General features: G+C 70.2%; 51 protein-coding genes and 1 pseudogene (1 of these 52 running past the window's edge). 14 read left to right on the top strand and 38 right to left on the bottom strand.

What is annotated here, in order from left to right; genetic code table 11:
* Positions 1-75: 75 nt before the first annotated feature.
* Genes Q0Q23_RS00005 through recO form a run of 3 tightly spaced genes read right to left on the bottom strand, consistent with a single transcriptional unit; the run spans position 76 to position 2400 of the window.
* On the bottom strand, positions 76-789 hold the full coding sequence (locus Q0Q23_RS00005) for a DsbA family protein (RefSeq protein ID WP_295117394.1): 714 nt from the start codon (positions 787-789) through the stop codon (positions 76-78).
* Between the two features lie 43 nt (positions 790-832).
* A complete protein-coding gene (locus Q0Q23_RS00010; protein WP_295117397.1) occupies positions 833-1636 on the bottom strand; it encodes an isoprenyl transferase in 804 nt (267 codons plus the stop codon).
* Positions 1633-2400 carry a DNA repair protein RecO gene (gene recO, locus Q0Q23_RS00015; RefSeq protein WP_295117399.1) on the bottom strand — a complete coding sequence of 256 codons (768 nt, stop codon included), beginning with the start codon at positions 2398-2400 and terminating at the stop codon, positions 1633-1635. Before recO ends, Q0Q23_RS00010 begins: the two co-directional genes overlap by 4 nt.
* Before the next feature lie 70 nt (positions 2401-2470).
* Here recO and Q0Q23_RS00020 point away from each other — a divergent pair, with 70 nt between their 5' ends.
* Positions 2471-3232 (top strand): trimeric intracellular cation channel family protein, encoded by a 762-nt coding sequence (locus Q0Q23_RS00020; RefSeq protein WP_295117402.1) that lies wholly within the window; start codon positions 2471-2473, stop codon positions 3230-3232.
* 131 nt (positions 3233-3363) lie between these two features.
* On the opposite strand, the gene leuA is transcribed toward Q0Q23_RS00020, so the two are convergent.
* From leuA to hrcA, 15 genes are all read right to left on the bottom strand, one after another.
* A complete protein-coding gene (gene leuA / locus Q0Q23_RS00025; protein ID WP_295117405.1) occupies positions 3364-5139 on the bottom strand; it encodes a 2-isopropylmalate synthase in 1776 nt (591 codons plus the stop codon).
* A 137-nt stretch (positions 5140-5276) separates the two neighbouring features.
* Entirely contained in the window at positions 5277-7910 is a 2634-nt protein-coding gene (locus Q0Q23_RS00030; RefSeq protein WP_295117408.1) for a bifunctional lysylphosphatidylglycerol flippase/synthetase MprF, read from the bottom strand.
* Positions 7907-9187: an esterase family protein gene (locus tag Q0Q23_RS00035; protein ID WP_295117411.1), complete on the bottom strand. Its 1281-nt coding sequence runs from the start codon at positions 9185-9187 to the stop codon at positions 7907-7909. Before Q0Q23_RS00035 ends, Q0Q23_RS00030 begins: the two co-directional genes overlap by 4 nt.
* Before the next feature lie 133 nt (positions 9188-9320).
* Entirely contained in the window at positions 9321-10760 is a 1440-nt protein-coding gene (locus Q0Q23_RS00040) for an ABC transporter permease (RefSeq protein WP_295117414.1), read from the bottom strand.
* Positions 10757-11509, bottom strand: a complete 753-nt coding sequence (locus tag Q0Q23_RS00045; RefSeq protein WP_295117417.1) for an ABC transporter ATP-binding protein — start codon at positions 11507-11509, stop codon at positions 10757-10759. Before Q0Q23_RS00045 ends, Q0Q23_RS00040 begins: the two co-directional genes overlap by 4 nt.
* Positions 11510-11642: 133 nt before the next feature.
* Positions 11643-12329, bottom strand: a complete 687-nt coding sequence (locus Q0Q23_RS00050) for a response regulator transcription factor (protein ID WP_295117420.1) — start codon at positions 12327-12329, stop codon at positions 11643-11645.
* Positions 12326-14200, bottom strand: a complete 1875-nt coding sequence (locus Q0Q23_RS00055) for a sensor histidine kinase (protein WP_295117423.1) — start codon at positions 14198-14200, stop codon at positions 12326-12328. Before Q0Q23_RS00055 ends, Q0Q23_RS00050 begins: the two co-directional genes overlap by 4 nt.
* Before the next feature lie 103 nt (positions 14201-14303).
* Positions 14304-15197, bottom strand: coding sequence for a GTPase Era (era, locus tag Q0Q23_RS00060; protein ID WP_295117426.1), 894 nt, complete (start codon positions 15195-15197; stop codon positions 14304-14306).
* The gene (locus Q0Q23_RS00065; protein ID WP_295117428.1) at positions 15194-16501 is read right to left on the bottom strand and encodes a hemolysin family protein; all 1308 of its coding nucleotides are present in this window, start codon (positions 16499-16501) and stop codon (positions 15194-15196) included. The genes era and Q0Q23_RS00065 overlap by 4 nt, the downstream gene beginning before the upstream one ends.
* 7 nt (positions 16502-16508) lie before the next feature.
* Positions 16509-16970 (bottom strand): rRNA maturation RNase YbeY, encoded by a 462-nt coding sequence (gene ybeY, locus Q0Q23_RS00070; protein WP_295117431.1) that lies wholly within the window; start codon positions 16968-16970, stop codon positions 16509-16511.
* Positions 16967-17989 carry a PhoH family protein gene (locus Q0Q23_RS00075; protein WP_295118057.1) on the bottom strand — a complete coding sequence of 341 codons (1023 nt, stop codon included), beginning with the start codon at positions 17987-17989 and terminating at the stop codon, positions 16967-16969. The genes ybeY and Q0Q23_RS00075 overlap by 4 nt, the downstream gene beginning before the upstream one ends.
* Positions 17990-18077: 88 nt before the next feature.
* Positions 18078-18443, bottom strand: coding sequence for a histidine triad nucleotide-binding protein (locus Q0Q23_RS00080; protein WP_295117433.1), 366 nt, complete (start codon positions 18441-18443; stop codon positions 18078-18080).
* Positions 18444-18483: 40 nt separating this feature from the next.
* A complete protein-coding gene (locus Q0Q23_RS00085; protein ID WP_295117436.1) occupies positions 18484-19212 on the bottom strand; it encodes a 16S rRNA (uracil(1498)-N(3))-methyltransferase in 729 nt (242 codons plus the stop codon).
* Positions 19213-19228: 16 nt separating this feature from the next.
* On the bottom strand, positions 19229-20341 hold the full coding sequence (dnaJ, locus tag Q0Q23_RS00090; RefSeq protein ID WP_295117440.1) for a molecular chaperone DnaJ: 1113 nt from the start codon (positions 20339-20341) through the stop codon (positions 19229-19231).
* 36 nt (positions 20342-20377) lie between these two features.
* A complete protein-coding gene (hrcA, locus tag Q0Q23_RS00095; RefSeq protein WP_295117443.1) occupies positions 20378-21394 on the bottom strand; it encodes a heat-inducible transcriptional repressor HrcA in 1017 nt (338 codons plus the stop codon).
* A 225-nt stretch (positions 21395-21619) separates the two neighbouring features.
* Here hrcA and Q0Q23_RS00100 point away from each other — a divergent pair, with 225 nt between their 5' ends.
* On the top strand, positions 21620-22108 hold the full coding sequence (locus tag Q0Q23_RS00100; RefSeq protein ID WP_295117446.1) for a DUF4870 domain-containing protein: 489 nt from the start codon (positions 21620-21622) through the stop codon (positions 22106-22108).
* Between the two features lie 98 nt (positions 22109-22206).
* Complete coding sequence (locus Q0Q23_RS00105; RefSeq protein ID WP_241701756.1) at positions 22207-22590, top strand: DUF4870 domain-containing protein; 384 nt, start codon at positions 22207-22209, stop codon at positions 22588-22590.
* Between the two features lie 10 nt (positions 22591-22600).
* Here Q0Q23_RS00105 and hemW read toward each other — a convergent pair whose 3' ends face one another.
* The 4 genes from hemW to Q0Q23_RS00125 form a co-directional block, all read right to left on the bottom strand.
* On the bottom strand, positions 22601-23830 hold the full coding sequence (gene hemW / locus Q0Q23_RS00110; protein WP_295117451.1) for a radical SAM family heme chaperone HemW: 1230 nt from the start codon (positions 23828-23830) through the stop codon (positions 22601-22603).
* Complete coding sequence (locus Q0Q23_RS00115) at positions 23830-24477, bottom strand: DUF1990 family protein (protein WP_295117453.1); 648 nt, start codon at positions 24475-24477, stop codon at positions 23830-23832. Before Q0Q23_RS00115 ends, hemW begins: the two co-directional genes overlap by 1 nt.
* Positions 24478-24629: 152 nt before the next feature.
* Positions 24630-26480 (bottom strand): translation elongation factor 4, encoded by a 1851-nt coding sequence (lepA, locus tag Q0Q23_RS00120; RefSeq protein WP_295117456.1) that lies wholly within the window; start codon positions 26478-26480, stop codon positions 24630-24632.
* Between the two features lie 51 nt (positions 26481-26531).
* Positions 26532-27752: an amidohydrolase gene (locus Q0Q23_RS00125; RefSeq protein ID WP_295117460.1), complete on the bottom strand. Its 1221-nt coding sequence runs from the start codon at positions 27750-27752 to the stop codon at positions 26532-26534.
* A gap of 57 nt (positions 27753-27809) precedes the next feature.
* Between Q0Q23_RS00125 and Q0Q23_RS00130 the strand changes: the two genes are divergently transcribed.
* Together Q0Q23_RS00130 and rpsT are read left to right on the top strand one after the other, a co-directional pair.
* Entirely contained in the window at positions 27810-28697 is an 888-nt protein-coding gene (locus tag Q0Q23_RS00130; RefSeq protein ID WP_295117463.1) for an NAD-dependent epimerase/dehydratase family protein, read from the top strand.
* A gap of 152 nt (positions 28698-28849) precedes the next feature.
* Positions 28850-29110, top strand: coding sequence for a 30S ribosomal protein S20 (rpsT, locus tag Q0Q23_RS00135; RefSeq protein WP_179605938.1), 261 nt, complete (start codon positions 28850-28852; stop codon positions 29108-29110).
* A 196-nt stretch (positions 29111-29306) separates the two neighbouring features.
* Here rpsT and holA read toward each other — a convergent pair whose 3' ends face one another.
* The gene (holA, locus tag Q0Q23_RS00140; RefSeq protein WP_295117468.1) at positions 29307-30356 is read right to left on the bottom strand and encodes a DNA polymerase III subunit delta; all 1050 of its coding nucleotides are present in this window, start codon (positions 30354-30356) and stop codon (positions 29307-29309) included.
* A 209-nt stretch (positions 30357-30565) separates the two neighbouring features.
* Here holA and Q0Q23_RS00145 point away from each other — a divergent pair, with 209 nt between their 5' ends.
* Positions 30566-30709: a hypothetical protein gene (locus Q0Q23_RS00145; protein WP_295117472.1), complete on the top strand. Its 144-nt coding sequence runs from the start codon at positions 30566-30568 to the stop codon at positions 30707-30709.
* Positions 30710-30868: 159 nt separating this feature from the next.
* On the opposite strand, the pseudogene Q0Q23_RS19960 reads toward Q0Q23_RS00145, so the two are convergent.
* From Q0Q23_RS19960 to Q0Q23_RS00165, 4 genes and pseudogenes are all read right to left on the bottom strand, one after another.
* Positions 30869-32887, bottom strand: a pseudogene (locus Q0Q23_RS19960) (ComEC/Rec2 family competence protein); the annotation flags it as partial.
* Positions 32887-33570 (bottom strand): helix-hairpin-helix domain-containing protein, encoded by a 684-nt coding sequence (locus Q0Q23_RS00155; protein WP_295117474.1) that lies wholly within the window; start codon positions 33568-33570, stop codon positions 32887-32889. The pseudogene Q0Q23_RS19960 and the gene Q0Q23_RS00155, both read right to left, overlap by 1 nt.
* Positions 33571-33683: 113 nt before the next feature.
* On the bottom strand, positions 33684-36272 hold the full coding sequence (leuS, locus tag Q0Q23_RS00160) for a leucine--tRNA ligase (RefSeq protein WP_295117477.1): 2589 nt from the start codon (positions 36270-36272) through the stop codon (positions 33684-33686).
* 83 nt (positions 36273-36355) lie between these two features.
* The gene (locus tag Q0Q23_RS00165; RefSeq protein WP_295117480.1) at positions 36356-37780 is read right to left on the bottom strand and encodes an anthranilate synthase component I family protein; all 1425 of its coding nucleotides are present in this window, start codon (positions 37778-37780) and stop codon (positions 36356-36358) included.
* Positions 37781-37864: 84 nt separating this feature from the next.
* Between Q0Q23_RS00165 and Q0Q23_RS00170 the strand changes: the two genes are divergently transcribed.
* A complete protein-coding gene (locus Q0Q23_RS00170; protein ID WP_295117482.1) occupies positions 37865-38650 on the top strand; it encodes an aminotransferase class IV in 786 nt (261 codons plus the stop codon).
* A 93-nt stretch (positions 38651-38743) separates the two neighbouring features.
* On the opposite strand, the gene cydC is transcribed toward Q0Q23_RS00170, so the two are convergent.
* The 4 genes from cydC to Q0Q23_RS00190 are packed head-to-tail and all read right to left on the bottom strand — an operon-like array spanning position 38744 to position 44587.
* On the bottom strand, positions 38744-40495 hold the full coding sequence (gene cydC, locus Q0Q23_RS00175) for a thiol reductant ABC exporter subunit CydC (protein WP_363316224.1): 1752 nt from the start codon (positions 40493-40495) through the stop codon (positions 38744-38746).
* Positions 40482-42134: a thiol reductant ABC exporter subunit CydD gene (gene cydD, locus Q0Q23_RS00180; protein WP_295117484.1), complete on the bottom strand. Its 1653-nt coding sequence runs from the start codon at positions 42132-42134 to the stop codon at positions 40482-40484. Before cydD ends, cydC begins: the two co-directional genes overlap by 14 nt.
* 1 nt (position 42135) lies before the next feature.
* Complete coding sequence (gene cydB / locus Q0Q23_RS00185) at positions 42136-43161, bottom strand: cytochrome d ubiquinol oxidase subunit II (protein WP_295117487.1); 1026 nt, start codon at positions 43159-43161, stop codon at positions 42136-42138.
* Positions 43162-43174: 13 nt separating this feature from the next.
* Positions 43175-44587 (bottom strand): cytochrome ubiquinol oxidase subunit I, encoded by a 1413-nt coding sequence (locus Q0Q23_RS00190; RefSeq protein WP_295117490.1) that lies wholly within the window; start codon positions 44585-44587, stop codon positions 43175-43177.
* 95 nt (positions 44588-44682) lie between these two features.
* On the opposite strand from Q0Q23_RS00190, the gene Q0Q23_RS00195 reads away from it, so the two are divergent.
* The 4 genes from Q0Q23_RS00195 (at position 44683) to Q0Q23_RS00210 (ending at position 47333) form a co-directional block, all read left to right on the top strand.
* Entirely contained in the window at positions 44683-45048 is a 366-nt protein-coding gene (locus Q0Q23_RS00195) for a BlaI/MecI/CopY family transcriptional regulator (RefSeq protein WP_295117493.1), read from the top strand.
* 5 nt (positions 45049-45053) lie between these two features.
* A complete protein-coding gene (locus Q0Q23_RS00200; protein ID WP_295117496.1) occupies positions 45054-45995 on the top strand; it encodes a M56 family metallopeptidase in 942 nt (313 codons plus the stop codon).
* A 76-nt stretch (positions 45996-46071) separates the two neighbouring features.
* Positions 46072-46662, top strand: coding sequence for a TetR/AcrR family transcriptional regulator (locus Q0Q23_RS00205; RefSeq protein WP_295117498.1), 591 nt, complete (start codon positions 46072-46074; stop codon positions 46660-46662).
* Entirely contained in the window at positions 46659-47333 is a 675-nt protein-coding gene (locus Q0Q23_RS00210) for a DedA family protein (protein ID WP_295117501.1), read from the top strand. Before Q0Q23_RS00205 ends, Q0Q23_RS00210 begins: the two co-directional genes overlap by 4 nt.
* Positions 47334-47340: 7 nt before the next feature.
* Here Q0Q23_RS00210 and Q0Q23_RS00215 read toward each other — a convergent pair whose 3' ends face one another.
* The 5 genes from Q0Q23_RS00215 to Q0Q23_RS00235 form a co-directional block, all read right to left on the bottom strand.
* Complete coding sequence (locus tag Q0Q23_RS00215) at positions 47341-48279, bottom strand: ABC transporter substrate-binding protein (RefSeq protein ID WP_295117504.1); 939 nt, start codon at positions 48277-48279, stop codon at positions 47341-47343.
* A gap of 65 nt (positions 48280-48344) precedes the next feature.
* Positions 48345-49088: an ABC transporter permease gene (locus tag Q0Q23_RS00220; protein WP_295117506.1), complete on the bottom strand. Its 744-nt coding sequence runs from the start codon at positions 49086-49088 to the stop codon at positions 48345-48347.
* On the bottom strand, positions 49085-49774 hold the full coding sequence (locus Q0Q23_RS00225; protein WP_295117509.1) for an ABC transporter permease: 690 nt from the start codon (positions 49772-49774) through the stop codon (positions 49085-49087). Before Q0Q23_RS00225 ends, Q0Q23_RS00220 begins: the two co-directional genes overlap by 4 nt.
* Positions 49771-50682 (bottom strand): ABC transporter ATP-binding protein, encoded by a 912-nt coding sequence (locus Q0Q23_RS00230; protein ID WP_295117513.1) that lies wholly within the window; start codon positions 50680-50682, stop codon positions 49771-49773. Before Q0Q23_RS00230 ends, Q0Q23_RS00225 begins: the two co-directional genes overlap by 4 nt.
* A 197-nt stretch (positions 50683-50879) precedes the next feature.
* A complete protein-coding gene (locus tag Q0Q23_RS00235; RefSeq protein WP_295117516.1) occupies positions 50880-51539 on the bottom strand; it encodes a TetR/AcrR family transcriptional regulator in 660 nt (219 codons plus the stop codon).
* A gap of 205 nt (positions 51540-51744) precedes the next feature.
* Between Q0Q23_RS00235 and Q0Q23_RS00240 the strand changes: the two genes are divergently transcribed.
* From Q0Q23_RS00240 to Q0Q23_RS00250, 3 genes are read left to right on the top strand one after another with little or no spacing between them, the layout of a single operon-like run.
* On the top strand, positions 51745-52812 hold the full coding sequence (locus tag Q0Q23_RS00240) for an App1 family protein (protein WP_295117519.1): 1068 nt from the start codon (positions 51745-51747) through the stop codon (positions 52810-52812).
* 43 nt (positions 52813-52855) lie between these two features.
* Positions 52856-53932, top strand: a complete 1077-nt coding sequence (locus tag Q0Q23_RS00245) for a winged helix DNA-binding domain-containing protein (RefSeq protein WP_295117522.1) — start codon at positions 52856-52858, stop codon at positions 53930-53932.
* A 32-nt stretch (positions 53933-53964) separates the two neighbouring features.
* A complete protein-coding gene (locus tag Q0Q23_RS00250; protein WP_295117525.1) occupies positions 53965-55038 on the top strand; it encodes an aromatic acid exporter family protein in 1074 nt (357 codons plus the stop codon).
* Positions 55039-55095: 57 nt separating this feature from the next.
* Here the strand turns inward: Q0Q23_RS00250 and Q0Q23_RS00255 are convergent, their stop codons facing one another.
* On the bottom strand, positions 55096-56862 hold the full coding sequence (locus tag Q0Q23_RS00255) for a proline--tRNA ligase (protein WP_295117528.1): 1767 nt from the start codon (positions 56860-56862) through the stop codon (positions 55096-55098).
* Positions 56863-56934: 72 nt separating this feature from the next.
* On the bottom strand, positions 56935-57671 hold the 3' portion of the coding sequence (ispG, locus tag Q0Q23_RS00260; protein WP_295118063.1) for a flavodoxin-dependent (E)-4-hydroxy-3-methylbut-2-enyl-diphosphate synthase. 400 nt of this gene lie beyond the right edge of the window; the window shows 737 of its 1137 coding nt (coding positions 401-1137); the start codon falls outside the window, past its right edge — the gene reads right to left on this strand; the stop codon is at positions 56935-56937.

Consider the following 57671-nt stretch of genomic DNA (forward strand, 5'->3'; position numbering starts at 1 on the left):
GCGCCGACGCGGGCGCTGCCGGTGCCTGCGGCGCCGGCGCGGCCACAGCCGGCACGTTCTCCGGGATGGCGGCGCTCACGCGTCCGCCTCGGCTCCGACGGCCGAGGCCGCGCCCGCGGCCGCGGGCGCGGCGGTGCGCTCAGCCCAGACCTGCTCGAGGGCTTGTGCGAAGGTGGCGGACTCCTGCGCGCCCGAGACGCCGTAGCGGCCGTCGATCACGAAGAACGGGACGCCGTTGATGCCGAACTCGGCCGCCGTGCGCTGGTCCGCCCGCACAGCCGGAAGATACTCGTCCGACTCGAGGGCCGCGAGAGCGGCGTCGCGGTCGAGGCCCACCTCGGCCGCCAGGTCGGCGAGGTCGGCGACACGGCCGACGTGGCCGCCCTCCACGAAGTATGCGCGGAACAGGCGCTCGGCCAGCTCGAGCTGCTTGCCGTTGGCCTTGGCGAAATGCAGGAGCTCGTGTGCCTTCACCGTGTTGGTGTGCTGCAAGGCGTCGAAGTCGTAGTCGAGGCCGACCGAGGACGCGATGCCCGTCACGCGATCCAGCATCTGGTGGACCTGCTCGGCCGGGATGCCCTTGTGGCCCGCGAGGAAGTCCACCTCGCTGCCATCGAAGTCGACCGGGGTGTCCGGGGACAGTTCGAAGGAGTGGTACTCGACCTCCACGCCGCGGCCCTCGCCTGCCTCGGAGAAGGCTGCGCTTCCGCTCTCGAAGCGGCGCTTTCCGATGTAGCACCACGGGCACGCGATGTCGGACCAGATATCGATCTTGATGGGTTCGCTCACAGCAAGGGCAACATCCTGCAGCGCTGCAGTTATTCCGGTGCGCTCACGACGCGGGCGTGTCCACAGCTCCCCCGAAGCGCCGGTTGCGGCGGGCGAAGATGTCGATCGCGTTCCAGAGGTCTGTGCGCGAGAAGTCGGGCCACAGCGTGTCGAGGAACACCATCTCGGCGTATGCGCTCTGCCAGAGCAGGAAGTTGCTGGTGCGCTGCTCGCCCGAGCTGCGCACGAACAGGTCGACATCCGGCATGTCCGGCAGGTAGAGGTGGCGCTGGATCGTCTTCTCCCCCACCGCCGACGGCTTCAGCCGGCCCGCCGCCACGTCGTCGGCGATCGAGCGCACGGCGTCCGCGATCTCGGTGCGGCCTCCGTAGTTGACGCACATCGTCAAGGTGAGCACGTCGTTGTCCGCTGTCATCCGCTCCGCGAACTGCAGCTCCTTGATCACCGACGACCAGAGTCGCGGCTTGCGCCCCGCCCAGCGCACCCGCACGCCCCATTCGTTGAGCTGATCGCGCCGGCGGTGCAAAACCTCCCGGTTGAACCCCATCAGGAAGCGGACCTCGTCCGGCGACCGCTTCCAGTTCTCGGTCGAGAACGCGTACACGCTCAGGTGCTTGACCCCGACCTGGATCGCGCCGGCGACCACGTCGAGCAGCGAGGCCTCACCCGCGCGGTGGCCCTCGATGCGGGTCAGCCCCCGACGGTTCGCCCAGCGGCCGTTGCCGTCCATCACGATCGCGACGTGCTCGGGCACGGCAGCGGCCGGGAACGCGGGCGGGTGGATGCCCGTCCAGTCGAGCGGGCGGTACTCGACCGCGTCCCTGTGCGTGTAGGGCTTGGGGCTCATCCGCTCGCCTTCTGGTCGCGCCGGTCATGCCGGTCATGCTGGTCATGCTGAACGTGCTGCAGGGAACGCAGGCCGCGCTCCAGATGCCACTGCGTGTATGCCGCGACGAGGCCGTTGGCCTTCGACCGCGTGCCGTCGTCCGCTGCGTCGGCGGTCGCCCAGTCTCCCGTGAGCAGCGCGCCCAGCAGGGTGACGGTGGCGGCGTCGATCCGCGGCGCGCCCTGAGGTGCGCAGTCGTCGCAGACCACGCCGCCGAGCTGGACGACCACATGGTCGTGCGGGCCGGGGGCGCCGCACCGCGAGCAGTCGAGGAAGCTCGGCGCCCAGCCGGCGAGCGACAGCGCGCGCAGCAGGTAGGAGTCGAGCGTGAGCTGCGGGCCGTGTTCGCGGCGCGAGAGCGACCGCAGTGCGCCGACCAGCAGGAGGTACTGCTGCAGCGACGCCTCGGCGTCCGTGAGCCGGTCGGCCGTCTCGACCATGGCGTTCGCCGCGGTGTAGCTGGCGTAGTCGTCTGCGATGAGCGTGCCGTAGGCGCCGATGGTCTCCGCCTGTGTCACGACGTCGAGCGAGCGGCCTTCGTACAGCTGCACGTCGGCGACCATGAACGGCTCCAGACGCGACCCGAACTTCGACGCCGTGCGTCGCACGCCCTTCGCGACCGCGCGGATCTTGCCGTGCTGCCTGCTGAGCATCGTGACGATCCGGTCGGCCTCGCCCAGTTTGTGGGTTCGAAGCACGACGACTTCATCACGGTAGACAGGCACCCCTCCAGTATCGCGCCTGATCCGCCCCGCCATGCCCGGACCGGCACGCTCTGCGTGATAGAAGTGACGGGTGACCACCGCCGCCTTCTCGATCCCCCTCTGGGGCGACCTGGTCGCCGTCGGCGTGGGCAGCCTCCAGGGCGCGATGTTCGCCTCCGGGTTCCGCGACCGCCGGCTCGACCTGCTCGGCATCGCCATCATCGGCGTGGCGACCGGGGTGGGAGGCGGCCTCCTGCGCGATCTGCTGCTCAACGTCACCCCGATCGCGCTCCAGTCCAACTGGTACCTGCCAGCGACCGTCGTCGCCGCGCTGCTCGGGATGCTGCTGGTGCGGTTGTTCCGTCGGCTGGACCCGATCATCACCTTCCTCGACGCGTTGACGATCGGGCTGTTCGGCGCGATCGGCGCGACGAAGGCACTGTCGCTCGGCCTTCCGGAGGTGCCTGCCGTCTTCGTCGGAGTGGTGTCGGCCGTCGGCGGGTCGATCCTGCGCGACATGCTGTTGAACCTCCCGATCGCCCTCATGCACGTCGGATCGCTCTACGCGGTCGCGGCCGGTGCGGGCACGATCGTGCTGGTCCTGCTCGTCGACTTCGGCGCGCCGTTCACGGTAGCCGCGCTCGTGTGTGTGCTCGTGACCCTCATCATCCGGCTGCTCGCCGTGCGCTTCGGCTGGAGCCTCCCGGAGCAGCGCGAGCTCGGGAGGCTGCGCACGCCGCGGTGGATGGCGTTCGGGTTCGGGAGGCGGCCCAGCGTCGAGCACACCGACGAGCGCACCGACACGGGCGCGATCCCGCGTTACCGCATCGACCGTCCCGACGGCTCGGAGTAGCGCCGGCCGTCGGCAACTCCGGAGTGCCCGGGCGACACGCCGGCCGAAACGCCGGAACTCCGGAGATCGGGCCCGTGAGGGCCGGGATCTCCGGAGTTCCGGTTCGGCACGGTGAGGTGCGAGCGAGCGGATCAGGCCCCGACGAGCTCGGCCTCGGCCGCGTGACCGGCAGACGCGCGAACTGCGCGGTTGACGGCGGACACCACGGCCTTGAACGACGCGGTCGTGGTGTCGCCGTCGATGCCGACGCCCCAGAGCCGCACGCCGTCGACGTCCAGCTCGACGTACGCGGCCGCCTGGGCCGACTCGCTCGCCGACAGCGTGTGCTGGGAGTAGTCGTACAGATGGGCGTTGATGCCGCGGGCGTTGAGGATGTCGAAGAATGCGGCGATCGGGCCGTTGCCCTCCCCCGTCGCCTTCGACACGGTGTCGCCGTCGCGCAGTGCGACGGTGAGAGTGACATGCTCTCCGGTCTCGTTGGTCGTGCTCGTGCTGCCCAGCTCGAAGCGGCCCCACTTGGCGTCCGGGTCGGAGTCGGGAGCAGGCAGGTACTCGTCCTGGAAGATCGACCAGATCTCCGCGCTCGTCACCTCCCCGCCTTCGGCGTCGGTCTTGGCCTGCACGACGCCCGAGAACTCGATCTGCAGCTTGCGCGGCAGGTCGAGGGCATGGTCGTTCTTCAGCAGGTAGGCCACGCCGCCCTTGCCGGACTGCGAGTTCACCCGGATGACCGCCTCGTAGCTGCGTCCCAGATCCTTCGGGTCGACCGGCAGGTACGGCACCGCCCAGACCAGATCGTCGACCGAGACGCCCTCGCGCTCGGCCTGCGCCGCCATCGCCTCGAAGCCCTTCTTGATCGCATCCTGGTGGGAGCCGCTGAAGGCGGTGAAGACCAGGTCGCCTCCCCACGGGCTGCGCTCCCCGACGGGCAGCTGGTTGCAGTGCTCCACGGTGCGCTTGATCTGGTCGATGTCGCTGAAGTCGATCTGGGGGTCGATCCCCTGCGTGAACAGGTTGACCCCCAGGGTGACCAGGTCGACGTTGCCGGTGCGCTCGCCGTTGCCGAACAGGCAGCCCTCGATGCGGTCGGCGCCGGCCATGTAACCCAGCTCGGCGGCGGCCACGGCCGTACCGCGGTCGTTGTGCGGGTGCAGCGAGAGGATGACGTTCTCGCGGTGGTTCAGGTGGCGCGACATCCACTCGATGGAATCGGCGTAGACGTTCGGCGTGGCCATCTCGACGGTCGCGGGCAGGTTGATGATGACCTTGCGCTCCGGGGTCGGCTCGAAGACCTCGAGCACCTGGTTGCAGATGTCGGCCGCGAACTCCAGTTCGGTGCCGGTGTAGCTCTCGGGCGAGTACTCGTAGTAGATCTCGGTGCCGGGGACCAGCGACTCGAACCGGCGGCAGAGCCGGGCGCCGGAGAGGGCGATGTCGATGATGCCCTGCTTGTCGGTGCGGAACACGACGTCGCGCTGCAGGATGCTCGTCGAATTGTACAGATGCACGATGGCCTGCTTGGCGCCCACGAGCGACTCGTAGGTGCGCTTGATCAGGTGCTCACGCGACTGGGTCAGCACCTGGATGGTGACGTCGTCCGGGATGGCGCCCTCTTCGATCAGACTGCGGACGAAGTCGAAGTCGGTCTGGCTCGCCGACGGGAAGCCGACCTCGATCTCCTTGTATCCCATGCGCACCAGCAGGTCGAACATGATCCGCTTGCGTTCCGGGCTCATCGGGTCGATGAGGGCCTGGTTGCCGTCGCGCAGGTCGACGGCACACCAGCGCGGCGCGGTCGTGATGCGCTGGGACGGCCAGGTGCGGTCGGGCAGGTCGACGCGGATCTGCTCGTGGAAGGGCCGGTACTTGTGGATCGGCATGGCGCTCGGCGCCTGAGTGTTCTTCATGGTCTGTCTTCTCCTCGCGGTGTGGTGTGGAGAGCCAACGACGAACTCCGCGACGAGGGAGGCCCTGGACTAGGACTCGTCGCGGCAGCTAAGGAGGAGCAGACCGTACACAGAGTCAACGGTACCACGCCCGGCGTTCAGCCGCGTCCCACCGCCAGCGCCGCCGCCTGTCGCACCGAGAGGTCGGGGAGGTACGCGCGCACCAGTCCCACGCCGATGGCGGGCAGGGCCACCGCGTCGGGGTAGGCCATGATCAGCGGGTGCAGCTCCGGCTGGAACTTCTGCTTGAACTTGAGCAGCGACCGGAACCCGTACACCGGCTCCAGCGAGGTGCTGAGGTAGCCGAGGACCCGGTCCATCCCGCTCTTGCCCTCGTCCGGCGTGCCGGCCGTATGCGCCAGCGGCGCGGCCGAGAGGCTCATGAACTCCACGCCGTCCTCCTTCATCCGCGTCGCGGCCTCCGCGATGAGGAACTCCATCACCCCGTTGATGCTGCCGGGACGGCGCCGCATGAAGTCCAGCGTCCAGCCGACCACCCGTCCGTCGCGGTAACTCGGCAGCCACGACGTCACACCCTCGACTCTGCCTGCCTCGTCGACGGCGAGCATGAGCCGCACGGCGGGGTCGTGGAGCTCGTCCAGGCCGCCGAGCGTGAAGCCCATCTCGGGCAGGTCCTTCTCGGCGACCCACTGCTCGGAGATGTCGGAGAGCTGCACGGCTGTGCTCAACGGGAGGGCCGCGAACGTCGTCCACTCCGACCGGATCCCCGCGCGCTGGGCGCGGTTGATCGAGCTGCGGACGTCCTGCCACTTCTTGCCGGTGGTCGCCCACTGCTGCGGCCGGATCACCGTCTCCTCCGCCACCGTCATCGTCGACCAGCCCATCCGGTCGAAGAGCGGCTGGTAGGCGGCGTCGACGCTGTAGAAGACCGGGACCCACCCGCTGTCGTCGCAGAACCGGGCGAAGCGCTCGATGATCCCGTCGTGCTCCGCCTGCGGGGCGCCGAACGGGGCGCCCGTCGTCAGAGCCACACGCCCCACGACGCGGTAGGCCACCGCGCCGCTCGTCGTCGAGTCGAACCAGTAGCTGTTGCCCGGCCAGGTCGCCATGAACGAGATCGCATCGCCGCCGCCGCGCTCCAGGAGGGTCCGGACGCGGCCGGCGTCGCCGCTCGACCGGCGCCACGCCCCTCCACCGAACATGAACGGAACGGCCGCGAGGATCACGACCAGCCAGAAGACCGTGCCGATGTTGTGGTAGACGATGGTCGCCAGCGGTGTCGTCGGCAGGTATTGCAGGGGCTCGCGGCGCAGGAAGCTGACCGGGATGAACCGTTCGAGCACGTCGTTGAGGAGGTCGCCGATATCGATGGGACGAGTGAAGCCGTAGTCCTTCTGCACCCAGCCGACGAGCACGTAGAGCGCGACCAGCCCCACGCCCGTGAGCACGACGGTGAGGACATATCGGCGCACCGAGCGCGCCGTGGCGAGAACGCTGAAGTGCCGCCGGTAGATGACCAGCAGCACGGCCATCGCGGCCGGGACGAGCGCCGACAGCGCGAGGATGATCGTGACCTCCCAATACCGCGGCGACACGGTCGGCCGCGGGTCGGCGAACGGGAGGATGCCGAAGTAGAGCGCGGAGAGCACTGCCAGCAGCGCGTTCACCGCCACCGCCAGCCACACCGCGAACCGACGCCCGCGGAGCAGACCGTAGGCGGCGACCAGCAGCGTCAGCAGAGGAAGGACGGAGATCAGCACCGGCCCGAGGCCGTTGATCCGCTCCAGTGTGAGATCCTGCACGCAGGCGCGGGTGACGGCGAAGGCCTGACACCGTTCGAGCACGCTGCCGCTGTCGGGTACGTCGTTGGAGAACAGCAGGCCGATGGGTGAGAGCATCCCGAACCGCGACTGCGTCAGGAGGCCGATCACGGGGCCCAGAGCCGTGATGGTCACGGCGGAGGCGAGGAGCACCCGGACCTCGTGATGCGAGCTGCGCAGCCAGCCGGCGGCGCGCGCGTGCGGCCGCAGCAGCACGCCGAGGCCGAAGCCGGCCAGCACGGCGAGGAGTCGGTACAGATCAGAGGGCAGTCCGGAGTACAGCAGGTACATGATCGCCACGAGCAGGGTGATCACCCGGATGCGCCGGCGCCAGAGGGTTCCGGCGAACGCGCTCGCGGTCATGATGGTGCCCGCGATGCCGGTGAAGACATCCAGGACGACGAGGTGATGGACGTTGCGCGCCCACAGCTCGCCGGTCTGGGAGCCGAGCAGCTGCATGCCGATGCCCGCCGCGATGGCGGCCGCTGAGGTCGCGAAGAAGGCCAGCGCGGTCCGCCACGTCCCCATCAGCCGTTCGGACGCGCCCACGAGCACGACGACGAGCACCAGCACGACGATCAGTTCGGCGAGGTTGTCGGTGAAGAGCACTGCTGTGATCGGCGACCACCAGTGGCCGTCGATGAGCTGGACCGGCCCCGCGCCGAGCCAGACCCGCAGAGGCCGGTGCGGGCCGTGGATCGGTCCGGTCACGAGCGCGAGCACCAGGATGAGGGTCGTGAGCCCGGCCGTGAACGGATGGACGGCGACGAGCCGCCCCAGCCTGCGGAGCGCTGTCCGCAGGCCCGAAGCACGCACCGGCGCGGTCGGCTCCTTGTCGTGCTGCGCGGGCGCGGCTCCGGACTCCGGCGCGGCGCCGGCCGCCCCGTCCGTCATCCGGTCCATCGGCGCTCCCCCCGTCGGTGTCCCTCCCCCGGTCACCGCATCGCTCACGGAGTCAGCCCCAACTGCGCGGCGACTGCGGGGAAGCCGTTCGTGAGTGTGTAGCGCACCGTGTTCCAATCGTGTGCCGTTCCCGGCGAGATCAGGAGTTCGCTGCGGATGCCCGCTGCGAGAGCTTCGGTGTGCAGCGTCTTTGCGAAAGCAGTGTACTTCGCATCGTTCTGCCCGGCGCCGAACACGATCAGCGAGTCGGCGTACGGCGCGTGGGCCTTCATCGCGGCGGCCGGCTGTGCGGCCGCGAAAGCGGACGCCGAGCCGCCGAAAGCGGTCGAGATCGTCAGCGCTTCGTTGCCGAGCGTCGGCCCCAGCTCGCTGGAGGAGGCGAGGGCCGATCCGAAGAGGTCGGGCCGGGCCGTCGCGAACTGGACCGCGCAGGTGGCACCCTGGGAGTACCCGAACACGCCCCACGCAGCGGGATCGCTGCTCACCCGCAGGTGCGACGTGACCCAGTTGCGCACGTCCGTCAACAGGTAGGTCGCCGAGTTCCCGTACGCGCGGGAGTCCACGCACATCGGATTGCGGCCGGGTCCGCCGAGCTGGTCGGGGGCGATCACGATCGGCGCGTAGCCCTTGTGCTGTGCGGCGAACGCGTCGAGGTAGGCGCCGATGCGGCCCGCGGTGAACATATCGGCCGGGGCGCCCGGCTGGCCGGAGAGCGCGTAGAGCACCGGCAGTGCCGGCGGATTCGGCCCCAGCGCCGCCGGCGGCAGGTACACCACGGCCTTGCGTGCGGGGAAACCGCTGACCGTCGCCGGGATCCGCACCGTGCCGATCTCGCCCTTGGCACGATGGCCGGCCTGCGTCGTGGTGGACGACCACGCCATCCCGGCGACGACCTCTCCGTGTTCGGCGTGCAGGTCGAGCGCCTTGTACGGGACGACTCCGAGCGCGTCGTTGAGGTTGCGGTACTCCCCGAAGTCCACGTTCACACCGGCGAACGCCGTCAGGAGGAACACGGGGATGCTCACCCCGGCGACGACCTTGCGCCACCAGCGCGACCGGAAGAAGTTCGCGATCGCCAATGCGACTCCGCCGAAACCGAGCGCGACCCACATCGTCGTCACCGGCGTGAGGCCGACCCCGAACACGTTCATCACGTCGTCGGTCAGCCAGACCAGGAACCAGCCCAGCAACGCGCCGCCCACGAACGCCAGCACACCGGCGAGCGTACGGCGCCAGGTGGGACGCACGAGGAGATAGAGCGCGAAGAGCGCCGCGACGACATCGACGGTGATGAGGAACGGAGGCTTGTCGATCCTCAGGGTCATGAGCCAGTTCAGGGCGGTTCCTCTCGGCGGAGCACGTGCGCGGCGGCACTCCGGTGCCGCCGATCACCCAGTATCGGATACTCAGCCTGCGGAGAGCTGAGGCTTGATGAGCGTTCAGGAAACTTGGAGGCGGTCAGTCGACGGCCAGCGCCTCGACGGGCGAGACACGCGTGGCCCGCCTGGTCGGCGCGATGGACGCTCCCACGGCCAGCACCGCCGCCGCCAGCGCGATCGCACCGATGAACGGCCATGGCAGCGCGGGCGCGATCAGCCCGGCGCCCGGCAGCTGCCCGAGCAGGGTCTGGGCGCCGACCCATCCGTACAGCGTTCCGAGGACCAGCCCGCAGAGCACCGCGGCGACGATGAGCTGGGCGCTCTCGGCCAGGATCATCCTGCGCACTTGCGCCGCGCTGAGCCCGAGGGCACGCAGCAGCCCCAGCTCCCTGCGCCGCTGCAGGACCGCCAGCGACAGACTGTTGACCACGCCCACCGCCGCGATCACCGCGGAGAAGCCCACGAGTGCGCTGAACACCAGCATCGTGACCGTGAGCACACTCTCAGTCCCCTGGTAGAGCTCCGGCTCCTTCGCGGCGGCCGCGCGGATGATGACGAGCCAGGTCTGTGTCGCCACCACGAACATCGTGATCAGCGTGACGCCGATGACGAGTCCGATCGCGGTGCGCGAGCTCCGTTCGGGGTTGCGCACGGCGTTGGCGGCGGCGAGTCGTGCGGCCGCGCCCCGGCCCAGCAGCATCCCCACGCCGCGCAGCACGGCCGGAAGGAACAGCGGTGCCGCGACCACCACGCCGTTGAACGACAGCAGTCCTCCGAGCATCGCGACCAGCACACCGTAGCGACCGAAGTCGGCCAGCGCCGTGTTCTCCGATCGCACCCACAGCCCGAGCCCGAGTGCCAGGCCGAAGCCGAGCAGCGCGACGCCGGGCACGATCAGCAGCAGGGAGGCTGCGATCCGCCCGCGGCTGCGCAGACCGCTCGACGGTCGCTCCTCTGCGGCTCCGAGCGCCTCGACCGGAGCGACGCCGAGCACGCGCCGGCTCCCGATCCAGGAGGCGAGCCAGGTCGTGAGCACGACGACGGCCGGCGGCGCGAGCAGCGACGGCGTGAGCACCGGGTACAGCGCGTCGGGAAGGACGCCCGTCCAGACGAACACGCGCACCGCCACGAAGGCCAGTACCACGGCGACGGCGCCGCCGGCCGCCGCACCGATCACCCCGACGGCCAGGCCCTCCCCTGCGACCGAACGGCGCTGCGCGCGGGAGGTCGAGCCGAGCAGGCGCAGCAGCGCGATGGTCCGGGTGCGCCCGGCGATGACCGTCGCGAAGGTGTTGGTGGTCACGATGGTGCCCACGAATACCGCGATCACGAAGAACACGCCGGCCGCCAGCGCCAGCGCGAACTGCGCCGCCCCGTGCGATCCGACTTCGCTGGCGCCGATGTAGGCGCCGAGGACGTTCGTGCAGGCCAGCAGCGCGACGCCGAACGCAGCGCTCAGCGCGGCCACGAGGATGCTCGCCCTGTGGTCGCGCGCATTGGCACGGAACGCCCGGATCACGCGCGCGCCTCCATTCCCAGCATGAACGCGGAGATCTCTTCAGCGGTCGAGCGTTCGCGCTCCGCGATCACCCGCCCGTCGGCCAGGAACACGATGCGGTCCGCGTAGCTCGCCGCCACCGGGTCGTGCGTCACCATGGCGATGCTCTGCCCGTGCAGGCGCGAGGCCTCCTGCAGCACGCCCAGCACCTCGCGACCGGTCCGCGAGTCGAGGTTGCCGGTCGGTTCGTCCGCGAAGATCAGGTCGGGCCGAGTGGCCAGCGCGCGCACGATCGCGACGCGCTGCTGCTGGCCTCCGGAGAGTTCGTGCGGACGGTGCGTCAGCCGATCCTGGAGGCCGAGCGATTCGATGAGCGTGTCCGTCCACTCGCGCTGGACCAGCGAGGGCCTGCGGCCGTCGATCTCGAACGGCAGCTGGATGTTGGCGCGCACATCGAGCGTGGGCACGAGATTGAACGATTGGAAGACGAAGCCCACTCGCCGGCGCCGAAGCACCGTCAGCTCGGCGTCTCCCATTCCGGTGATCTCGGTGTCGCCCAGGAAGACCCGGCCGCTGGAGACGGAGTCCAAGCCGGCCATGACGTGCATGAGGGTGGACTTGCCCGAGCCGCTCGGGCCCATCACCGCGGTGAACCGGCCGGCCGGGATCCCCACCGTGACGTCGTCGAGCGCGATGACCCGGTTCGGGCCGGATCCGTAGGTCTTCGTCGCTGCGTCCACGCGCGCGACCATCGTGGTAGGAGTGTCCATGTCTCCACGCTAGAAACCGCCGGAGCGCCGCGAATCCGGCTGCGGGGTCATCCGCCGTCCGACCAGAGGATGATTCGTCGGGCGATTGCGCAGGTGACTCAACGGGTGATTCAACGGGCGATGAGCCCGAGCGTCAGTCGGCTTCGCCCGCGCGGGTCGTGAGGCCGTGCTCGAACGCGTAGACGACCATCTGCACACGATCGCGCAGGCCGAGCTTGGACAGGATCCGGCTGATGTGCGTCTTCACCGTCGCCTCGCTGAGATACTCGGAACCCGCGATCTCGGCGTTGCTCAGGCCTCGAGCCGCCAGGGCGAAGATCTCGCGCTCGCGCGCGGTGAGCGAGTCGAACTCGGCCGGCGCCTGCGTGGCCCGCTGGCTCTCGGAGAAATACTCGAACAGTTCGCGGGTGGCGCCCGCCGCGATGACGGCGCTCCCGGCGTGGACGGTGCGGATGGCCGCGAGGAGGAACTCCGGCTCCGCATCCTTGAGCACGAATCCGCTCGCGCCGCCCCGGATGGCGCGCGCGGCCGCCTCGTCGAGGTCGAACGTCGTGAGCACGATGATCCGGGCCGCGGTGCGTCCTTCGCGCTCGGCCTCCTTGACGATACGGCTGGTGGCGGCGATCCCGTCCATGACGGGCATGCGGATGTCCATCAGCACCACATCCGGCCGGGTCTCGCGCACCAGCGCGACGCCTTCGCGCCCGTCGGCGGCCTCCCCCGCGAACTCGAGGTCGGGCTGCGACCCGACCAGCATGCGGATCCCCGCACGGAACAGCGCCTGGTCGTCGACGAGCGCCACCCGGATCGGCGCGGTCACGCGCGCACCCCCGACACCACGGGAAGGAACGCCTCCACCAGGAAGCCGTCCGAGGCGGGACCGGCCGTGAGCGTGCCGCCGGCCAGGACGGCCCGTTCGCGCATGCCCGGGAGGCCGTGCCCGATGCGGGGCAGCGATCCGGTGGTGGTGGATTCCGGCGGTGTGGTCTTCATACTGTTCCTCACGGTGATGGAGATGCCCGGTGCTCCGTCCGGGCGCCCCGACTGGGCGAGCACCACGGTGACCGGTCTGCTGGTGTCCCCGTGCCGGAGCGCATTGGTCAGCGCCTCCTGCACGATGCGGTAGGCGGCGATCTGCTGTGCCGAGCCCAGCCCGTCGAGCCGGCCGCGTCGCTCCATCGTCACCGGGAGGCCGGCGGCACGCACCTGCTCGATCGTCTGCTCGACGTCGGCGAGCGACGGCTGCGGCCCCTCCGGCTGGCTCTGCCGCAGCTCGGCGAGCAGGACCCGCACATCGACCAGCGCCGAGCGCGCCGTGGCGGCGATGGTCTCCAGCGCCGTGTCGACCGCGCCGGGATCGGTGTGCCGTGCGTACCGCGCGCCGTCGGCCTGCGCGATGACCACGGCGAGCGAGTGCGCCACGACGTCGTGCATGTCGCGGGCGATGCGCGTGCGCTCCTGCTCGACGACGACGACCTCCTCCGCGCGGTTGCGGTCCAGCTCTGCCGCGATCTGCGCGCGCCGGGACGCCCGCGCATTGCGCCAGGTGCGCACCAGCAGGCCCAGCACCCACGACAGCCCGAGGACGGTGGCGCTGACCACGAAGAGGAAGGCGAACTGGAGGGCGAGCCCGGTGAGTTGCGGTGACAGCAGATCGAAGTAGCCCTGGCCGAGCGCCGAGGTCAAGGTCAGGTAGAGGGACGCGACCAGCGCGCCGATTCCGGCCGAGATGAGGCCCGCGTAACGCACGACCCTGTCGCCGTAGAGAGCGGTCGCATACAGCACGATGAGCACGGCGAGGTCGCTGACCAGGATGCTGTGCCCCGTCGTCATCTGCAGCACCGCCGCCAGCCACGCGATCGCGAGCGAGACGGCCGGCGACATCCGCCGGAGCGCAACCGCCACCGTGAACACGATGAGCACGAGGAACGTCGACCGCCCGCTGGCATCCGGCATCAGACTGGATGCGAAGTCGGCGATGAGGCAGAAGAAGACGTAAGCGACGGCCCCGCCGATGTCGAACGTCAGCTGCGGGCGACTCAGCCGGCGCACGAGGCCCGGCTCGTCGTCGCCCTCCTCCGACGGCGTACCGCCGGAGGACGCCAGCCACACCAGCACCGACGGACGACCGCTCGACGCCGCGGCCGAGGCCGCGGCCACGCGCTGCCGCGCGACGAGGAACCCCAGCAGCCACGCGGTGACGAACACCACGGCCAGGAGCAGGCTCATCATCAGGAGACCGACACCCTGGCTCGTGTAGTACCCGCCGATCACCGGCCCGAACTGCGGGAACTTCACCTCGCCGCGGACCGTCAGGAGATACGCCTCCGCCGGAGCCCAGACGATCGCGGAGCCGAATGCGAACCAGCGTGACACGCGTCCGCCGTGCGACGAGATCCCGAAGATCGCGATCATGACGGCCGCCGTCGCGATCAGCCGGTGCGGCAGCGGCAGGGACGCGCTCTCGGTGAGCTCGGTGATGACCGCGAGCCAGGCGATCTCGAGCGCGACGACCGGAAGCACCCGCGACAGTGCGACGGCCGCACAGTACAAGACGGACGCGAGGGCGGCCGCCAGGTCGAAGGGCAGACCCGTCAGCAGCCACAGCCCGAAGAGCGCCACGGCGACAGCGGGCTCGAGCACCCAGCGGTGCGGGGCGAGCGCGCTCAGGAACCGCGTGCGATCCGGCATGCCTCTACGGTACGGGCACGTGCAGGCCGGTTCCGCATCCTGGAGCCGCAATCATCCTCGAGATGTAGGTGACCGGCGGCGAGGCGCGGAACGCGCCGCCGACTCAGAATCCGAGCCGGCCGAGCTGCTTCGGGTCGCGTTGCCAGTCTTTCGCGACCTTCACCCGCAGCGACAGGAAGACCTTGCGGCCGAGCAGCTCCTCGATCGGCTTCCTCGCCTCCGCTCCGACGTCGCGGATGCGCGAGCCGCCCTTGCCGATGATGATCGCCTTCTGGCTGTCGCGCTCGACGAAGAGGTTGGCGTAGACCTCCACGAGGTCCTTGTCGTCCCGTTCGACGATGTCGTCGATGGTCACCGCGAGCGAGTGCGGGAGCTCGTCCTGAACGCCCTCCAGCACGGCTTCGCGGATGTACTCGGCGATGCGCTCCTCCAGCCCCTCGTCGGTGATCGCATCGTCGGGATACAGCGGGCCGGGCGACTCCGGCAGCAGCTTGAGCAGCTCGGTGGTGAGCGTGTCCAGCTGGATCCGGCTCGTCGCCGAGATCGGGATGATCGCCTCCCACTCCCGCAGAGCCGAGACGGCGAGCAGCTGCTGGGCGACCTGGGTCTTGCCCGCCGCGTCGATCTTGGTGACGATCGCGACCTTCTTGGCGTTCGGATAGTCGTCCAGCTGGTCGTTGATGAAGCGGTCGCCCGGTCCGAGCTTCTCGTCGGCGGGCACGCAGAAGCCGATCACGTCCACATCGCCGAGAGTGGATTGGACGAGGGTGTTCAGCCGCTCGCCGAGGAGTGTGCGCGGGCGATGGATGCCCGGTGTGTCGACGAGCACCAGCTGGCCTCCGCGCTGGTGCACGATGCCCCGGATGGCGCGTCGCGTCGTCTGCGGCTTGGAGCTCGTGATCGCCACCTTCTCGCCGACGAGGGCGTTGGTGAGAGTCGACTTGCCGACGTTGGGCCGGCCGACGAACGAGACGAATCCGGCGCGGTACTCGGTCACCTGCGGGCCTCCTTGTGTCTGGTCTGCTGCTCCTCGGGCTCCGGCAGGAGCGCCGTGTCCGGCTCCACCAGAACGGTGCTCACGTGCTTGTGCCGGCCGTCGATGCGGTCGACGGTGAACCGGAGGCCGTGCACGGCGACGGTGGAGCCCACCTCGGGCAGCCGGCCGAGCGCCTTGGCGACGAGGCCGCCGACGCTGTCGACGTCCTCGTCCTCGATCTCGAGGTCGAACAGCTCCCCGAGGTCGTCGATGCCCAGGCGGGTGGCTACTCGCCTGCGACCCCCGCCGAGCTCCTGGACGAGGGCGACATCGTGGTCGTATTCGTCCGAGATGTCGCCGATGAGCTCTTCGATGAGATCCTCGAGCGTCACCAATCCCGCGATCCCGCCGTATTCGTCGACGACCATCGCGAGATGGTTCTTCTCGCGCTGCATCTGGCGCAGCAGGGCGTCGGCCTTCTGCGACTCCGGTACGAACAGCGCCGGCCGGGCGAGCTCCCCCATGGTCAGGCTGTCGCTGGCGAGCGCGCTCTCGAAGCTCAGCTTCGCCACATCCTTGAGGTAGAGGACTCCGGCGACGTCGTCGGGATCGCCGTCGATCACGGGCATGCGCGAGACCCCGGTGGAGAAGAACAGCCCCATCGCCGTGCCGAGGCCCGCCGAGACATCCACCGTGACCATGTCGGTGCGCGGCACCATGACCTCGCGCACCACCGTGTCGCTGAACTCGAAGATCGAGTGGATGAGCTCGCGGTCGTCTTCTTCGAGGACGTCGAACTCGGTCGCCTCGTCGACGATGCTGAGCAGCTGCTCCTCGCTCGTGACGGGCGCCGAGCGTGCGCGCGACGGCGTCACCCGGTTGCCCAGGGCGACCAGGCCGCCCGGGATCGGGCCGAGGATCACGCGGATCCCGTGCACGAGCGGCGCCGTCAGCCGCAGCAGCAGCGTCGAGTTGGCGCGGCCCACGCTGCGCGGGCTCGCGCCGACCAGGACGAACGAGACCCCCGTCATGATCGCCGCGGACAGGATGAGCGAGATCCACCATTCCTGGAAGATCTGCTCGAAGGCGAGGGTCACGAGGACGGCCGCCGTCGTCTCGGCGATGATCCGGATGAAGTTGATCGCGTTGAAGTACGGGCCGGGGTCTTCGGCGATCGCCGCAAGGGACTTCTTGGCGCGCGAGGTCTCGGCGAGGTCGGCGATGTCACCGCGCGACTGGACGGCGAGGGCCGAGTCCACTGCGGCCATCAGACCGCCGAACGCCACCAGCAGGAAGGCGACGACGAAGAACAGGGTCGCGAGCATGGGCGCCCTAGCGCTGTCGGTCGTAGCGCGAGAACCCGACGAGGATGTCGCGCTGGATCCCGAACATCTCACGCTCCTCGGCCGGCTCGGCGTGGTCGAATCCGAGCAGGTGGAGGATGCCGTGCGTCGTCAGCAGCAGCAACTCGTCGATCAGGGAGTGCCCGGCCGTCTCCGCCTGCACCTGGGCCACCTGCGGGCACAGCACCACGTCGCCCAGCAGGCCGGCCGGCGCGGGCTCCTCCTCGGTGCCGGGACGCAGCTCGTCCATCGGGAAGCTCAGGACGTCGGTCGGACCCGGCTCGTCCATCCACTGCACGTGGAGCTGCTCCATCGCAGCCTCGTCCACCAGCACGATCGCGAGCTCGGCGTCCGGGTGCACGTGCATGATGTCGAGGGCATAGCCGGCGAGGCGCTGCAGGGCCGACTCGTCCACGTCGATGGAGGACTCGTTGTTGATCTCGATGCTCATCGTGCGGGGCCCTGTCGTTTCGGGAGGTGGTCGCGCGGAGCCGCGGCACGGCGCTCGGCGCGGTTGGCGAACTCCCGCGCCTCCTCGCGCTCGTACTGCCTGGCCTGCTGCCGCGCGTCGTACTCGGTGTAGGCGTCGACGATGCGGCCGACGAGACTGTGGCGCACGACGTCCTCGCTGGTCAGCCGGGCGAAGTGGATGTCGTCGATGTCTTTCAGCACGCGCGTGACGAGGCGCAGGCCGCTTGCTGCGTTGGGAAGGTCGATCTGGGTGATGTCACCGGTCACCACCATCTTCGAGTTGAAGCCGAGCCGCGTGAGGAACATCTTCATCTGCTCGGGCGTCGTGTTCTGCGCCTCGTCGAGGATGATGAACGAGTCGTTGAGCGTCCGGCCGCGCATGTATGCCAGCGGTGCGACCTCGATCGTGCCGGCCGCCAGCAGCTTCGGCACGAGGTCGGGGTCGAGCATCTCGTTCAGCGCATCGTAGAGCGGCCGGAGGTACGGGTCGATCTTGTCGGTGAGGGTGCCCGGCAAGTAGCCCAGCCGCTCGCCGGCCTCCACCGCCGGGCGGGTCAGGATGATCCTGCTCACCTCTTTGCGCTGGAGCGCCTGCACCGCCTTGGCCATCGCCAGATAGGTCTTGCCCGTTCCCGCCGGGCCGATGCCGAACACGATCGTGTTGTGGTCGATCGCATCGACGTACTGGCTCTGGCCGAGCGTCTTCGGGCGGATGCTCTTGCCGCGCGCGGTCAGGATGGCCTGGCTCAGCACATCGGAGGGGCTCAGGTTCAGGTCGCTGCGCATCATCCGAGCCGAGCTCGCGACCTCGGCCGGCCCGATGTCCTGGCCGTTGCGCACCATCTGCAGAAGCTCCTCGAGCAGCGCACGGGCCGCGGCGACCTGTGCCGCGTCGCCGGTGAGGCTGATCTCGTTGCCGCGCACGTGCACGTCGACCAACGGGTACTGGCGCTCGAGCGTGGTCAGCAGGCGGTCCTGCGGGCCGAGCAGCCGGACCATCTGGATTCCGTCGACGCTCAATCGCGCGTCGGCCGAGCCCTCTCGGGCCACCGCGCCCGACGGGTCCGCGGGCGGGGTCGGCGTCGGTTCACTCGTCGCCAAGGCTTCCTTCCTCGAGCCCGCCGGAGGGCGAGCCCAGAACGTGGGCGTGGACGTGGAACACGGTCTGTCCCGCGCCCGCGCCGGTGTTGAAGATCAGTCGGAAGTCGCCGTCCGCGTGCTCGTCGGCGAGCTGCTTGGCGGTCGCCACCAGCTCGGCCAGCAGGCCGGGGTCGCCCGCGGCGAGCTCCACGACGTCGCGGTACTGCTCCGTCTTGGGGACCACCAGCAGGTGCACCGGTGCCTTCGGCGCGATGTCGCGGAACGCGATGATCCGCTCGCTGTCGAACACCACGTCGGCCGGGATCTCGCCCGCGATGATGCGCGAGAAGATCGAGCGCTCCACTGTCTCCATGTCATCCATCCTATTCGCCCGGTGGTCGGCCGTCGCGGGGCTACCAGCGACCGAGCGCGGCGTTCAGCACCGCGAGGGCGGCCGGCCCCGCCGTGGACGTGCGCAGCACCGTGCCGCCCAGCCGCACGACCTCGCCGCCCGCCGCCCGGAACATCTCGAGCTCCTGCGGGGCGATCCCGCCCTCCGGGCCCACGACCAGCGCGAGCGGACGGCCGTCCTCGTGCACCGATGTCAGTGGGTCCGCGGCACCGGGCTCCAGCACCAGGAGCCGGTGCGTGGCCGCCAGGGCCGCGACCTGTTTCGTCGACGACAGCTCGCCGACCTCCGGAGTCCAGGCGCGGATCGACTGCTTGCTCGCCTCGCGCACGATCGCCGCCCAGCGATCCCGCCCCTTGGCCACCTTGGGGCCCTCCCAGCGCGAGACCGATCGCGACGCCGACCACGGCACGACGGCGTCCACGCCGAGCTCGGTGGCGGCCTGCACCGCCAGCTCATCGCGGTCGCCCCTGGCGAGCGCCTGCACCAGTGTGATCGCCGGCTCGGGCCGCGGAACCCGCTCCACGGCCTCCACGTCGATGGTCAGTTCGCTGTTGGTGGCCACCAGCACCTCGCCCGACGCGACCAGTCCTCGACCGTTTCCGATCAGGACGCTCTCGCCCGGGCGCGTGCGGTTCACCGTCGCCGCATGCCTGGCCTCCGCGCCGGTCAGGGTGAGCCGCGCTCCCACCTCGACGTCGGCGAGGTCTTCGCGCAGGTACAGGGAGCTCATCGATGGCGCCGCGCGATCAGAGGTTCAGGAACCGGTCGCGGAGCTTCGCGAACAGACCCTGCTGGAACCGTGCGAGCGACGGCTCCGCGCTGTGGTGGCTCGCCGCGAACTTCTTGATCAGCTCCTTCTCTTTGTGGTCGAGCTTGGTGGGCGTGACCACCTGGATGCCGACCCGCAGGTCGCCACGGCCGCTGCCGCGCAGATGGGTGATCCCACGGTCCTTGACCGACACGATGTCGGCGCTCTGCGTACCCGGCTTCAGCTCGAGGCGGATGTCGCCGTCGAGCGCCTTAACGGTCGCCGTGGTGCCCAGGATGGCGTCGGCCATGGACACCTCGAGCGTGCAGAGCAGGTCGTCGCCGTCGCGGCTGAACACGTCGTGGTGCTTGACCTTGATCTCGAGGTAGAGATCGCCGTTCGGGCCGCCGGCGGGGCCGGCCTCGCCGGAGCCCGGCATCTGCAGGCGCAGGCCGGTTTCGACGCCGGCCGGGATGTCGACCGGGACCGTGCGGCGAGCGCGCACGCGGCCCTGCCCCTGGCAGGTCACGCACGGCGTGGCGATGACCGTGCCGTAGCCGCGGCAGCTGCCGCACGGGCTGGACGTCATCACGTTTCCGAGCAGGGACCGCACCGACCTCTGGATGCTGCCGGTGCCGTGGCAGATGTCGCAGGTCACGGGAGCCGTGCCGGGCTGGCAGCACGAGCCGTTGCAGGTCTCGCAGACCACAGCCGTGTCGACCTCCAGGTCGCGGTGCGTGCCGAAGACGACCTCGTCGAGATCGACCTCCACACGCAGCAGCGCGTCCTGCCCGCGCTCGCGCCGCGACCGCGGACCGCGCGTCGCGCCTCCGCCCCCGCCGAAGAACGTCTCGAAGATGTCGCCGAAGCCGGCGAAGTCGCCCTGCGCTCCTCCCCCGAAGCCGCCGGAGCCGCCCAGGTCGTACTGCTGCCGCTGCTGCGGGTCGCTGAGGACGTCATAGGCGTGCGTGACCAGCTTGAAGCGCTCTTGCGCCTCGTTGCTGGGATTGACGTCCGGGTGCAGCTCGCGCGCGAGCCGGCGGTACGCCTTCTTGATCTCGTCGGGGGTGGCGTTGCGGTCAACGCCGAGTACTTCGTAGTGGTCGGCCACGTAAGGCTGTTCCTTCTGTCGGTTGTGTTGCTGTCGTCAGTCGCCGAGGAGGCGGGAGAGGTAACGGGCCACGGCACGCACGGCGGCCATGTTGCCCGAATAGTCCATGCGGAGCGGGCCGAGCAGGCCCACCCGTGCGAGATCGGAGCCCGAGCTGTAGGTGCTCGACATGACCGAGGTCTCCGTCAGGCCGACGACCGGGTTCTCACGGCCGATGCTCACCGCGACGCCGTGCTGGTCGAGCGCCATCTCGTCGAAGAGCCGCAGCAGCACCACCTGCTCCTCGATGGCCTCCAGCACCGGGGTGATGGAGCCGGGGAAGTCGGTCTCGGTCCGCGCGAGGTTCGCGGCGCCCGCCATCACCAGCTTGTCCTGCCGGTTGGCGGCGATCTGGTCGAGGAGCGCCCCCGCGACCGGAGCGACCAGAGCGCGGGTCCGCTCGCTCAGGTGGTCGGGGAGTTCGCGCAGACGCGCGGCGGCGTCGATGAGGGACAGCCCGGCGGCCGCACCGTTGATCGCGCCGCGGATCTCGGCGATCTCGGTCTCATCGAGCTCCTCCTGCAGTTCGATCATGCGCTGCTCGACCGCTCCCGAGTCGGTGATCAGGACGCTCAGGAGGCGCCGGGGCGCAAGCGACACCAGTTCGATGTGCCGGATCTTCGACCGGGCGACCGACGGATACTGCACGAGGGCGACCTGGTTGGTGAGCTGTGAGAGCAGCCGCACGGTGCGCGAGAGCACGTCATCGACGTCGACCGACTGGCCGAGGAAGGTCTCGATGGCCGTGCGCTGGGCCGGAGACAGCGGCCGCGCCTCCGCGAGGTGGTCGACGAAGAGCCGGTAGCCCTTGTCCGTGGGGACGCGCCCGGAGGATGTGTGCGGAGCCGCGATCAGCTGCTCCTCTTCCAGGAGCGCCATGTCGTTGCGGATCGTCGCCGCGGACACGCCGAAGGAGTGCCGCTCCACGATGCTCTTGGAGCCGACCGGCTCGCGCGAGGCGACATAGTCCTGCACGATGACACGGAGCACTTCGAGACTGCGTTCCGAGACCACGCCAACCGCCTCCTGTCGTCGCTGGGGCTCGGGATCGAGCGTACGGGTCGAGCACGGAAGAACCCCGGGTGCGCTGGCACTCGGAGATCCTGAGTGCTAATCATAACGCGTCCCCGGCCGACAACGGCCACGGCACGGCAGGCGATGATTTACGCCGCGCGCGCGCCGCAGTACGGTATGCCCACCGGCTCGGTAGAGCCGCAGCCGACCACGAAAGGGTTCCTCATGACCGACCCGACCCAGCCTCCCACAGGCGGCGACGACAGCGTCCCGCCGCAGCAGCCGTATGCCGCACCCACAGGTCGACCGGCGGGCGCAGTGCCTCCCCAGCAGGCCTACGCCTCCGCACCGGCTGCGCCCCTCGACCCCGCCCAGGACAAGCAGTGGGCTTCGTTCGCCCACCTCGGCGGGATCCTCTGGTTCCTCCCCTCGCTCGTCATCTGGCTGGTGTTCAAAGACAGAGGAACCCTCACCGACACGGAGGCCAAGGAGGCGCTCAACTGGCAGATCACGTGGATCATCGCGTGGGCCGTCTCGCAGATCCTCGGTGTCATCATCGGCACGTTCACGTTCGGCATCGGCTACCTGCTGTTCAGCCTGCTCATCCCGTGGGCCCTCTACATCGTCAACCTGGTGTTCTCGATCCTGGGCTTCGTCAAGGTGAACAGCGGCGGCAGCTACCGCTACCCGGTGAACTTCCGCTTCATCAAATAGTCGACAGAAATCGGGCAAAGGCTCTCGGCTGCTTCTCAGGATCGGCCTCCGACCCCTAGGCTGAGACGCGTCATTCACCCATTGGAGGAGACAAGACCATGTCCGCAACGCCCCCACCCCCGCCGCCTCAGCAGCCGTACGGAGGTCAGGCGCAGTCGCTGAGCCCGGCCGACGAGAAGCTCTGGGCGACCCTGATCCACATCGGCGGCATCCTGTTCAACTGGATCCCCGCGCTGGTCGGGTACCTGGTGCTCAAAGACCGCGGTCCGTTCATCCGGTCGCACACCGCGACGGCGCTGAACTTCCAGATCACGCTGTTCATCGGCTACGTCGTGGGCTGGATCCTCAGCATCGTCGGCATCGGGCTGATCATCCTGCTCGCCGTGTGGGTGCTGAACATCGTGTTCAGCATCATCGCGGCCATCAAGGCGAACCAGGGACAGTTCTACACGTACCCGATCGCCATCAAGTTCGTGAGCTGAGGCTCCCGCTTCACTCCTCGGCGAGCAGCCGTCGCACGACGGCGTCCGCCAGCAGCCGCCCTCGCAGGGTCAGCACGACCGACCCGGCGAGGGCGGCTTTCGCATTCACCAGCCCGTCGGCGATCAGACCGGCCACGGCGCGACGGCCGGGCGCCTCCAGCTCGTCGGTGCTCACGCCTTCCCGGATACGCGACAGCAGCAGCACGCGCTCGACGCGACGGGTCTCGGGATCGAGCGTCTCGCGGCCCACGGCCGGCGACTCCCCCGCCGACACGCGCTGGGCGTAGGCGGCCGGATGCTTCACGTTCCACCAGCGCACACCGCCGACGTGGCTGTGCGCGCCGGGTCCGATGCCCCACCAGTCGTGCCCGAGCCAGTAGGCGAGGTTGTGGCGCGACCGGTGAGCGTCGTCCGTCGCCCAGTTGCTCACCTCGTACCAGGCGTATCCGGCGGCGCTCAGCCGCGCATCCGCGAGCTCGTACATGTCGGCCTCGAGGTCGTCGTCGGGCTCCCCGACCGCGCCGGAGCGGATCTGCCGCGCCAGCTTCGTGCCAGGCTCGACGATGAGTGCGTAGGCCGAGACGTGGTCGGGCTCGCACGCCAGCGCGGCGTCGAGGGAGCGCGACCAGTCGTCCAGGCTCTCGCCCGGAGTGCCGTAGATGAGATCCAGGCTGACCTGGAGGCCGGCCTCACGTGCCCACCCGACGACGAGCGGGATCCGCTCGGGATCGTGGGTGCGCTCCAAGGTCGCGAGCACGCCGGGCACGGCCGACTGCATCCCGAACGAGACCCGCGTGAAGCCGGCGGCGGCGAGGCGGCGCAGGTCGTCGGCATCGACCGAGTCCGGGTTCGCCTCCGTCGTCACCTCGGCGCCGGAGGCGATCCCCCATGCGTCGCGGACGGCGCCGAGCATCGCGCCCAGGTCGTCCGGGGGAAGCAGCGTCGGCGTGCCCCCGCCGAAGAACACCGTCGACACCTCCCTGGCCGGCACACCGCTGCGCTGGAGGGCCCCGGCGGCGAAGGCGACCTCGCGGACGGCGTGGCCGGCGTACTCCGACTGCGAGACGCCGCGCAGTTCGGTCGCGGTGTAGGTGTTGAAGTCGCAGTAGCCGCACCGCACGCGGCAGAACGGCACATGCAGGTAGACGCCGAAGTCACGCGTCTCGGCGCCGACGGCCGCCGTTGCGGGCAGCACGCCGTCGGCCGGCGCCGGGTCACCGAGCGGGAGCGCCCCCGGCATCAGGCCGACCGCGCGGGCAGCAGCGAGCGCAGGTACCGCTTCGTGTACGCGTTCTGTGCGGCGCGCAGCACCGGGTAGCCCAGGCGGTAGAACCCGTTGGCGGGCCGGGAGAACGCACGCACGATGAACCAGACCGTCCCGTCGTCGCGCAATTCGACGAGGAAGGCCTCTTCGCCGCTCTCCGGGTGACCCTTGAGCGTGCCGTAGGCGAAGCCGCGGCGGTGCGGCTCATCGACCACGTAGACGACGCGGCACGGCGCCGACACCTTGAACGGCCCGAACGGGATCTTCAACACCGCCGTCATCCCGTTGCGGATGTGCGGGGTGCCGTCGTCGGAGAACACGTCCTCCTCGACCCGGTGCTCCCGCATCCCGCGCGGCGTACCGTCGTCGTCGAACTCGATGCCCTCGTACTGGACGCCCGTGCCCTCCTCGACCTGGGTGACGTGGATGCCGCTGCCCCGCTGCACACCCCACGCCATCAACGCGGCCGTCGCGGTCTCGAATCGCTCCTCCCCGCTGCCCAACCGCACCTTCCGCTCGATCGGCCGGTAACCCTTCGGCGGGTAATAGAGCAGATCGGCGGCCTGCGTACCGCCGACGGACCCGTACGTGACGGGCTGGTCGGTGAAGCTGGTGCGGCGCATGGGAACTATCCTGCGTCAATCCGGAGCCGAGTGCGAACCCGAGCACCTGCTCCGTCACTCGCCGCCGGGCGCCGAGACGTGAGTCGTTGCGGAAATCGCGAGGTGGATTCCCGCAACGACTCACCTCTCGGGCGGCGTTAGGTGCGGCGAGGCTACTTCTTGTCCTTCTTCTCGGTGTCACCGGAGAGCGCGGCGATGAAGGCCTCCTGGGGGACCTCCACACGTCCCACCATCTTCATGCGCTTCTTGCCCTCCTTCTGCTTCTCGAGCAGCTTGCGCTTGCGGGTGATGTCGCCGCCGTAGCACTTCGCCAGGACGTCCTTGCGCATGGCGCGGATGTTCTCGCGGGCGATGATGCGGGCGCCGATGGCCGCCTGGATGGGCACCTCGAACTGCTGACGCGGGATCAGCTCGCGCAGGCGGCCGGCCATCATCGTGCCGTAGGCGTACGCCTTGTCGCGGTGCACGATCGCGCTGAAGGCGTCGACCGTCTCGCCCTGCAGCAGGATGTCGACCTTCACCAGGTCGGCCTCCTGCTCGCCGAAAGGCTCGTAGTCGAGCGACGCGTAACCGGCGGTGCGGCTCTTCAGCTGGTCGAAGAAGTCGAAGACGATCTCGCCGAGCGGCATCGTGTACCGGATCTCCACGCGGTCCTCACCGAGGTACTCCATGCCGAGCAGCGTTCCACGGCGGCCCTGGCAGAGCTCCATGATCACGCCGACGTAGTCCTTCGGGGCGAGGATCGCCGCTTTGACGATCGGCTCCTCCACCTTGTCGATCTTGCCGCCCGGGAACTCGCTCGGGTTGGTGACCGTGACGACCTTCTTGTCCTCGGTCGTGACCTCGTAGACCACGCTGGGGGCCGTGGTGATCAGGTCGAGGCCGAACTCACGCGAGAGCCGCTCGGTGATGATCTCCAGGTGCAGGAGGCCGAGGAAGCCGCAGCGGAAGCCGAAGCCGAGGGCCACCGACGTCTCCGGCTCGTACACGAGCGCGGCGTCGGAGAGCTTGAGCTTGTCGAGCGCTTCGCGCAGTTCCGGGTAGTCACTGCCGTCGATCGGGTACAGACCCGAGAACACCATCGGCTTGGGCTCGGTGTAGCCGGGGAGGGCGTCGGTCGCGGGCTTGGCCGCCGACGTCACGGTGTCACCCACCTTCGACTGCCGGACGTCCTTCACACCGGTGATGAGGTAGCCGACCTCGCCGACACCGAGGCCCTTCGAGGGCGTGGGCTCCGGCGCCGAGACGCCGATCTCGAGGATCTCGTGCGTGGCCTTGGTCGACATCATCTGGATGCGCTCGCGCGGACTCAGCTTGCCGTCCACCATGCGCACATACGTCACCACCCCGCGGTAGCTGTCGTACACCGAGTCGAAGATCATCGCGCGCGCCGGGGCGTCGGCCGCGCCCACGGGCGCCGGGATCTCCTGCACGACCCGGTCGAGGAGGGCCTCCACGCCGAGGCCGGTCTTGCCCGACACGCGCAGCACATCCTCCGGCCGACCGCCGATCAGGCTCGCGAGCTCCTGCGCGTACTTGTCCGGGTCGGCAGCGGGAAGGTCGATCTTGTTGAGGACCGGGACGATCGTGAGGTCGTTCTCGAGTGCGAGGTAGAGGTTCGCGAGGGTCTGCGCCTCGATTCCCTGGGCGGCGTCCACGAGCAGGATCGCCCCCTCGCACGCGGCGAGCGAGCGGGACACCTCGTACGTGAAGTCCACGTGGCCCGGAGTGTCGATCATGTTGAGCGCGAAGGTCTCGCCGTCGAGTTGCCAGGGCATGCGGACCGCCTGGCTCTTGATCGTGATGCCGCGCTCGCGCTCGATGTCCATGCGGTCGAGGTACTGGGCCCGCATGTCGCGGTCCGAGACCACCCCGGTGATCTGCAGCATGCGGTCGGCCAGCGTCGACTTGCCGTGGTCGATGTGCGCGATGATGCAGAAGTTGCGGATGGAGGCCGGGTCGGTCGCGGCGGGCTCGAGGGGCTTCAGGGCTCGTGGTGACATTGTGGGCTCATTCTCCCATGAACCCCCTGCCCGGCTCGAACGAGCGGGCGGCTATTCGAAGCGCTCGCCGCGCTCGACCACGTGGCCGGCGCCGTCCTCCCACCGGTAGACCTCGGCACCCTCGATGAAGACGTGCTCGGCGCGGGAGTTGACGTCGAGCGGATCGCCCGACCAGACGACGACGTCGCCGTCGCGGCCCGGCACGAGAGCTCCTACGCGGTCGTCGAGCCCGAGGAACGAAGCCGGGTTCACCGTGAGCGCCTCCAGCGCCGTCTCGCGCGGCAGGCCTTCCTTCACCGCGAGCGACGCCTGGTGCACGAGGAAGTTGATCGGCACGACGGGATGGTCGGTCGTGATCGCCACGCGCACACCGGCGGCCGCGATCAGAGCCAGGTTGCCGATGGCGCGGTCGCGCAGCTCCACCTTCGAGCGCGACGTGAACATCGGACCGAAGATGACCGGGATGTCGCGCTCGGCGAGCACATCGGCGATCTTGTGCGCCTCCGTGCCGTGATTGACGACCAGGCGGTAACCGAACTCGTCGGCCAGCCGGATCGCCGTCGCGATGTCGTCGTGACGGTGCGTGTGCTGGTCCCAGACCAGCTCTCGGTCGAGCACCCTCGCCAGCGTCTCCTTGGTGAGGTCGCGCGCGAAGCTCTTGCCGTCGCGCTCCGCCTCGGCGCGTGCGGCGGCGTAGTTCTGGGCGTCCACGAACGCCTGGCGGATGATCATCGCGACGCCCAGGCGCGTGCTCGGGGTCTGGTTCTTGCCGCCGTAGACGCGCTTCGGGTTCTCGCCGAGCGCCGACTTCACACTGACGGCCTCCTTGATCACCTGCTCGTCGATCGTGCGCCCGCCCCAGCTCTTGATCGCAACCGTCTGGCCGCCGATCGGATTGCCGGAACCCGGCTTGACCACGATGGACGTGACACCGCCGGCGAGCGCGTCGCGGAAGCCCTCGTCGTCGATGTTGACGGCGTCGATGGCCCGCACGGCCGCCGTGTTCGGGGCGGTCATCTCGTTGGTGTCGTCGCCGGCGGGACCGTTCGCCTCCTCGTGGATGCCGACGTGGCCGTGCGCCTCCACGAACCCCGGGAGCACCCACTTGCCGCCAGCGTCGACGACGCGGACCCCGGACGGCACCGTCAGCTCCGAGGACCGACCCACCGCCGTGATCCGACCGGATTCGACGAGAACCGTGCCGTTCTCGATCGGGTCGCCCAGAACGGGGACGACGTACGCGTTGACGATGGCGATGCTCGATGCGGTCATGGCTCCGAGCCTACGCTCGCCGGGAATGCGGGCGGGGATCGCGCGTTGTCCACTGGTATGAGCATTCTCCTGACCGGCGCGACCGGCTACATCGGATCCTCCGTCCTCCCCCGCCTCCTCGACGAGGGGCACGCTGTGACCGCGCTGGTGCGCGACGAGTCGAAGGCGCAGCTCGTACGCGACGCCGGCGCGACGGCCGTCGTCGGCGACGCCACCGACAGCGCGCTCGTGACGCGGCTCGCCCGGGAGAGCGACGGTGTCGTGCACCTCGCATCGGGCCGCGACGTCGACCCGGTGTTCATCGCGGCCGCGCTCGAGGGCCTCGCCGGCACCGGCAAGCCGTTCGTGCACACCGGCGGGATCTGGACGTACGGCTCGAACCAGGACATCACGGAGGACTCCCCCGCTGCTCCGCCGGCGATCACGGCATGGCGCGGAGCGAACGAAGCGGTCGTGCTGGGCGCGGAGGGCGTGCGCGGCGCGGTCGTCGTGCCGTCGATCGTCTACGGACACGGTCGGGGTCTGGCGCGCGTGATCGTGGACGCACCGCTCGGGTCGGGGGTCGCCCCGGCGCTCCGGCTCGTCGGCGACGGCTCGCAGCACTGGGCCACCGTCCACGTCGACGACCTGGCGGCCCTGTACGTCCTCGCGCTGGAGAACGGCGCGGCCGGCGAGGTGTACATCGGGGCGGCCGGCGCGAATCCCACCGTTCGCGAGCTCGGCGAGCTCGCGGCACGGGCCGCTGATGTCGCGGGCGACGTGGCGGCGGAGACCGTCGAGGAGACATCGGAGCGGCTCGGCGCCGGGCTCGCGGAGGCGCTGCTGCTCGACCAGCAGGCGCGCGGGACGAAGGCGCGCATCGACCTGGGCTGGGAGCCGAACGGGCCGACCCTCGCGGACGAGATCGCGACCGGCAGCTACGCGCCGGAACTCGCGCGCGGCTGATCCGGCTGCGCAGCCACGTTTTGGTCAGGACGCCGCCCGCTGCTAAAGTTGTTTGTTGGCTTGCGTGTGGGTTCTTCCGCACGAACGCCGCGAGGCGCCCTCTCTCGCTGAGCGGCACATCCGATACTCACTTCGAACGAAAGTAACCATCCGTGGCAAACATCAAGTCGCAGATCAAGCGCAACAAGACCAACAAGAAAGCGCAGGAGCGCAACAAGGCGGTCAAGAGCGAGCTGAAGACGGCCATCCGCGCCACGCGCGAGGCCGTCGTCGCCGGCGACAAGGAGAAGGCGACCGCGGCGCTGCGTCTCGCCGCCAAGAAGATCGACAAGGCCGCCAGCAAGGGCGTCATCCACAAGAACCAGGCGGCGAACCGCAAGTCGGCCATCGCCAAGCAGGTCGCCGCGCTCTGAGCAGCGACCACTCGCGGGACCTGTCCCGCGCCGCGACGAGCCCCCGCACCGTGACTCACGGGAGCGGGGGCTCGCTGCATGGTGCGGGAGTGCCCGCGCTCAGCCGCTGACATCGGCGCCGAGGGGCACGACCGACTCTGGAGGGGCGGAAAGTCGGAGCGGAAGTGTGTCTGTGCGGAGGGAGAGGGGCGCGCGGCTACGCGCGGCCGCGCGCGCTGACGATGCGGATCATGCGCTCGAGCGCGAACACGGGGTCACGGCCGCCGCCTTTCACGTTGGCGTCGGTTTCGGCGAGCACCTCGATGCAGCGGCCGAGGCCGTCCTCTGTCCAGCCGGTCAAGTCGCGGCGCGCGCGGTCGACCTGCCACGGCGCAAGCCCGAACTGCTGCGCCAGCTGGCCTGAGCCGCCCCGTGCGCCCGACAGCTTGGCCATCGTGCGGAGCTTGCTGGCGAACGCCGCCACCATCGGCACCGGATCGGCGCCGGACGCGAGCGCATGGCGCATCGTGACCAACGCCTCGCCGTGACGTCCGGCGATGGCCGCGTCGGCGACCTGGAACGCGTTGGTCTCGACCCGGCCTCCGTAGTACTTGTCGACAGTGGCTTCGGTGATCTGTTCCGCCGAGTCGGAGAGCAGCTGCTGACAGGCTGCGGCGAGCTCGGCGAGGTCGTCGGTGAACGCGGAGGTGAGCGACCGCAGGGCGCCCGGTGTGATGCGACGGCCTGCCGCCGCGAACTCCGACTGCGCGAACTCGTACTTCTCGGCATCCTTCTTGAGCTCGGCGCAGACCACCTCGACGCCACCACCGGTGCCCGCCCGGATCGCGTCGAGCAGCTTCTTGCCGCGCACCCCGCCGGCATGCCGGAGTACGACCACGGTTCCGTCGGCCGGAGCGGTGAGGTAATCGAGCATGTCGGAGAGGAAGCCGTCCCCGGTCTTCTCGACCCCATCGACTCGGATGAGTCGCGGCTCGCCGAACAGGGAGGGGCTCGCGAGGGTGAGCAGCTCCCCCGGCGCGTAGTCGGCCGCCGAGATGTCGCTGACCTCCAGGCTGGGATCCTCCTGCTTGAGAGCGTCGCGCAGCATCCGCGTGGCGCGCTCGGCGAGGAAGCCTTCCGTTCCCGATACCAGCACCACGGGGGCCGGACGGATCTGGTTCCAGGCGAGCTGAGGAATCGCGCTCTTCGCCGCTGCCGTGCCTGTGCGCCCGCGCGAGCCGCCCCTGCTGTTGCTTCGTGTCGCCACGTTCCTCCTCGTCCGTAACCAGGATACGGGCGACCACCGGCACTCTCCGCAGGCGCGGTCCGGGCCGCGGGCTCGGTCTGAGTCACGGGGTGCTCGACCCACACGACCGGACCGGCTTCGGACGGCGACACCAGCAGCATGCCCGACCGGTCGGTGCGCGCCACCGCTGCTCCGCTTTCCTGCAGCATCGTGAGCGCCTTGCGTGTCGGGTGACCGTACCCGTTCTCGGCGCCGACGGAGAGGAGCGCGAGCCGGGCGTGCAGGCTGTCGTAGAGCGTGGCGCTCTGATCGGCCGACCCGTGATGGGCGACCTTGACGACATCGACGCGGGCCGCGGCCCCGGCCGGCGCTGAGGCGACGAGGGCTTCCTGCTCGCGCTCCCCGAGATCGCCGAGGAACAGCGCGCTGAGTGTTCTGCTCTGGGCGCGCACGACCAGGCTGCCTGCATTCCCGCTGAGCTGAGAGGCGCCGGGCGCGGCGGCGGGAGGCCAGACGATCCGCCATCCGATACCGCCGAGTTCGCCCGACATCCCCTCGTGCCCGTGCTCGACACGGAGGCCCGCCGCTGCCAGGCGTTGCAGGAGCGCCCGGTCGGCGGCGCGGTCGGGTTCGCCGACGATGACCCGGTCGGTCCGTTGGATCACGGCATCCACCCCGCCGGCGTGATCGGCGTCGTAATGGGTCAAGAGCACCCACTCGAGACGCCTGAGGCCGAGGGCGTCCAAGCAGGCGGTCACCGCTTCGGGGCGCCGCCCCACGTCGATGAGGGCCGCTCGGTCGCCGTCGCGCAGCACGAGCGCGTCGCCCTGACCGACGTCGCACGCTGCGATCAGCCAGGCATCGGGTCTGCTGAGCGCTCGCCCGAGTTCTGCGCCGCCGAGGGAGCCCACGTAGACCACGCCGCCCCCGACGAGCGCGATCGCCGCCGACGAAGCGAACACGCGCGGCACTCTGCGGCGCGATGCCACGAGCGCGACGGCGACCAGCACCAGCACGCAGAGCACGACGCCGGGCATCCCCTCCGGCCACGGCAACGCGGCCCCGGGCAGGCCGGCCGCGAACCGCGCGACCAGGGCGATCCATGCCGACGGGACCCAGGCGACCCAGACCACCAGCTGACCCACGGCAGGAGCCCAGGGAAGCAGGAGGCACGCCACGCAGCCGAGCACCGTGGCGACGGGTGCGGCCGGCTCAGCGACGAGGTTCGCCGGGACGCCGAACAACGGCAGCGTGGGCGTCAGCAGGATGAGCACCGGCTGACAGGCGAGCTGCGCTGCGGTCGGCACAGCGAGGGCCAGCGCGATGCCCGGGGGCAGCCAGCGCGACAGAGCGGCCGTCAGCGGCCGGGCGAGCAGCAGCAGACCGGCGGTCGCGAGAGCCGAGAGCGCGAAGCCGTAGTCACGTGACAGCCAGGGGTCATGGACGAGCAGCACGATCACCGCCAGGAACAGCGCAGGCAGCCCGTCCGCGACCCGGCCTCGCGCAAGCCCGACGAGCACGACCGCCGCCATCGCCGCGGCGCGCAGGACGCTGGCGCCTGGGCCGACGAGGGCGACGAAAGCGGCGAGTGCGGCAGCGGCCGTCGCGATGCGCGCCCGGCGCCCGAGGCCGACGCCGCGCGCCAGCAGGAACATCAGCCCCGTGACCAGCGCGCAGTTCGCTCCGGATACGGCGGTCAGGTGGCTGAGCGCGGATGCCTTCATGGCGTCGTCGAGGTCGGCCTGGACCGCGGTCTCGTCGCCGATCGCGAGCCCGGGAAGCAGGTCGCCGCCGTCGCCCGGCGTCACCGCTGCCGCCGTCGCGAACGCGCTCCGCACCGGCACCGCCCAGGCCAGCCACACCGGCGGCGGTTCGCGGACCTCCGGGGTCGCCGTGGCGAGAAGGGTGAACGTAGTCGCCTCGCCCGGGTCGTTCGAGCGGACGGACACGAGTGCCGTGATGACCGCGCCGAGCGGATACGCCTGCACCGCGCGCGCATCGCCCGGCACGACGAGCGATCCCGGCACTCCGCCACCGACCTGCTCGGGCCGGCGCCGTGCGGCCATGGCCGGGCCGTCTCCGGTCTCGGCCGTGACCGTGGTTCCCCGCAGCCGCCAGCGCTCGACGCCGTCGAACCCGGCGCCGGACCGCCGCGGCGAACTCTCCACCCGGACGGCGACCTCGACGCTCCGATGCTCCCGCACCGCGGCCTCTAGTTGTGCATCCGTTCGCTGCGGCGCCTGCACGGCGATCACGGTGGCCCCGAGCGCTGCCACCGCGAGGGCCACTGCGACCGTCGCATACCCACCGCCGCGCCGGAAACGGTGCGGTCCGGCCCCGATGCGGCGACCCCGCCGCGCCTCGCCGCGCCGTCCCTGCCGAACGGGCGCGCCGCTCCGGCGGCTGACGCGTCGGGAGGCGCAGGCCAGGGCGGCGATCGCGAGTACCGCCGCGCAGAGCGCGACCGCCGGCATGGCGGCACTCACGCCGATCCCGATGCCGCAGCACAGCCACAGGGCCGCCGCTGGGCCGGCCAGGCGAAGATCGGGCATCAGACAGTCACCCTGTCCTTGAGCCCGTCGAAGATCTTGTCTCCGACACCCGTCACGTTCCGAAGGTCGGTGACGGCCGCGAAGCGCCCGTTCGCCTCCCGCCACTCGATGATGCGCTGCGCGAGCGCCGGACCGATCCGCGGCAGGGTCTCGAGTTGCGCGGCGGTCGCCCGGTTCAGATCGACGAGACCACCCGCGCCTGCGCTGCCCGGTGCGGCCTCCGACACGGAACCGTTCGCCGGGGCTGCTTCACCGAGGACCGGAACGCGAAGCTGCTCGCCGTCCTGCACCGGTCGCGCGAGGTTCACTCCCCCGGGATCGGCCGATTCGGCGAACCCTCCGGCCGCCTCCACCGCGTCGACCACGCGAGAACCGGCCGGGACGCGGATCAGCCCCGGCCGGGCGACCGCTCCGGAGACGTGGACATAGAGCTCGTCCGCTGCCGGACCGGAGCCACCGGGAGAACCCGACGCACCCGGAGAACCCGACGCACCCGGAGAGGCTGAGGCGCCCGGCGACCCCGACGAGCCGGCCGACGGCAGATCGATCGTGCGACCGCCCGTCATCCCCGACACCACTGCGGCGACGACGAAGGCCGCGATCAGCAACACGGTCGCCGCCCCGACGCCGACTCGCACGGTGCGTGACAGCACACGCTCTGCACCCTCCGCTCGATGTCGCATTCCCCCACGCTAGGGACGCGGAGTGCTCGGCTCCGCCGCGCGCCGGCAACCGGTGGACAACGCGAACGGCGGTCCTCCTGGGGAGGACCGCCGTTCGAAGGTGAGGACGCGGCTCAGCCGCGCGTCGCGATGTTGACCAGGCGCGGTGCGCGCACGATCACGTTGACGATCTCGCGGTCACCGACCGACCGGGTGACGGCCTCGGAACCGCGCGCCAGCGCCTCCAACTCGTCCGTGGAGATCTTCGGCGAGACCTCCACACGGTCGCGGACCTTGCCGTCGACCTGGAACACCGCGACCACGGCCTCCTCGATCAGCAGCGTCGGGTCGGCCTTGCGCCAAGGCACCAGCGCGACGGATGGCTCGTAGCCCAGCTTCTGCCACATGTCCTCCGCCGTGTAAGGCGCGAACAGGTTCAGGGCCATGGCGGTCACCTCGGCGGCCTCGCGCACCGCCGCATCGCCCGGGCCCGGCACGCCGTCGATGGCCTTGCGGGTGGCGTTCACCAGCTCCATCAGGCGCGCGACGACGACGTTGAACTTGAACGCCTCCACCAGACCCGGCGCGTCGGCCAGGAAACGGTGCGTGACGCGCCGCAGAGCCGGATCCCCCGACTTCCAGACCACGTCAGGCGCACTCGTCACGTCGTGCGCGACGCGCCAGGCGCGCGCCAGGAACTTCGCGCTCCCCGCCGGCGACACATCGGCCCAGTCGATGTCGTCCTCCGGCGGGCCGGCGAACGCCATGGTCAGACGCACCGCATCGACCCCGTGCTCGTCCAGCTGCTCGGACAGCTTCACCAGGTTGCCGCGCGATTTGCTCATCGCGGAACCGTCCATGAGGACCAGACCTTGGTTGAGCAGCGCCGTGAACGGCTCGGTGAAGCTGATCGAGCCCATGTCGAACAGCACCTTGGTGATGAACCGGGCGTACAGCAGGTGCAGGATCGCGTGGGTCACGCCGCCGACGTACTGGTCGACGGGCGCCCACTTCTCGGCCTCCTTGGGGTCGAACGCCTGGGTGGAGTCGTTCGGGTTCAGGAAGCGCAGGAAGTACCAGGAGCTGTCGACGAAAGTGTCCATCGTGTCGGTGTCCCGCTTGGCGGGGCCGCCGCAGCTGGGGCAGGAGACGTTGACCCAGTCGGTCGCACCGCCCAACGGGCTGGTGCCCTTCGGCTGCAGGTCCAGACCCTCGGCGGAGGGCAGCAGCACGGGCAGCTCGGAATCGGGCACCCGGACCTCACCGCACTGCTCGCAGTGGATGATCGGGATCGGCGTGCCCCAATAGCGCTGACGGGAGATCAGCCAGTCGCGCAGCCGGAAGTTCTTGGCCGGTGCGCCCAGGCCAGAGGCCTGCAGGGCCTCCGTGACGCGCCGGATGGCGTTCGACTTGCTCAGACCGTCGAACGGGCCCGAGTTGATCAGCCGGCCCTCACCGGTCAGCGCGACCCCGGTCTCGGACGGGTTCTCCAGCGGAGCGTCGTCGGGCAGGATCGGCTCACCGGTGACCGGATCGGTGTGGATGACCGGGATGGCGCCGGTGACCGGCTGCGTGGTGTCCACGACGATCCGCACCGGCAGGTCGAAGGCGCGGGCGAAGTCCAGGTCGCGCTGGTCGTGCGCGGGCACGGCCATGATCGCGCCATGACCGTAGTCGCTCAGCACGTAGTCGGCCGCCCAGATCGGGATGCGCTCGCCCGTCAGCGGGTTGACCGCGTGACGTTCCAGGAACACGCCGGTCTTCTCGCGGTCGGTGCTCAGGCGGTCCATCTCGGTGGTGCCGCGCACGGTCTCCAGGTACTGGTCGAAGCGCGCGCGGACCGCCGGGCGGGCGTCGGCCACCAGCTCGGCGGCCAGGTCGGAGTCGGGTGCGACCACCATGAAGGTCACGCCGTACAGCGTGTCGGGGCGCGTCGTGTAGACCGTGACCGGCTCGTCGCGGCCCTCGATGGTGAACTGCACGTCGGCTCCGGTGGAGCGGCCGATCCAGTTGCGCTGCATCGACAGCACCTTCGCGGGCCACGCGCCCTCCAGCTGGTTCAGGTCGTCCAGCAGGCGATCGGCGTAATCGGTGATCCGGAAGTACCACTGGGTCAGCTTCTTCTTGGTGACCAGATTGTCGCAGCGCTCGCACCGGCCGTTGACGACCTGCTCGTTGGCCAGAACGGTCTGGTCGAAGGGACACCAGTTGACCTGCGAGGCCTTGCGGTAGGCCAGGCCCTTCTCGTGGAGCTTCAGGAACAGCCACTGGTTCCAGCGGTAGTAGCCGGGATCGCTCGTCTGCAGCACGCGGTCCCAGTCGAAGCTGGGCGCGTAGCGGCGCATGGAGGCCTTCTGCTGGGCGATGTTGTCGTTGGTCCAGCCCGCGGGGTCCAGCCCGCGCTTGATCGCCGCGTTCTCGGCGGGCAGGCCGAAGGAGTCCCAGCCGATGGGGTGCAGCACGTTGAAGCCCTGGTGCCGCCAGTAGCGGGCGACCACGTCGCCCAGCGCGTAGGCCTCCGCATGACCCATGTGCAGGTCGCCGGAGGGGTACGGGAACATGTCGAGCACGTACTTGCGCGGCCGCTTGTCGTCGGGGTCGGCTGTGGAGAACGGCTTCAGCTCGTCCCAGACCGGAAGCCACTTGTTCTGGATCTCGGCGAAGTCGTAGTGCGCTCCGGCCTCGCGGACCGGTGTTGTCGCTGAATCGTGCTCGTGTGCCACTGGACTCTCTCTCGGATGTCGCCGCGGCCGGACCGGCCTCGCGGCGAGAAGACGTCGGGCACGCGGCCCGAGCTTCCAGAGTACTAAACGTTCGAGCCTTCCGATCCGTTCCCTGGGAGCCGGCGGGGAGATCGCAGACCGGCGGCTCGGAGGAGCGCGTCGGCCTTCACGCGCACCTCGTCCAGCTCCTCCTCGGGCACCGACAGCGCCGTGATACCGCCTCCTGCGCCGATCGTGACGGTGTCGCCGCGAAATCGCAGGCTGCGGATCACCATGGCCAGGTCTGCGGAGCCGTCGAGGCCCAGCACTCCGAAGCAGCCTGCATAGACCCCCCGCGGTCCTCCTTCGAGAGCGGCGAGGATGGCCATCGCGGAGAGCTTCGGGGCACCCGTCATCGAACCGGCCGGAAACGCCGCGGTCAGCGCGTCGACCGCCCCGAGACCGGGTCGCAGCGTGCCCTCGACCGTGCTCACCAACTGATGGACCTGTGCGTAGCTCTCGACCTCGAGCAGGTGCCGGACCCCGACACTGCCGGTGACGCTGACCCGGCCGAGGTCGTTGCGCATGAGGTCGACGATCATGACGTTCTCGGCGCGCTCCTTCTCGCTGGCCTCCAGCTCGGCGCGGAGGCGCAGATCGTCCGCGAGCGTCGCGCCGCGCGGCCTCGTGCCTTTGATCGGCTTGGTGCGGACGCCGCCTTCTGCCGTCACGAGGAGGAACTGCTCGGGCGACGAACTCACCAGGGTCTCGCCTGCGATCCGGAGGAAGCCCGCGTGATGCGCGGGGCTGCTGCGACGCAGTCGGAGATGGACGGCCAGCGGGTCGGCACGGGCGGCGGCCGTCGCGGTGTTGGTCAGGCACAGCTGGTAGGCGTCTCCGGCGCGGATGGCCTCCTGGCAGGCGGCGATCATGGCGAGGTAGGCGTCGTCGTTGTGTCGCCACGAGACCTCCACGGCGTCGTCGGGACCCGCGACGGGATTCGCCTGCTCGTAGGCCTCCGCCGCGCCCGCGGCGGTGGCGAGCGTGGTCGCCGCCTGCGCGAGCCAGCCACCGTCGTCCGTCGCGTCGACGACCGTGACCGAGCCGTCGGAATGGTCGAACGCGATCAGCCGGTCGACGAGGAGGAACGCCGCGTCAGCACCGTCACCCGCGTGGAACGGCACCCCCAGCGCCGCGGCGCCGGCCTCGTAACCGAGCCAGCCCGTCCAGCCGAGCGGGAAGCCCGCAGTGTCGGACGGGATCGCGGTCGCGTCGCGCAGAGCCTCCACGATCGTGCCCGGGCGCGCGTCGGCGTCGTCCGTGACGGTGCCCGCGGAGACGGACGCGGTGATCAGACGGCTGCCCGTTCCGAGGAAGCTGCGACCGGACTCGGCGCCCGGTCCCGCGTCGAGCCAGACGGCCGGGCCGTGGGCACGCCCGCCGTCCGCTCCCGCCGCGAACAGCGCCACGAAGGCGTCGGCGGGGTCCGCGACGGTGTCGAGCCGGCGCGTGCGCGGTGGGAGGAGCACCGCACCAGTCTGCACCAGGGCGGGGTCCCGAGCGGCCGGTCGCCAGCGGCGAGTGCATCAGGGCGAGTGCACTAGCCTGGGCGGATGGACGCGACGGCCACCCTTCTCGACTGGGCGGGTGACGCGCTCGTCGTGCGTGACGACTGCGAGATCGTGGAGACCGAGCTGCTCGCTGCCGATTCGTTCCTCGTCGCCGCGGGCCGGGCGCTCGCGCTCGGGTTGCACCGCGAGCGATTCGCCGAGACCGCCGCGTTGCAGGGCTTCGCGCACCGCGCGGAGCTCGACGCCTTCTGGGAGGCCGGGGTCGCCCTCCTCCCCGAGGAAGGCCGCTGGTTCCCGCGCTTCGAGCTCGTGCGTGCCCGGGGCGCGCTGCGGCTCCGCTTCCGACAGCGGACGGCTCCCCCGCTCGGGGCCGACCTGGTGGTCGCCACGGCCGCCTCGGACCCGCGTCGGGTGCCGCACCTCAAGGGGCCGGACATCGACCGCTTGAACGCCCTGCGGCAGCGGGCCCAGCGCGACGGCGCGCAGGAGGCGGTGCTGCTCGACGAGGGCCGCGTGACCGACGGGACTACCACGGCACTCCTGTGGTGGCGCGGCGAGACGCTGTGCGCACCGCCCTTCGAACTGGCGCGGGTCGACAGCGTGTCGGCACGGACGGTGCGCGGCATCGCGGCGGCGCTCGGCGTGCCGGTGGAGGAGGAGGCGGTTCGCCCGGCCGAGCTCGAGGGCACGACCCTGTGGGCGGTCAACGCGCTCCACGGCATCCGCGACGTGACCGTCTGGGTCGACGGCCCCGCGCTCGGCCACGAGCCGGCGCGCACCGCCGCCTGGCGCGCCCGGTGCGCTGCTCTCGCGCGCCCACTGCGCTGAGGGCGACAGCCGGGCCCGACACGCCGTCCGACGCGCCGTGCGGCGCGCCGCCTCGGCGGCGAATCGGGACGAGTCGGTCGAGCGGGGCGGCGGCTACGCGACCAGGGTGCCGTCCTCCAGGTGGAGGCGGCGGGTGACCAGCGGGTCCGCGACGTCGAGGTGGGAGATCAGCACGACGGTGCGGCCGTCATCGGCGGCCGTGCGGAGGATGTCGTGCACGATGCGGCCGGCGACGGCGGCATCCACGTTGGCCGTCGGCTCGTCGACGACGAGCACCGGGAAGTCGGCCAGCAGGGCGCGCGCGAGCGCGATCCGTTGCGCCTGGCCCCCCGACACCAGGGCGCCGCGTTCGCCGACCGGAGTGCCGAGTCCGCCGCGGGAGCGCGTCCACTCCCCCAGACCGACGCGCTCCAGGACCGCCAGCAGCTCGTCGTCGGTCGCCGTGTCGCGCGCGAAGAGCAGGTTCTGCCGGAGGTCGGAGTCGAACAGGTAGGGGCTCTGCTCCACGAGCCCCACGACGCGGCGCACATCGTCCTGGCGGACGTCGTGCACCTCCGTCCCATCGATCGTGTACGAGCCGTCGAGGTCCAGAAAGCGCACGAGGACATGCGCCAGAGCGGTCTTGCCCGCCCCGGTCGGCCCGGTGAGGACCACCCGCTCGCCCGCGCGGAGGTCGAGCGCGACGTCCCGGAGCACGGGCGACGACGACCCCGGCCACTGCGCACGCGCCAGGCGCACGCGGAGATCGGGGACGCCAGGGACCGCGAGCCCGGCGGCCGACGCGGTGTCCACCGGCACCCCCTCGGGCACGGTCGCCGGCACGGTGTCGGCGATCCGCTCGGCGCTGGCTCTCACGCGTCGCCACGCGCCGAACGCCAGCGGCAGCGAACCGAACACCTCGAAGACGGCCAGCGGCAGGAGGGCGACCACGGCGAGGGACGGGCCGTCGAGCCGCCCCTCCCGCAGTGCGGGAATCCCCGAAACCAGGCCGAGCACGGTCGCGAGACCCGCGAACAGCGACACGGCTCCGGCGGTGAGGCCCAGCCCTGCGGCGCGCGTGCGCATCGCACCGGTCAGGCGGGCGGAGGCGGCCCGGACCCGGGCACCGGCCGACTCCAGTGCGTCGAAGGCGACGAGCACGTCGAGGTTCGTCACGAGGTCGTTCACCGACGCCGCCACCTCCGCCCGCAGCGGGGCGACCCCGCGCTCGGAGGCGCCGGCAGCCCACCGGTTCACGAGCACGCCGACGACGAACGCCGCGGCCAGGACGACGAGCAGGGCGACACCGGCCGCGGGGAGGAGCAGGAACGTCCCGACCACTCCGGCGAGAACGACGATCCCCGCGGAGACCAGGGGCTGGACGACGCGCAGCGCGAAATCCGGGAGCTCGTCGACGTCGTCCGCCAGGCGCGAGAGCAGTTCCCCGCCGCGAGCGCGGTCATCACGCCGGCCGTCGGCGCCGCGCCGGGCTCCGATGCCGTCGGGCCCGAGCGGCACCAGCCGTGCGAAGAGGTCGGCGCGGATGGCGCCCAGGCGTCCGAAGGCGGCATCGTGCCCGGCGAGGCGCTCCAGGTAGCGGAAGAAGGCGCGCCCGAGCGCGAACGCGCGGACCCCGACCACCGCCAGCGAGATGTACATGAGCGCCGGCTGCTCGGCGGCGCGCGTGATCAGCCACGCCGAGACCCCGAGCAGCGCGACAGCGCAGGCCCCGCTCAGTGCCCCGAAGGCGATGGCCACCCAGAGCCGGCGGGCGGGCGGCAGCGCGAGGCGCAGGATGCGGCGGGTCTGCTCGCGCATCTCGGGGACCGGCGTCGCTCCGGGCGCGGCGGGCTCAGCGAGCGACACGGGTCAGCACCCCCGGCCGCAGAAGGAGGTCGGCCGCGGCGACCACGGCCTCCCGGTGGCTGACGACGAGCACCGCCGCACCGCTGTCCGCGACGCGGCGCAGAGACGACACCAGTTCGGCCTCGGTGGACGCGTCCAGGGCGGAGGTCGGCTCGTCCAGGATCAGCACGGGGCACGACCGCGACCGCAGCCGGTAGAGCGCCCGGGCGACGGCGACCCGCTGCGCCTGGCCGCCGGAGAGACCGGCGCCGCCGGCCCCCACCACGAGCTCGGGAGCGAGTTCCGGGGCAGCCGCGTCCCGCAACGCCTCGGCGACACGCCGCGCGGACGGCTCGGGATCGCCGAGCGCCACGTTCTCGCCGACGGTGCCGGCCACCAGGCCGGGGCGCTGTCCCGCCCAGGCGATCGCTCCGCGGCGCCCGGGCGCGTCGCGATGTCCACCGACGGCGATCGAGCCGCTGTGCGCGACGAAACCGAGCACCGCGGCCACCAGGCTCGACTTGCCCGTCCCGCTCGGCCCGGTCAGCACGGCGAGCGTGCCCGGAGTCACCTCGGCGGAGAACCCCGAGACGACCTCCCGCGCGTCATACGCGATGCCGACGTCGGTCAGCACCAGGCCGGGCGCGCCGTCACCGGCGACGCCGCCGTCACCGGCGAGGCCGTCGACCGCCTCGGACGATGCCCGGCTCGCGGCGTCCAGCACCTCGAACGCGCCGGCGGCGGCCGCCATCCCCTCGGTTGCGGCGTGATAGGCGGCGCCCACGTTGCGCAACGGCAGGAACGCCTCGGGCGCGAGCAGCAGCACGAACAGCCCCACCGACAGTTCGAGTGAGCCGCCGAGCAGCCGGAGACCGATCGCCACCGCGATGAGTGCGACCGACAGGCTGGCTGCGAGTTCGAGCACGAAGCCCGAGAGGAACGAGATCCGTAGGACCTTCATGGTGCGCGAGCGGTACTCCTCGCTCACCCGGCGGATGCGCGCCTCTTGACGGTGCTGCCGCCCGAACAGGGTGAGAGTCGGGAGGCCCGCGACGACGTCGAGGAACCCCTTCGACAGCGCCGACAGCGCCGACCACTGCTTCTTCTGCGCGGCCTGCGTCGCCCAGCCGACGAGCACCATGAAGACCGGGATGAGCGGGAGCGTCAGGACGAGGATGATCCCGCTGGTGAGATCCTGCCAGCCGATCACCAGGACGAGCAGCGGCATCGTGACCGCTGTCGCGATCAGCTGCGGGAGGTACCGGCTGAAGTAGCCGTCGAGCGCATCCATTCCGCGTCCGGCCACGAGCGTGAGCTCGGCAGTGCTGCGTCCGGCCAGCCCGCGCGGGCCGAGCCGCCCGAACGCCGCCACCAGCTGTGAGCGCAGCTGCCCGACGGCGGCGGCTCCGCCGCGAGCGGACACGGCCTCCGCGAGCCACAGCAGCGCGCCGCGCACGACGACCACGACGACGAGCCCGGCGAACAGCGCACCGAGTTCGCCGAGCGCCGCGCCGGCGATCGCGCGGACCACCAGCTGGGTGACGAGCCAGGCGAACGCCACGACGGCCGCGGTCTGCAGCACGGCGACGACTGCGCCTCCGGCCAGCGTGAGTCGGGTCGCGGACGCGTAACGGAGGAGCCGGGGATCGAGCGGGCGCATCTCAGACCACGGCCGGTTCGGGCTCCGGGTGGTCGTCCGGAATGTGCGCGCGCGTGACGCGCTTGCGGAAGACCCAGTACGTGAAGCCCTGGTAGAGCAGGATCAGCGGGAGGAAGATCACCGCCACCCAGGTCATGATCGTCAGCGTGGTCTCCGAGCTGGACGCGTTCGCGATGGTCAGGCTGTTCTCCGGGTTCGGCACCGAGGGCATCACGTTCGGGAACAGCGCGGTGAACAGCGCCGCGACGGCGAGCGCGATCGTGGCCGCCATGAATCCGAACGACCAGCCCTCCGCGCCGCGGAGATTGAGGACCCAGGAGGTCACGAGCGCGACGGCGGCGAGCAGCGCGAGGATCAGGAGCACGACAGAGAAGTGCGCGATCACCGTCCAGGCGAGGAAGGCCGCCGCGACCACGATCGTGAGGACGCCCGATCGGGTGGCGAGCGTGCGGGCGCGGCGGCGGATGTCGCCGTCGGTCTTCAGCGAGACGAACACGGCGCCATGGGTGAAGAACAGGAGCAGCGTGGTCAGACCGCCGAGCAGCGCGTAGCCGTTCAGGAGGTCGAAGAGCGTCCCGGTGTAGTCGTGGTGCGCGTCGAGTGCGACACCCTGCACGATGTTGGCGAACGCGACGCCCCACAGCAGCGCGGGCACCGCCGAGCCGATCACGATCATGGCGTCGAAGCGGCGCTTCCACCGCGACTCCGGCCGCTGGTGCCGGTACTCGAACGACACCCCGCGCAGGATGAGGGCGATCAGGATGAGCAGCAGCGCGAGGTAGAAGCCGCTGAACAGGGTGGCGTACCACTCCGGGAACGCGGCGAACAGCGCGGCGCCGCCGACGATGAGCCAGGTCTCGTTGAGGTCCCAGACCGGGCCGATGGTGTTGATGAGCACGCGCCGGTCGGTCTCGTCCCTGCCGAGGAAGGGCAGCGACATCCCGACACCGAAGTCGAAGCCGTCGAGGACGAAGTAGCCGATGAAGAAGAAGCCGATGATGCCGAACCAGAGCACTGCGAGATCCATTGTGCGTCTCCTTCTAGTAGACCGTCGCGACCGGGACGTGCTTGCCCTCCTCGTCGAGGTGGTCCTCGACGGGGGCGGGGCCCTTCTGCGCCGCGCGTTTGATGAGCTTGAACTCGACGACCGCGAGCGCTCCGTAGACGGCGGTGAAGGCGAGCAGCGAGATCAGGACCTCGAGGCCGGTCGTACCGGGCGAGACGCCGTCCTGGGTCTTCATGAGGCTGAACACGATCCAGGGCTGCCGGCCCATCTCGGTGAAGATCCAGCCGACGATCATCGCGGCGAGCGAGAGCGGCATCGCCCAGATCGCGACCTTCCACATCCAGGCCCACGGCGGTGTGCGGCCCTTGCGGGTGAACCAGAGGCCCACCACGGCGACCAGCACGTGCAGGAGGCCGAGGCCGATCATCCAGCGGAACGCCCAGTACGTGACCCAGATGATCGGGGTGTAGTCGCCGGGGCCGTAGAGCTGCACGTATTGGGCTTGGAGGTCGTTGATGCCCTCGACAGTCCCGTCGAGCGTGTGCGTGGACAGGAACGACAGCAGGTACGGAACGCGGATCGAGAACAGCTCGTGGACGCCGTCGGGCGTGCCGAGTGTGAAGATCGAGAACGAGGCGTCCGCACCGGTCGAGGTCTTGTAGAGCGCTTCGGCCGCCGCCATCTTCATCGGCTGCGTCGAGACCATGGCGAGGCCGAGCTGGTCGCCGCTGACGACGCTGCCGATTCCGGCCACGACCATCATCCAGAGGCCGAACTTCAGCGCGGGGCGCATGGTCTCGAGGTTGCGGTTGCGCGAGAGGTGCCAGGCGGCGACCGCGATGATGAGGCCGGCCGACACCATGAAGCAGCCGAAGATCGTGTGGGGGAACGCCGCGAGAGCCACTTTGTTGGTCAGGACGGCCCACAGGTCGGTCAGTTCGGCTCGGCCCTTCGCCGGATCGAGCTTGTAGCCGACCGGGTTCTGCATGAAGGCGTTGGCCGCCAGGATGAAGTAGGCCGACAGGATGGTGCCCGCTGCGGTCACCCAGATGGTGGCGAGATGCAGCCCTCTCGGAAGTTTGTCCCAGCCGAAGATCCAGAGGCCGATGAACGTCGCCTCCAGGAAGAACGCGAGCAGGCCTTCCAGTGCCAGCGGGGCGCCGAAGATGTCGCCGACGAAGCGCGAGTAGTTCGACCAGTTCATGCCGAACTGGAACTCCTGCACGATGCCCGTCACGACACCCATGGCGAAGTTGATGAGGAACAGCTTGCCGAAGAAATGGGTGAGCTGGAGGTAGTGCACCTTGCCGGTGCGGTACCAGATCGTCTGGAAGATCGCGACGACGGTCACCAGGCCGATGGTGAGCGGAACGAACAGGAAGTGATAGATGGTCGTGAGTCCGAACTGCCAGCGTGCCAGCAGCAGCGGATCGAGGATCTCGTTCACGCAGCCCACCCTTCCGGTCAAGTTCTACAGTCTGTAGAACTGCTACTTCTACAGAGTGTAGAACATTCACAGCCTCTTCGCGCTACCCTGGAGGCGTGGCTAATCTCGGAGAACTCGAACGAGCGGTGATGGATGCCCTCTGGTCGGGCGACTCCCCCATCACCGCCAACGAACTGCGCGACAAACTAGCGGCCTCCCGAACCGACGGCAAGACCCCGGCTCTCACCACCGTGCTCACCGTGCTCTCCCGGCTGGAGCAGAAAGGCTTCGTCGACCGCGAGCGCGATGCGCGGCCGCACGTCTACTTCGCCGCGCTCTCACGGGCCGGGCACGTGGCCGATCTGATGCGCGAAGTGCTCGAGACCTCCTCCGACCGCACCGAGGCGCTCGCCTACTTCGTCGGCTCGGTCGACGAGTCGGAGGCCGAGGTGCTGCGTCGCCTCCTCGACGCACGCAGCTGACCGGGATGCCCGTCGACTCGACCGCCATCGCGCTCGGGGTGCTCGCCCTGGCGCTCGCGTGGCCCGTTCCGCTCCTGCTGGCCCGAGCGAAATGGCCGGCCGCCGCTCCCGTGCTCGCGCTCGCCCTCTGGCAGTCGATCGCGCTCGCGGGAGGCATCTCGATGATCGGGTCGCTCCTGCTGGCGGGGCTCGAACCCTTCGGTGACGACCTCGCGAGCCGCGTGTCGGGTGCGGCGGCATCGCTCTTCACGGGTCCACTGCCGCCGGACGTCTCCCTGCTGCACACGTTCTTCCTCAGCGCGGCCGTCCTGCTGACGGCGCACCTGCTGCTCAACCTCGCGCTGACGTCGGTACGCAGCCGCCGGCAACGGCACCGCCACATGGAGCTGTTGCGGCTGCTCAGCTCGCCGCTCCCCGACGCACCGGCGACGCGCATCATCGACCACCCGGCTCCCGCGGCCTACTGCCTTCCCGGCGCCCGCAGCGTGACAGTGCTCTCGGAGGGCATGGTCGAGCTCCTCAGCCCCGACGAGCTGGAGGCCGTGATCGCGCACGAGCGCGCACACCTCCGCCAGAAGCACCACCTGCTCCTCGACGCGTTCCTATCGTGGAAGCGCGCACTCCCCTGGTTCCCGATCGCCACCCGCGCTCAGGACGCCGTCGCCCTGCTCGTCGAGATGCTCGCCGACGACACCGCGCGGCGCACGTCGGGCGACGCCGTCCTCGGCGAGGCCATCCGCATCGTCGACTCGACCGGAACGGCCGGCGCGGCGCTCGGCGCGCCCAAGGACCCCCGCACCCCGGAGCAACGCCGTACGGCCCTCGTCGCGCGCGAGGAGCGCCTCACCGCCGGCTACCGCACCGTCGGGACGGGCCTGCGCTTCCTCGTCGTCGTCGCGATCCTCCTGCTCGTCGCCGTTCCGCCGGTCCTCGTGCTCACGAGCTGAGCGCGTGTCGGCCGCCACCGGCGGGCTGCCCGCCGCGCTCACGAGTCGATCAGCCGCCGCCCGCTAGCCTGGAGCCATGCCGGAGAAGCGGGGCTACGCCAAGGGGATCGCCAAACGCGAGGAGATCCTCGCCCGCGCGCTGGAGGTGTTCGCCGAGAAGGGCTATCGCAAGGCGTCACTGCGCGAGATCGCCGACTCGGTCGGACTCAGCCAGGCGGGCCTGCTCCACCACTTCTCCTCCAAGGAGGAGCTGTTCGCCGAAGTCCTCCGCAAGCGCGACGAAGTCGATTCCAGCGCTCAGGGCCTCGGCGACGGCGGGACGGCCACCCTCGACGGCCTCGTCGGCATCGTTCGTCACAACGCGCAGGTTCCGGGACTGGTGCAGCTCTATGCGACCATCTCGGCCGAGGCTGCCGACCCGGAGCACCCGGGCCACGACTACTTCGTCTCGCGCTACGAACAGATCGTCGGCGGCCTCGAACGGTACGTCCGCGCCGAACAGGAAGCGGGGCGCATCCGCACCGCCGCCGATCCGCGCACACTCGCCCGGCTCGCCGTCGCCGTCGCCGACGGCATGCAGGTGCAGTGGATGCTCGACCCGAGCGCCGACATGGCCGAGGCGATCGAAGCGTACTGGTCCCTGATCCGCTCCGCCCCCACGACGTGAACGAGGCGCTCACCTGGACCCTCGAACTCGTCCAGTCCGTCGATCCGATCCTCCGCACCCTCCTGGCCGGGGTCGGCATCATGCTGGAGACGTCGATCCTGGTCGGCCTGATCGTGCCGGGTGACACGATCGTGCTCGTGGCCTCCACGGCCGTCGGGAGCCCTGTCGAGTATGCCGCGCTGGTGATCGCCGTGATCGTCGGCGCGCTCTGCGGCGAGTCGATCGGCTTCGCTCTCGGCCGCTTCTTCGGGCCCCGCATCCGGGCCAGCCGGCTCGGCGCACGCCTCGGGCGGCAGAACTTCGATCGCGCGGAGGCCTACCTCGCCAAGCGCGGCGGCATCGCCGTCTTCCTCTCGCGGTTCCTTCCGGTGCTGCACTCGCTCATCCCGCTCACGGTCGGCATGAGCCCGATGCGCTACCGCACGTTCATGGCGTGGACCGCACCGGCCTGCGTGATCTGGGCGTTCGCCTACGTCACGGTCGGCTCGCTCGCCGCGGGCAGCTTCCGCGAACTCTCGCAGGAGCTGCACGGGGCGGGGTACGTGTTCGTGGCGGTCATCGCGGTGTTCGTCGGCGTGGTCTTCGTCGTGAAGAAGGTCCTCCAGAAGCGGGAGGCCGCCCACATGGATGCGGCGGCCCGGTCGCCCGAGCCGCCGCGCGCGGATTCCTGAGTTCGCCCTACTTCTTGATCGGGTGCTCCTGGAGCCACTTCTTCGCCACGGCGTCGGGCTGGGTCTTGCTGGCGCCCTGGTTCTCGCTGTTCATGGTGATGAGGTCGTCCGTGGTCAGCTCGGCCGACACCTTGTCGAGCACCGACTTGACCGTGTCGGAGGCCTTCTTGCTGTTGATCAGCGGCACGATGTTCTGCGCGGCGATCAGGTTCTTCGGGTCCTTCAGCACGACGAACCCGTTGTCCTTGATGGCCGGGGTCGTCGTGTAGATGTCGGCCAGCTGCACGTCGCCGTTCTTGAGGGCGGTGACGGTGAGCGGGCCGCCCGAGTCGCTGATCGGCTTGAGCGTCGCCGTCACCCCGTAGGCCGACTTGAGCCCGGGGATGCCGTAGGGGCGGGTGGCGAACTCGGGGTTCGCGCCGACCGTCAGCGGAACGGTCACCTTCTTGAGGTCTTCGAGACTCGTCACGCCGTACTTGTCCGAGAACTCCTTGGTGACGTTGTAGGCGTCGGCGTCCTGCGCCTTGGCCTGGTCGAGCACCTCGAAGCCCTTCGGCAGCGCGTCGTTCAGGGCGGCGTAGACGTCGGCGCTCGAGCTCGCGGTGCTGTTCTTGTCGTAGAACTGCAGCAGGTTGCCGGTGTACTCCGGGACCAGGTCGATCGAGCCGTCCTGCAATGCCTTCAAGTAGACGTCACGCTGACCGATGCTGGGCTTGTAGTTGACCTTGACACCGTTGGCGGCCAGGGCCTGGCCGTAGATCTGCATCAGGATCTCGGACTCGCCGAACGCGGCAGAGCCCACGGTGATCGTGTCGCCCGACGAGGAACCGCCGCTGCTGGAGGTGTTGAACGCACCGCCGCCCCCCGACGAGCACGCGGCAAGGGCGAGCAGAGCTCCCGCCGCGAGCACACCTGCTGCGATGCGGCCTTTCGTGGATCCGAACATGTGATTTCTCTTCTCTTCTGTGTGCGATGGGTCGATGGAAGTCGGTGGATCGAGAGGTTCGCGGGTCAGTTGGCGCCCGACCGCCCGGGAACGGTGACGCCGAGTGGGCGCGAGGGGTCTTTGCGCACCTCGGCGCGCACGGTGCCGGCCGCGACGCCCCGCGGCACGACGAGCTTCTGCGTGATCGCGAACAGCCCGTCGACGATCAGGGCGAGCACGACGACGACGATCGAACCGCCGAGCATCTCCGGGTAGTTCTGCACGGCCAGCCCGTCGAACAGGAACCTCCCGAGGCCGCCGACCGGTAGGATCGCCGCGACCGTCCAGGTCGCGATGACCTGAAGCGCACCCGACCGCAGTCCGCCGAGCACGAGCGGCAGCGACAGCGGCAGTTCGACCTTCGTGAAGATCTGCCACTCGGTCATGCCGATCGCCCGCGCCGCGTCGATGGTGCTGCGGTTGACCGACTCCAGGCCCGAGTACGCTCCGGCGAGCAGCGGCGGGATGGCGAGGATCGTCAGCGCGATCAGCGGAGGGACGATCGAGATGTTCGCCATGATCAGCGCGAGGTAGACGACGAGTCCCAGAGTCGGCAGCGCCCGCAAGGCCCCGGAGACACCCACCGCCAAACCGCGGAACCGGCCGGTATGCCCGATCAGGAATCCGATCGGCAGTGCGATGACGCTTGCGATCAGCAGGGTGAGCAGCGTGTAGACGATGTGTTCGCCCGTGCGTGCCGGGATGCCGCCCGGGCCGGCCCAGTTGACGGGATCGAAGAGCCACTGGAAGGCGGCGATGAAATCGGTCATGCGCCCGTCACCGCCTTCATCGCCGCCGAACGCCGCAGCCGTCCGGTGCGGCGGTCGAGCCGCGACCACGGCATCAGCAGGCGTCCGAGAAGCACCAGTACGAGGTCGAAGACCAGCGCGACGACCATGATGAGGATGATGCCGACCGCGACCTCCTCCGGGTAGTAACGGTTGAGGCCGTCGGTGAAGAGCCGCCCGAGGTTCGGGACGCCGAGAAGCGCGCCGACGCTGACGAGGCTGACCGTCGAGACCGACACGACCCGGAGCCCGGCGAGCAGCACGGGGCCGGCGAGCGGCAGCTCGACCGCCCAGAATCGGCCCCAGGCCGAGTAGCCGATGGCGGTCGCGGACTGGACGACGTCACCGGGCACGGAGGCGAGCGCGTCGGCCGTCGTGCGCACCATCAGCGCCACCGCATAGATGCTGAGTGCGACGACCAGGTTGATCGGGTCGAGGATCTGCGTGCCGATCAGCGCGGGCATCGCGGCCAGCAGCGGCAGCGACGGGATCGTGTACAGGATGCCGCCGATGGTCAGCAGCACGGGCCGACTCACCCGATACCGGTTCGCCACCCAGCCGATGGGCAGCGACACCACGAAGCCGACGACGATCGGGATGGCGCTCAACCACACGTGCGAGAGAGTGAGGTTCCAGACCTGGCCGAGGTTCGACCACAGGAAGTTCACTGTGCCTGCCGTGGAGGGGCGCCACCCTGCGTTACGGCGTCCGCACCACCCGCGACGGACACCGCCGCGGCCTTTGTTTCTTCGGAGGAGGAAGGCTCGGCGCTGAGGACGCCCGCTGTGCGACCCTCGCTGTCGACGAGCACGGTCCCGGTCGTGGTCTGCTCGATGTGAAGGGCACGCTTGCCACGGTCGGCGCCGACGAAGGAGGCGACGAACTCGTCGGCGGGCGATGCGAGGATCTCCGCGGGCGTGCCCTTCTGCGCCACGATGCCGCCCTTGCGGAAGATGACCACCTGGTCGCCGAGGCGGAACGCCTCATCGATGTCGTGCGTCACGAAGAGCACCGTCTTGCCGAGGTCGCGCTGCAGGCGAAGCAACTCGTTCTGGAGGTCGTCGCGCACGATCGGGTCGACCGCGCCGAACGGCTCGTCCATCAGCAGGATGTTGGGGTCGACCGCGAGACCGCGGGCCACGCCGACGCGCTGCTGCTGACCTCCCGACAGCTGGCTGGGGTACTTGTCCGCGAGCGACCGCTCGAGCCCCACCGTGTCCATCAACTCGAGCGCACGCTCGTGGGCCTGCTTCTTCTTGACACCGGTGAGCAGCGGCACGGTCGCGATGTTGTCGACGACCTTGCGGTGCGGCAGCAGGCCCGAGTTCTGCATGACGTAGCCGATGCGACGCCGCAGGTTGACGGGCTTGAGGCTCTGCACGTCTTCGCCGTCGATCGACACGGTGCCGCTGGTCGGATCGACCATGCGGTTGACCATGCGCAGGATGGTCGTCTTGCCGCTGCCCGACGAGCCCACCAGGACGGTGATCTTGCGTGACGGGATGACGAGGGAGAAGTCGTCGACCGCGACGGTCCCGTCGGGGAACCGCTTCGTCACCGAGCGGAACTCGATCATCGGTCCTCAACTCTCGGTCGATTGGGCAGGCTGGTCGGTCTGAACGGGGCCATCGGCTCCAGCCAAACAGCGTTTCGACCAATCCGCAATGAATTGAGTCGGTTTGTGGCGGGAAATCCCAGGCACCATGTGACAACCCTGTCGGGTACCACCGACATTCCCGAGGGTGCGATACCGGGGTGCAGAACCGAGAGGCGTCAGCCCTTCGGGTCGTAGCGCCGTTCCAGGTACTCGCGCGCGACGGAGCGCGCCTCGTCGATGAAGCGCTCGTCGCCCATCGGGTCGTCGAGGAAGGCGCGGTTGATCAGCCCGTCCATGATCTCGACCACGATCTCAAGCCGGAAGGCGAGATCCTCGCCGGCGGGCAGGCCGAACTCCTCCGACAGGATCGCCGCGAACTGCGAAGCGAACGATGCGGTGTGCTCCGGCTCCTCTTCGCCGGGCAGGCCGGAGCGCTCGGCATCGGTGAACCGGATGATGCGGAAGCCCGTCTCGGTGCGGAACATCGCGACGAACGCATCGATCGCGCACTCCACGGCGTTCCACCAGTGTTCGGGGCTCTCGGTGTGGATGGCCTCCACGACCGAGCGCCGGTAGCGCAGGAGCGCACGGTCGCGCAGCGCCTGCAGGAGCACGATACGGTCGGGGAAGTAGCGGTAGACCGTGCCGATGGACGCGCCGGCGCGATCGGCCACCATCGCGGTGGTGAGCCGGTCGAATCCGATCTCGTCGACCACCTCGGCTGCGGCGTCGAGCAGGGCGTCGATCCGCGCAGCGCTGCGCTCCTGGATCGGCTCCGTGCGCACGAGCGGCGCTCCGACGGTGTTCTGTGCTGCGACCAGGTCGTTGATGGGCACGAGGGCGACTCCTTCTTTCTGTGTTCCACGATACGCGTGCGGGTCCCCAGCCCGGCGACGGATTCCGTCCATCGCTCACTTCGGATCATATTCGTGGAAACCTCACCTTTGCTCGGGAAATGCCTCTGACACTCCGAAGATCGGTCCCCCAGATCTGGGGGCTGCGTCCGGGCGGCCCCCCACTCCATGAGAAACTGGTACCTCTATGACTGCCACCCCAGCCAGGCGCAGCGCGAGCGTCGAGCCGATCATGCACCGCGCGGCGCGCGTCGAGGATGCCTTCCACGAGTTCCGCGCCCGCCGGGCGCGCAAGCGGGGGTTCCTGGCGACGGTCGTGCCGTACACCGGCTACGGCGCCCCGTCGTGGGTGCGCATCCTGGCGCGCGTCGTGCTGGCCAAGGATCCCCGACCGGGCAGCCGCGCCGAGCGCAAGCACCGCAAGCGCGAGGAGTCGATCCGCGGTTGGCGTTCGTTCATCAGCGTTCCCGTGGCCGACGTGACAGTCGTGGTCGAGGTCGAGGGCGACCGCCATGAAGTGAAGCCGGACCGCGGCGGCGTGATCGACACCGTCATCCCGGTGCAGCTCACACCGGGATGGCACACGGTCACTCTGAGCACCTCGGAGTCCTCACGAGTCTTCGAAGCGCCGGTCTACATCGTCGACCCGAAGGCCACCTTCGGAATCATCTCCGACGTGGACGACACGGTGATGGTGACCGCTCTCCCCCGCCCGCTGCTGGCGGCGTGGAACACCTTCGTGCTTGACGAGCACGCCCGCGTGCCCACGCCGGGCATGTCGGTGCTCCTGGAACGCCTGGCCGCCGCGCACCCCGGGGCCCCGGTCATCTACCTCTCCACGGGTGCCTGGAACGTCGCACCGACGCTCACCCGATTCCTCTCGCGCAACCTGTTCCCGGCCGGCCCGCTGCTGCTCACCGACTGGGGACCGACGCACGACCGCTTCTTCCGGTCGGGGCGCGAGCACAAACGCACCAGCCTCGCGCGGCTCGCAGACGAGTTCCCCGGACTCCGCTGGCTGCTCGTCGGCGACGACGGCCAGCACGACGAGACCCTCTACGGCGAGTTCACGACCGCTCATCCGGGCAACGTCGCGGCTGTGGCCATCCGCCAGCTCTCCAGCGGTGAGGCGGTCCTCGCCGGCGGCCGGTCCAAGGCCGAGAAGCACAGCGAGATCTCGGGGGCGCCGTGGGTGTACGCCCCCGACGGCGCCGGGCTGCTCGAGCAGTTGCGCGAGCTCGACCTGCTCCCGTGACCGGCCCACGACGCGTGTCGTCGGTCTGCGCGACACTGGGCTCATGACCTCCCGCGCCGACCTGCTCCGGATGCGCGCCCTCGCGCACGCGATCGACGGTGAGCGGGAGAGCACTCCTGCCGACGTCGCACGACGGCTGCTGGCCGTGCAGGCGCAGGACTTCGCTGCGGCGTGCTGGGCGCTGGGCCTGCGCACCGGCGGGGCGACCCGAACCGACGTACTCGCCGAGCTCGACGCGGGAGCCATCGTGCGCTCGTGGCCGATGCGCGGAACGCTGCACTTCGTGCCGCCGGAGGACCTCCGCTGGATGCTGGGCGTGACGACGTCCCGGATGATCGCCGGTCTCGCCGCGCGCCACCGCCAGCTGGAGCTCGAACAGCCGGACTTCCATCGCGCACGCGACCTCGTCACCGAGGCGCTCTCCGGAGGCCGCAGCATCGGGCGGGCGGAGCTCATGGAGCTGTGGGAGAGGGCGGGCATCGCGACCGCAGGGCAGCGCGGCTATCACCTCATCTACTTCCTCGCCCAGACCGGGGTGCTCTGCTGGGGGCCGACGCTCCGCACGCAGCAGGCGCTCGTGCTGCTCGACGAGTGGGTCCCGCTGTCGCGGCGGCTCGAACCCGACGAGGCCTGGGGCGAGTTCCTGCTGCGGTACCTGCGGGGCCACGGTCCCGCGACCGTCAAGGACTTCGTCTGGTGGACGAAGGGCACCGTCGCCGGCGCGAAGACCGGGCTGGCGGTGGCGGGCGATGCGGTCACGTCCGTGGAGGTCGACGGAACGACCTACCTCGTGCCCGTGGAGCTCGCGGATCGGGCGGCCTCCACCGCGCAGACCCGCCGCGAACGCGAGTCCGTCCACCTGCTCCCGGCGTTCGACGAGTACCTGCTCGGCTATCAGGACCGCACCGCCGTGCTCGACGCCGCGCACTTCGAACGGATCGTCCCGGGCGGGAACGGCATCTTCCAGCCGACGGTCGTGGCGCACGGGCGCGTCGTCGGCACGTGGCGCCGCCCGGGAGGGCACGGCCAGGTCGACATCCAGCCGTTCGTCCCGCTGACGGCGACGCAGGAGCGGGCGGCGGCACGCTCGGCGGCGGCGTACCGGCGATTCGCCGCCTGAAGGGGACCCCGGCCACGGGCTACGCTGGTCGGGTGGCTCCGAAGTTCCCGGTCAAGATCCGACTGCCCGCGAACATCCGGGCCTCCTCCAGGGTCCCCTTCCTCCAGGTGGCCAAGACCGCGGCCGCCATGATCATCTCCTGGGGCATCGCCACCCTGCTGTTCCCCGGTGAGCTGCCCGTCTTCGCGGCCATCGCCGCGCTGCTGGTCGTGCAGCCGAGCGTGAACCAATCGGTCGGCCGCGCGATCGAACGCTCGATCGGCGTGATCGTCGGTGTCGTGATCGCGTACGTGGTCGGGCTGGCGTTCGGCAGCAACACCTGGATCGTGCTCCTGGCCCTGGTCGCGTCGCTCTTCCTGGCCTGGGCGCTCAAGCTCACGCCCGGCACGGCCAACCAGGTGCCGATCAGCGTGATGCTGGTGCTTTCCCTGGGCGCAGCGAACCTGGAGTACCCACTCGCACGCATCGTCGAGACCGTCCTCGGGGCCGCGGTGGGCGTGATCATCAACATCGCCGTCGTACCTCCCGTGCTGACCGGGCCGGCACGCGCGTCGGTCCTCACACTGGGTACCGAGATCGCGGCGACGCTCGACCGGCTGGCGCACGCCCTCACCAGCCGGCCCACCGCAGGCGAGCGGGATGCGCTCCTGATCGAGGCGCGGCTGCTGCGCCCGATGGAGAAGAAGTCCGAAGCGGCGCTGACGGCCGCCGACGAGAGCCTCACCCTCAACCCGCGGCAGTCCCGCCACCGCGCGGTGCTCGAGCACGACGAGCAGCTCTTCGCCCGGCTGCGGCCGTTGATCACGCGGTCGCTCGGAATGACCCGCGCCTTCCACGACCACTACGACGACAGCCTCGCGGACGAACCGACCATCGCCGCGATCGCCGACGAACTGGAGCGGTCGGCGCACGACCTCCGGCTCCTCACGCGGGACCCCGATGCACCCGTCGAGGAGCCGACCACCGAGACGGCCGGCCTCCCCGTGCTGACGGCGCCGCTGGTCGTCGCGACGCCCAATCCGCGGCACTGGGTGCTGATCGGCTCGCTGATGGAGGACCTGCGCCGCATCCACGCGGAGATCACCGGGGACGACGAGGCCGCCTGAGCCACCCGATCTGCGCGGCCAGGCGATACGGGCAGCCCGCCGGCCGCGCCGCGATCGTCAGGAGGTGAGTGCCGCGATCGCCTCGGCCAGCGGGAGCGTGGAACGCTCGCCGCTGCGGCGGTCCCACAGCTCGACTTCGCCGTCGGCGGCACCACGCCCCGCGACCAGCACGCGCGGGATCCCCAGAAGCTCCGCATCGCCGAACTTCACGCCGGGCGACACCTTGGGGCGGTCGTCCAGCAGCACGTCGAGGCCGGCGGCCTCCAGCTCGGCGGTCGCCTGCTCGGCCACGTCGAACGCCACGGCGTCCCGGCCGGCGGCCACCACGTGCACGTCGAACGGGGAGACCGACGCGGGCCAGACGAGGCCCTTGTCGTCGTTGTTCTCCTCGGCGATGATCGCCAGGATGCGGGTCACGCCGATGCCGTACGAGCCCATGGTGACCGTGACGAGCTTGCCGTTCTCGTCGAGGACCTTGAGACCCAGTGCGTCCGCGTACTTGCGGCCGAGCTGGAACACGTGCCCGATCTCCATGCCGCGCGCGAGCTCGACAGGGCCGGAGCCGTCCGGCGCGGGGTCGCCCGCTTTGACGTCGGCGACCTCCACCGTGCCGTCCCAGCCGAAATCGCGACCGGCGACCAGCCCGAAGACGTGCTTGCCGTGGATGTTCGCGCCGGTGATCCAGCCCGAGCCGTCCACGACCCGCGGGTCGACGACGTAGCGGATGCCGGTGGACGCCTCCTCGCCGAGCACGGCGCCGTCGGCCGACCACGGGCCGATGTAGCCCTTGACCAGCCCGGGGTGCTTCGCGAAATCCTCGTCGGTGGCCGCGTCGACGTCGGCGGGCGCGAAGGCGACTTCCGCACGCTTGAGGTCGACCTCGCGGTCACCGGGGAGGCCGACGACGACGAGCTCACGCGTTCCGTCGAGGTGCGTGAGCGCCAGCACGACGTTCTTCAACGTGTCCGCCGCCGTCCACGCCCGGCCGTCCGGGCGCGGGTGCTTCTCGTTCGCGACGTCGACCAGCGTCTGGATCGTCGGAGTATCAGGAGTGTCGAGCACCTCCTGAGGCGTGAGCTTCTCGTAGCTGCGCGGCGCGGGGGCCGTCGTGGTGTAGGCCTCCACGTTGGCCGCGTAGCCGCCGGCCGACCGCACGAAGGTGTCTTCGCCGACCGGTGTCGGGTGCAGGAACTCCTCGCTGCGCGATCCGCCCATCGCGCCGGCATCGGCCTGCACGATCACGTAGTCGAGGCCGAGGCGCGTGAAGATGCGCTCGTAAGCGTCGCGCTGCGCCATGTAGCTGGCGTCGAGGCCCTCGTCGGTGTAGTCGAACGAGTAGGCGTCCTTCATGGTGAACTCGCGTCCGCGCAGCAGGCCGCCGCGCGGCCGGGCCTCGTCGCGGTACTTGTCCTGGATCTGGTAGATCGACAGCGGGAGGTCTTTGTACGAGGAGTACAGGTCTTTGACCAGCAGCGTGAAGACTTCTTCGTGGGTGGGCGCGAGCAGGTAGTCGGCGCCCTTGCGGTCCTTCAGGCGGAAGATGCCGTCGCCGTACTCCTCCCAGCGGCCGGTCGCCTCGTAAGGCTCGCGCGGCAGCAGGGCGGGGAAGTGCACCTCGTGCGCTCCGGCCGCGGTCATCTCCTCGCGGATGATCTGCTCGATCTTCGCCTTGACCCGCAACCCCAGCGGCAACCACGCGAAGATGCCCGGCGCCTGGCGGCGGACGTAGCCTGCGCGCACGAGGAGCTTGTGGCTGGTCACCTCCGCGTCGGAGGGGTCTTCACGGAGGGTGCGGAGGAAGTAGTTCGTCAGGCGAGTAGGCACCGTTCCATGTTAGTGGTGCGGTGGAGGTGGGCCTCGCCTGCCGGACGCCGCCGGCGGATGCGCGCCGGAGGTCTAGTGCCCGACGGTGACGACGGGCTCCCCGGAAGCGACCTGCGCCGCCTCCATCTCGGCGGCGATGCGGGTCGCCTCGGCGATCAGGGTCGGCACGATCTCCGCCTCCGGCACGGTCTTGATGACCTCGCCCTTGACGAAGATCTGGCCCTTGCCGTTGCCGCTGGCGACACCGAGATCCGCCTCGCGGGCCTCCCCGGGCCCGTTGACGACGCAGCCCATGACCGCCACCCGCAGCGGAACGCTCATGCCCTGAAGACCCTCGGTGACGCTGTCGGCCAGGGTGTAGACGTCGACCTGGGCGCGGCCGCAGCTCGGGCACGAGACGATCTCGAGTTTGCGCTCACGCAGGTTGAGCGACTGCAGGATCTGGAGGCCCACCTTAACCTCTTCGGCCGGCGGCGCCGACAGCGAGACGCGGATCGTGTCGCCGATGCCCTCGGCGAGCAGGATGCCGAACGCGGTCGCGGACTTGATCGTGCCCTGGAAGGCCGGACCAGCCTCCGTCACACCGAGGTGGAGGGGCCAGTCGCCCCGCTCGGCGAGCTGGCGGTACGCCTTGACCATGACGATCGGGTCGTTGTGCTTGACCGAGATCTTGAAGTCGTGGAAGTCGTGCTCCTCGAAGAGGCCGGCCTCCCACACGGCGCTCTCGACGAGCGCCTCCGCGGTCGGCTTGCCGTACTTCTGCAACAGGCTCGGCTCGAGCGAGCCGGCATTCACGCCGATGCGCAGCG

Source organism: uncultured Leifsonia sp. (assembly GCF_945957465.1).
Taxonomy (GTDB): domain Bacteria; phylum Actinomycetota; class Actinomycetes; order Actinomycetales; family Microbacteriaceae; genus Leifsonia.

Excerpts from the sequence above, each read along its gene's own strand:
- leuA (WP_295117405.1), bottom strand. The coding sequence starts at position 5,139 with ATGAAGAACACTCAGGCGCCGAGCGCCATGCCGATCCACAAGTACCGG.
- Q0Q23_RS00215 (WP_295117504.1), bottom strand. The coding sequence starts at position 48,279 with ATGTTCGGATCCACGAAAGGCCGCATCGCAGCAGGTGTGCTCGCGGCG.
- lepA (WP_295117456.1), bottom strand. The coding sequence starts at position 26,480 with ATGTCACCACGAGCCCTGAAGCCCCTCGAGCCCGCCGCGACCGACCCG.
- Q0Q23_RS00115 (WP_295117453.1), bottom strand. The coding sequence starts at position 24,477 with ATGCGCCGCACCAGCTTCACCGACCAGCCCGTCACGTACGGGTCCGTC.
- Q0Q23_RS00100 (WP_295117446.1), top strand. The coding sequence starts at position 21,620 with ATGACCGACCCGACCCAGCCTCCCACAGGCGGCGACGACAGCGTCCCG.
- Q0Q23_RS00085 (WP_295117436.1), bottom strand. The coding sequence starts at position 19,212 with ATGAGCTCCCTGTACCTGCGCGAAGACCTCGCCGACGTCGAGGTGGGA.
- Q0Q23_RS00035 (WP_295117411.1), bottom strand. The coding sequence starts at position 9,187 with ATGACCCTGAGGATCGACAAGCCTCCGTTCCTCATCACCGTCGATGTC.
- Q0Q23_RS00245 (WP_295117522.1), top strand. The coding sequence starts at position 52,856 with ATGACCTCCCGCGCCGACCTGCTCCGGATGCGCGCCCTCGCGCACGCG.
- Q0Q23_RS00065 (WP_295117428.1), bottom strand. The coding sequence starts at position 16,501 with ATGCTCGCGACCCTGTTCTTCGTCGTCGCCTTCCTGCTGGTGGCGTTC.
- cydD (WP_295117484.1), bottom strand. The coding sequence starts at position 42,134 with ATGCGCCCGCTCGATCCCCGGCTCCTCCGTTACGCGTCCGCGACCCGA.
- Q0Q23_RS00045 (WP_295117417.1), bottom strand. The coding sequence starts at position 11,509 with ATGGACACTCCTACCACGATGGTCGCGCGCGTGGACGCAGCGACGAAG.
- hemW (WP_295117451.1), bottom strand. The coding sequence starts at position 23,830 with ATGCCGGGGGCGCTCCCGCTCGGTGACCCGGCGCCGGCCGACGGCGTG.
- Q0Q23_RS00170 (WP_295117482.1), top strand. The coding sequence starts at position 37,865 with ATGGACGCGACGGCCACCCTTCTCGACTGGGCGGGTGACGCGCTCGTC.
- Q0Q23_RS00220 (WP_295117506.1), bottom strand. The coding sequence starts at position 49,088 with ATGACCGATTTCATCGCCGCCTTCCAGTGGCTCTTCGATCCCGTCAAC.
- Q0Q23_RS00055 (WP_295117423.1), bottom strand. The coding sequence starts at position 14,200 with ATGCCGGATCGCACGCGGTTCCTGAGCGCGCTCGCCCCGCACCGCTGG.
- Q0Q23_RS00230 (WP_295117513.1), bottom strand. The coding sequence starts at position 50,682 with ATGATCGAGTTCCGCTCGGTGACGAAGCGGTTCCCCGACGGGACCGTC.
- Q0Q23_RS00205 (WP_295117498.1), top strand. The coding sequence starts at position 46,072 with ATGCCGGAGAAGCGGGGCTACGCCAAGGGGATCGCCAAACGCGAGGAG.
- Q0Q23_RS00240 (WP_295117519.1), top strand. The coding sequence starts at position 51,745 with ATGACTGCCACCCCAGCCAGGCGCAGCGCGAGCGTCGAGCCGATCATG.
- ybeY (WP_295117431.1), bottom strand. The coding sequence starts at position 16,970 with ATGAGCATCGAGATCAACAACGAGTCCTCCATCGACGTGGACGAGTCG.
- Q0Q23_RS00155 (WP_295117474.1), bottom strand. The coding sequence starts at position 33,570 with ATGCGACATCGAGCGGAGGGTGCAGAGCGTGTGCTGTCACGCACCGTG.
- Q0Q23_RS00105 (WP_241701756.1), top strand. The coding sequence starts at position 22,207 with ATGTCCGCAACGCCCCCACCCCCGCCGCCTCAGCAGCCGTACGGAGGT.
- Q0Q23_RS00075 (WP_295118057.1), bottom strand. The coding sequence starts at position 17,989 with ATGGTCCGGCTGCTCGGCCCGCAGGACCGCCTGCTGACCACGCTCGAG.
- Q0Q23_RS00010 (WP_295117397.1), bottom strand. The coding sequence starts at position 1,636 with ATGAGCCCCAAGCCCTACACGCACAGGGACGCGGTCGAGTACCGCCCG.
- cydB (WP_295117487.1), bottom strand. The coding sequence starts at position 43,161 with ATGGATCTCGCAGTGCTCTGGTTCGGCATCATCGGCTTCTTCTTCATC.
- Q0Q23_RS00080 (WP_295117433.1), bottom strand. The coding sequence starts at position 18,443 with ATGGAGACAGTGGAGCGCTCGATCTTCTCGCGCATCATCGCGGGCGAG.
- Q0Q23_RS00125 (WP_295117460.1), bottom strand. The coding sequence starts at position 27,752 with ATGACCGCATCGAGCATCGCCATCGTCAACGCGTACGTCGTCCCCGTT.
- Q0Q23_RS00130 (WP_295117463.1), top strand. The coding sequence starts at position 27,810 with ATGAGCATTCTCCTGACCGGCGCGACCGGCTACATCGGATCCTCCGTC.
- Q0Q23_RS00200 (WP_295117496.1), top strand. The coding sequence starts at position 45,054 with ATGCCCGTCGACTCGACCGCCATCGCGCTCGGGGTGCTCGCCCTGGCG.